Annotated in this window: 47 protein-coding genes and 1 riboswitch (1 of these 48 running past the window's edge); of the genes, 41 read left to right on the top strand and 6 right to left on the bottom strand. The window is 43.7% G+C overall.

Annotation, left to right across the window (positions count from 1 at the left end):
- The 31 genes from NE665_RS08875 to NE665_RS08725 form a co-directional block, all read left to right on the top strand.
- Positions 1-358, top strand: partial view of a hypothetical protein gene (locus NE665_RS08875; protein WP_002607584.1) — the 3' portion only. 239 nt of this gene lie to the left of the window's left edge; only the last 358 of its 597 coding nucleotides appear in the window; the start codon falls outside the window, past its left edge; the stop codon is at positions 356-358.
- Positions 359-394: 36 nt separating this feature from the next.
- Positions 395-1,723 carry a 23S rRNA (uracil(1939)-C(5))-methyltransferase RlmD gene (gene rlmD, locus NE665_RS08870; protein WP_117442093.1) on the top strand — a complete coding sequence of 443 codons (1,329 nt, stop codon included), beginning with the start codon at positions 395-397 and terminating at the stop codon, positions 1,721-1,723.
- Positions 1,724-2,503: 780 nt separating this feature from the next.
- Complete coding sequence (locus NE665_RS08865) at positions 2,504-2,716, top strand: hypothetical protein (protein ID WP_117442092.1); 213 nt, start codon at positions 2,504-2,506, stop codon at positions 2,714-2,716.
- A gap of 243 nt (positions 2,717-2,959) precedes the next feature.
- Positions 2,960-3,172, top strand: coding sequence for a helix-turn-helix transcriptional regulator (locus NE665_RS08860; protein ID WP_117442091.1), 213 nt, complete (start codon positions 2,960-2,962; stop codon positions 3,170-3,172).
- A gap of 55 nt (positions 3,173-3,227) precedes the next feature.
- The gene (locus tag NE665_RS08855) at positions 3,228-4,238 is read left to right on the top strand and encodes a hypothetical protein (protein WP_117442090.1); all 1,011 of its coding nucleotides are present in this window, start codon (positions 3,228-3,230) and stop codon (positions 4,236-4,238) included.
- The gene (locus NE665_RS08850; protein WP_117442089.1) at positions 4,228-4,422 is read left to right on the top strand and encodes a hypothetical protein; all 195 of its coding nucleotides are present in this window, start codon (positions 4,228-4,230) and stop codon (positions 4,420-4,422) included. The genes NE665_RS08855 and NE665_RS08850 overlap by 11 nt, the downstream gene beginning before the upstream one ends.
- A gap of 25 nt (positions 4,423-4,447) precedes the next feature.
- A complete protein-coding gene (locus tag NE665_RS08845; RefSeq protein ID WP_117442088.1) occupies positions 4,448-5,458 on the top strand; it encodes a PDDEXK nuclease domain-containing protein in 1,011 nt (336 codons plus the stop codon).
- 125 nt (positions 5,459-5,583) lie between these two features.
- Positions 5,584-6,507, top strand: coding sequence for a hypothetical protein (locus NE665_RS08840; protein ID WP_117442087.1), 924 nt, complete (start codon positions 5,584-5,586; stop codon positions 6,505-6,507).
- A 96-nt stretch (positions 6,508-6,603) separates the two neighbouring features.
- Positions 6,604-7,359, top strand: coding sequence for a Fic family protein (locus NE665_RS08835; protein WP_178759785.1), 756 nt, complete (start codon positions 6,604-6,606; stop codon positions 7,357-7,359).
- An 876-nt stretch (positions 7,360-8,235) separates the two neighbouring features.
- Positions 8,236-9,147: an ABC transporter ATP-binding protein gene (locus NE665_RS08830; protein WP_117442085.1), complete on the top strand. Its 912-nt coding sequence runs from the start codon at positions 8,236-8,238 to the stop codon at positions 9,145-9,147.
- Positions 9,144-9,998 (top strand): ABC transporter permease, encoded by an 855-nt coding sequence (locus NE665_RS08825; RefSeq protein WP_117442084.1) that lies wholly within the window; start codon positions 9,144-9,146, stop codon positions 9,996-9,998. Before NE665_RS08830 ends, NE665_RS08825 begins: the two co-directional genes overlap by 4 nt.
- A gap of 180 nt (positions 9,999-10,178) precedes the next feature.
- Complete coding sequence (locus tag NE665_RS08820) at positions 10,179-10,385, top strand: hypothetical protein (RefSeq protein ID WP_117442083.1); 207 nt, start codon at positions 10,179-10,181, stop codon at positions 10,383-10,385.
- A 254-nt stretch (positions 10,386-10,639) separates the two neighbouring features.
- On the top strand, positions 10,640-11,155 hold the full coding sequence (locus NE665_RS08815; RefSeq protein ID WP_117442082.1) for a CbrC family protein: 516 nt from the start codon (positions 10,640-10,642) through the stop codon (positions 11,153-11,155).
- A 271-nt stretch (positions 11,156-11,426) separates the two neighbouring features.
- Complete coding sequence (locus tag NE665_RS08810) at positions 11,427-13,928, top strand: GGDEF domain-containing protein (RefSeq protein WP_117442081.1); 2,502 nt, start codon at positions 11,427-11,429, stop codon at positions 13,926-13,928.
- 498 nt (positions 13,929-14,426) lie between these two features.
- Entirely contained in the window at positions 14,427-14,897 is a 471-nt protein-coding gene (locus NE665_RS08805; RefSeq protein ID WP_117442080.1) for a GNAT family N-acetyltransferase, read from the top strand.
- A gap of 73 nt (positions 14,898-14,970) precedes the next feature.
- On the top strand, positions 14,971-15,234 hold the full coding sequence (locus NE665_RS08800) for a zinc ribbon domain-containing protein (protein WP_117442079.1): 264 nt from the start codon (positions 14,971-14,973) through the stop codon (positions 15,232-15,234).
- Between the two features lie 82 nt (positions 15,235-15,316).
- On the top strand, positions 15,317-16,111 hold the full coding sequence (gene proC, locus NE665_RS08795) for a pyrroline-5-carboxylate reductase (RefSeq protein WP_233104666.1): 795 nt from the start codon (positions 15,317-15,319) through the stop codon (positions 16,109-16,111).
- 282 nt (positions 16,112-16,393) lie between these two features.
- Positions 16,394-16,945 carry a GNAT family N-acetyltransferase gene (locus NE665_RS08790; RefSeq protein ID WP_117442077.1) on the top strand — a complete coding sequence of 184 codons (552 nt, stop codon included), beginning with the start codon at positions 16,394-16,396 and terminating at the stop codon, positions 16,943-16,945.
- Between the two features lie 727 nt (positions 16,946-17,672).
- Entirely contained in the window at positions 17,673-18,215 is a 543-nt protein-coding gene (locus NE665_RS08785; RefSeq protein WP_256302530.1) for a GNAT family N-acetyltransferase, read from the top strand.
- A 319-nt stretch (positions 18,216-18,534) separates the two neighbouring features.
- Positions 18,535-20,097, top strand: coding sequence for an ATP-binding cassette domain-containing protein (locus NE665_RS08780; RefSeq protein ID WP_117442075.1), 1,563 nt, complete (start codon positions 18,535-18,537; stop codon positions 20,095-20,097).
- Between the two features lie 335 nt (positions 20,098-20,432).
- Positions 20,433-20,539, top strand: a riboswitch (TPP riboswitch).
- Between the two features lie 97 nt (positions 20,540-20,636).
- Positions 20,637-21,944, top strand: coding sequence for a phosphomethylpyrimidine synthase ThiC (gene thiC, locus NE665_RS08775; protein WP_117442074.1), 1,308 nt, complete (start codon positions 20,637-20,639; stop codon positions 21,942-21,944).
- Between the two features lie 265 nt (positions 21,945-22,209).
- Complete coding sequence (locus NE665_RS08770) at positions 22,210-22,581, top strand: hypothetical protein (protein ID WP_117442072.1); 372 nt, start codon at positions 22,210-22,212, stop codon at positions 22,579-22,581.
- Between the two features lie 467 nt (positions 22,582-23,048).
- Entirely contained in the window at positions 23,049-23,441 is a 393-nt protein-coding gene (locus tag NE665_RS08765; RefSeq protein WP_117442113.1) for a hypothetical protein, read from the top strand.
- A 148-nt stretch (positions 23,442-23,589) separates the two neighbouring features.
- On the top strand, positions 23,590-24,015 hold the full coding sequence (locus tag NE665_RS08760) for a MarR family transcriptional regulator (protein WP_117442071.1): 426 nt from the start codon (positions 23,590-23,592) through the stop codon (positions 24,013-24,015).
- Between the two features lie 16 nt (positions 24,016-24,031).
- Entirely contained in the window at positions 24,032-25,459 is a 1,428-nt protein-coding gene (locus NE665_RS08755; RefSeq protein ID WP_117442070.1) for an MATE family efflux transporter, read from the top strand.
- 461 nt (positions 25,460-25,920) lie between these two features.
- Positions 25,921-27,285, top strand: coding sequence for a PTS mannitol transporter subunit IICBA (locus tag NE665_RS08750; protein WP_117442069.1), 1,365 nt, complete (start codon positions 25,921-25,923; stop codon positions 27,283-27,285).
- Positions 27,286-27,341: 56 nt separating this feature from the next.
- Positions 27,342-29,447, top strand: a complete 2,106-nt coding sequence (locus tag NE665_RS08745) for a transcription antiterminator (protein ID WP_117442068.1) — start codon at positions 27,342-27,344, stop codon at positions 29,445-29,447.
- 14 nt (positions 29,448-29,461) lie between these two features.
- Positions 29,462-30,229 carry a PTS sugar transporter subunit IIA gene (locus NE665_RS08740; RefSeq protein WP_117442067.1) on the top strand — a complete coding sequence of 256 codons (768 nt, stop codon included), beginning with the start codon at positions 29,462-29,464 and terminating at the stop codon, positions 30,227-30,229.
- Positions 30,226-31,164 (top strand): 1-phosphofructokinase, encoded by a 939-nt coding sequence (pfkB, locus tag NE665_RS08735; protein WP_117442066.1) that lies wholly within the window; start codon positions 30,226-30,228, stop codon positions 31,162-31,164. The genes NE665_RS08740 and pfkB overlap by 4 nt, the downstream gene beginning before the upstream one ends.
- Position 31,165: 1 nt before the next feature.
- Positions 31,166-32,416 carry a zinc-binding dehydrogenase gene (locus NE665_RS08730; protein ID WP_117442065.1) on the top strand — a complete coding sequence of 417 codons (1,251 nt, stop codon included), beginning with the start codon at positions 31,166-31,168 and terminating at the stop codon, positions 32,414-32,416.
- 631 nt (positions 32,417-33,047) lie between these two features.
- Positions 33,048-33,965 (top strand): exopolyphosphatase, encoded by a 918-nt coding sequence (locus NE665_RS08725; RefSeq protein ID WP_117442064.1) that lies wholly within the window; start codon positions 33,048-33,050, stop codon positions 33,963-33,965.
- 320 nt (positions 33,966-34,285) lie between these two features.
- Here the strand turns inward: NE665_RS08725 and NE665_RS08720 are convergent, their stop codons facing one another.
- Positions 34,286-36,160 (bottom strand): [FeFe] hydrogenase, group A, encoded by a 1,875-nt coding sequence (locus tag NE665_RS08720; protein ID WP_117442063.1) that lies wholly within the window; start codon positions 36,158-36,160, stop codon positions 34,286-34,288.
- Between the two features lie 221 nt (positions 36,161-36,381).
- Here NE665_RS08720 and NE665_RS08715 point away from each other — a divergent pair, with 221 nt between their 5' ends.
- The 5 genes from NE665_RS08715 (at position 36,382) to NE665_RS08695 (ending at position 40,575) form a co-directional block, all read left to right on the top strand.
- Complete coding sequence (locus NE665_RS08715; RefSeq protein ID WP_117442062.1) at positions 36,382-36,708, top strand: PTS lactose/cellobiose transporter subunit IIA; 327 nt, start codon at positions 36,382-36,384, stop codon at positions 36,706-36,708.
- Positions 36,698-38,077, top strand: a complete 1,380-nt coding sequence (locus NE665_RS08710) for a glycoside hydrolase family 1 protein (protein ID WP_117442061.1) — start codon at positions 36,698-36,700, stop codon at positions 38,075-38,077. Before NE665_RS08715 ends, NE665_RS08710 begins: the two co-directional genes overlap by 11 nt.
- Before the next feature lie 16 nt (positions 38,078-38,093).
- Positions 38,094-38,384, top strand: coding sequence for a PTS sugar transporter subunit IIB (locus NE665_RS08705; RefSeq protein ID WP_117442060.1), 291 nt, complete (start codon positions 38,094-38,096; stop codon positions 38,382-38,384).
- 24 nt (positions 38,385-38,408) lie between these two features.
- Positions 38,409-39,710: a PTS transporter subunit EIIC gene (locus tag NE665_RS08700; RefSeq protein WP_117442059.1), complete on the top strand. Its 1,302-nt coding sequence runs from the start codon at positions 38,409-38,411 to the stop codon at positions 39,708-39,710.
- A gap of 70 nt (positions 39,711-39,780) precedes the next feature.
- A complete protein-coding gene (locus NE665_RS08695) occupies positions 39,781-40,575 on the top strand; it encodes a Nif3-like dinuclear metal center hexameric protein (protein WP_117442058.1) in 795 nt (264 codons plus the stop codon).
- Here NE665_RS08695 and NE665_RS08690 read toward each other — a convergent pair.
- Complete coding sequence (locus tag NE665_RS08690; protein ID WP_117442057.1) at positions 40,572-42,449, bottom strand: PTS sugar transporter subunit IIA; 1,878 nt, start codon at positions 42,447-42,449, stop codon at positions 40,572-40,574. The two genes, NE665_RS08695 and NE665_RS08690, sit on opposite strands and share 4 nt — an antisense overlap.
- Before the next feature lie 345 nt (positions 42,450-42,794).
- On the opposite strand from NE665_RS08690, the gene NE665_RS08685 reads away from it, so the two are divergent.
- The 3 genes from NE665_RS08685 to NE665_RS08675 all read left to right on the top strand — a co-directional run bounded on the left by NE665_RS08685 (position 42,795) and on the right by NE665_RS08675 (position 47,430).
- Complete coding sequence (locus NE665_RS08685; RefSeq protein WP_117442056.1) at positions 42,795-44,567, top strand: 1-deoxy-D-xylulose-5-phosphate synthase; 1,773 nt, start codon at positions 42,795-42,797, stop codon at positions 44,565-44,567.
- Positions 44,568-45,195: 628 nt separating this feature from the next.
- The gene (gene murI / locus NE665_RS08680) at positions 45,196-45,975 is read left to right on the top strand and encodes a glutamate racemase (RefSeq protein WP_117442055.1); all 780 of its coding nucleotides are present in this window, start codon (positions 45,196-45,198) and stop codon (positions 45,973-45,975) included.
- Between the two features lie 78 nt (positions 45,976-46,053).
- Entirely contained in the window at positions 46,054-47,430 is a 1,377-nt protein-coding gene (locus NE665_RS08675; protein ID WP_117442054.1) for an aminopeptidase, read from the top strand.
- Positions 47,431-47,828: 398 nt separating this feature from the next.
- On the opposite strand, the gene NE665_RS08670 is transcribed toward NE665_RS08675, so the two are convergent.
- A complete protein-coding gene (locus NE665_RS08670; protein WP_117442053.1) occupies positions 47,829-51,083 on the bottom strand; it encodes an SNF2-related protein in 3,255 nt (1,084 codons plus the stop codon).
- Between the two features lie 638 nt (positions 51,084-51,721).
- Here NE665_RS08670 and NE665_RS08665 point away from each other — a divergent pair.
- Together NE665_RS08665 and NE665_RS08660 are read left to right on the top strand one after the other, a co-directional pair.
- Positions 51,722-53,434, top strand: coding sequence for a diguanylate cyclase (locus NE665_RS08665; protein WP_117442052.1), 1,713 nt, complete (start codon positions 51,722-51,724; stop codon positions 53,432-53,434).
- A 118-nt stretch (positions 53,435-53,552) separates the two neighbouring features.
- On the top strand, positions 53,553-54,113 hold the full coding sequence (locus NE665_RS08660; protein ID WP_117442051.1) for a CarD family transcriptional regulator: 561 nt from the start codon (positions 53,553-53,555) through the stop codon (positions 54,111-54,113).
- A gap of 293 nt (positions 54,114-54,406) precedes the next feature.
- Here the strand turns inward: NE665_RS08660 and NE665_RS08655 are convergent, their stop codons facing one another.
- The 3 genes from NE665_RS08655 to NE665_RS08645 are packed head-to-tail and all read right to left on the bottom strand — an operon-like array spanning position 54,407 to position 57,541.
- Positions 54,407-55,345 carry a carbohydrate kinase gene (locus NE665_RS08655; protein ID WP_117442050.1) on the bottom strand — a complete coding sequence of 313 codons (939 nt, stop codon included), beginning with the start codon at positions 55,343-55,345 and terminating at the stop codon, positions 54,407-54,409.
- On the bottom strand, positions 55,342-56,646 hold the full coding sequence (locus tag NE665_RS08650; protein WP_117442049.1) for a glycoside hydrolase family 32 protein: 1,305 nt from the start codon (positions 56,644-56,646) through the stop codon (positions 55,342-55,344). Before NE665_RS08650 ends, NE665_RS08655 begins: the two co-directional genes overlap by 4 nt.
- A 4-nt stretch (positions 56,647-56,650) precedes the next feature.
- Positions 56,651-57,541, bottom strand: coding sequence for an alpha/beta hydrolase (locus NE665_RS08645; protein ID WP_117442048.1), 891 nt, complete (start codon positions 57,539-57,541; stop codon positions 56,651-56,653).
- Positions 57,542-57,671: the final 130 nt, after the last annotated feature.

Below are 57,671 nucleotides of genomic sequence, written 5' to 3'. Positions count from 1 at the left end.
CGTTGAGGTCAATTTGATCAGTGCTACCTTGCGTATCAATATTGATACAAAGGATGATGCCAGCAGTGCCAAGGTGAAGAGTATTATGAATGAAGCCTATGATAAGGTGAATGATATTCTTCCTATCAAGAAGTATTTTACAAATAACGATTCCGATAAGATGTATGATCTGGAAGTGCATGTATATAATTTCATTCCGGATGACAAGCATTCTGCGGATGATCAGATTTATAAGATCAAGACGAAGACAGCGGCAGCAAAGAAGCCGAATGTTTCTACACCTTCATCTCCGAAAAATAAATCCGTCGCAGAAAAGCTGTTAAAGCAGCAGGAAGAAGCAGCTAAGAAAAACAAGTAAAAGGGCGGCCTGCCCTTTTTTCAATGAGGTGAGAAGATGAAGAAAAATGATCAGGTATATGGTGTCTGCAGCGGATATACGCATGACGGGCATGGGGTTGTAAAGATAGATGGCTTTCCGCTGTTTGTGAAGGGCATGCTGGAAGGGGAAGCAGGAGAGCTAGTTGTCACGATGGCAAAAAAGAAATTTGGCTATGGCAGGCTGATGAAAAGAAGTAAAACATCCTCACAGCGTGTTGCTCCACCCTGCCCGATTGCAAAGCAGTGCGGAGGCTGTCAGCTTCAGCATATGTCCTATGCGGAGCAGCTGCGGTTTAAGAAGCAGAAGGTGCAGGATGTGATGCAGCGGATTGCACACCTTGATATTGAGGTGCAGGATGTGCTGGGGATGCAGGATGGCTATACAAAGTATCGCAACAAAGGGCAGATACCGGTTGGTGTTGATAAAGGTAGGACGGTTACCGGCTTTTATCGTATCAATTCCAATGCCATCATTGATACGGATACCTGTCTGATTCAGAGTGAGCGGATCAATGCGGTATTACAGAAAATGCGTAAATTATTTGAGAAATATCAGAATGCGAAGCTGTTTCGTCATCTGTTGATCAAGCATGCATTTTCCCGTGATGAGGTAATGGTTGTCTGGATTGTGCGATCCTTTCAGATTCCACATGGGAAGGAGATGGTGCAGGAGCTGACAGCGGCATTGCCGTTTGTGAAGAGTGTCATATTAAATCTGAATGTGCGGGATGATAATGTCATTTTGGGGGATAAGGAACAGCTGCTGTTTGGGGAGCGTGCTATCACGGACAGTATTCATGATTTGAAATTTTCCATATCCTCAAAGTCCTTTTATCAGGTGAATCCAAGACAGACAGAGATATTATATGGAAAGGCTCTGGAGTTTGCACAGCTTACGGGAAAGGAAACGGTGCTGGATCTGTATTGTGGAGTCGGGACAATTTCCATGTTTTTAGCACAGCGGGCAAAGCATGTGTCGGGAATTGAAATCGTATCGCAGGCGATTCGTGATGCGAGAAAGAATGCGGCATTGAATGGTATTGCGAATATTGATTTTGTATGCAGTGATGCGGCTGCCTATGCGAAAAAGCTGTGTGAGCAGGGGGCACATCCGGATGTGATTGTGGTAGATCCGCCGCGCAAGGGGTGTGATGTGCAGACGATTGACAGTATGGTGATGATGCAGCCAGAGCGGATTGTTTATGTGTCGTGTGATCCCGGGACGCTGGCAAGGGATTTAAAGCTGCTGGAGGAGAAGGGATATCGTACAGAAATTGTGCAGCCTGTGGATATGTTTCCGTTCACGCATCATGTGGAATCAATCGCATTGCTATGTAGAAAATAATTTGAAAAAGCCTTATAAACAAAGGCTTTTTTTGTTGGTGTGCCAGGCATGGCATGAATTCAGTTGGAGACAAACCAATCACAGGTAGTTACCGCCAAGTATAGTGAACCACAAGCCGTTGATAGTGATGTCATGGGTGAAGGAAGTGGTGTAACGATTCTTTTGAGCGTACGAACAGAAACTTGATGAGGCTAAATGGTGGATAAGGTTGCCAAACAAACCGAAGTCCGAAAGGTAAACGTAAAACCAAGACTGTAAATCACGACGTTGTGAAAGAAATAGGGTTTGTGTCTTACCCCAGAAGGTCTTGTGGACAAGGAATTCTAGTAAACTTTAAAATCAGTGATAGTACCCTCGGTCGAAAAAGATTTACCATAAGAAGTCAGATAAAGTCGTAGTAGGTAGAAATACTGAAGGACTGAAACGTTTATAGAGGCAAATCGCTATAAGTATGTTTGGATGGTCCGAAAATGAGGATAGCCTAGAACTATGAAACGTAATCATAGATGGTGAAGGTAATATTGATTGCCATATTATGTGAGGGAAGAAATCTACGAATTATTTAAGGGAATTCCTCCATAGTTTCAGGGACCTTTTCATTTTATTTAATTACAAAGGCGGCAAAACAATAGTTTTGCTCGCCTAGAGCAAGCATTATGAAATGAAATAGCCTAAAACCATGGATTTTCTCTCTCTTAAATAATTCTACGATGTAAGCGCTCAAGCTCCCTCAAATAGCATGCTGATCAATACTTATTGATTGCCAGCAGATTGGAGGAGTTGCAAAAGGAACTGCTCAAGGTGGCAAATTCCAAGGGCAATTACGATGCCATCGCAGATGAGATTTACCGTCTTCGTGAAGTCAGACAGAATGCCTTAGTAGATAATACCGAACGGGAAGGAATGAAAAAACGCATCAGCGAGATACAGCAGTTCCTTTCAAGACAGACGCAGAAAGTCACTGGATACGATGAGCAGTTGGTTCGCAGCTGATTGAGAAAATCACGGTCTACGATGAGTGGCTTACAGTCAAATCCGGCACAAGCGTGAAAGTCAGAAGATAACAGAATATTCCCCACAGTCAGCACCTTGCAGAAATGCAGGGCGTTTTCCGTTACAAAAAGTTCATAGGCACAGTTTATGCGTGCATATTGTAATTTAGAGAATTATGCGGTATAATAAATCATCTTATTTGTGTTAGAACTAATGAGCCTTACGAATAGGAGTGGCAAATGTATGATTAGAAACAATATAGAAGTAGATGTGAAAGTAAAGTGCATAGAGAATGAAACTACGCAGGCGCAGCTTGCAGAAACCATCGGAACAACAGGTCAGTATGTAAACCGCATCATCAAAAAGAAGGACGGAGTGATAAATAAGACCTTTGTGCAGATGCTTGAGGCTCTTGGGTACGATATTGAATTGACCTATGTAAAACGAGAGGGATAAGTTCTAATTTGCGACAAGTGTTGTTATAGAGAACAACAGAAAGGAACGATCTTTTATGGAAGAAACAATTTATATCTCGCCAGATGATATAAAAGTAATTGATGCTGAAGACTATAGTTATGAGGTGGTTGAACATTTTTCGAATATGCCAGAAGTGGCGAAACCGCTACTGAAGGGTGCTAAAAAAGCGTTCAAGAAAATCGAGGAAATGCTATATACTGCACCTGCTTTTATCAATATTGTAAAAGCAAGCATTCCAGAACAGGCATTCCAAGCTATTTTGACGGATGAGCAGAAGACTCAAATTGCCAACGGTGCTTTAAAACTCATGACGAAAAAAGACGGCACTCTCATGGCTAATCTGGTTAACCCAGAAACAAATAAAATTGTATCAACGATTTCGCTGAAGAGCATTGACCTGTATCCGGCATTATCAGAAGCAATGACCAGTTATGCAACTCAAATGCAGATGGCTCAAATCGCGGAAGAAATCCATACGGTTCAGCTTGCAATCGAAGAAGTAAGACAGGGGCAGGAATTTGACAGACTTGCAATGGCTTATAGCTGTCAGCAAAAACTGTTACAAGCTATGCAGATTAAAAATCTGGAATTAAAGGCATTGGCTCTTTTGAGGATTGCTTCCGATGCGGAAGATAGCCGAAACATGTTGATGCAAAGTCAAAATGCTAATTTGACCTTTATAAAAGAGCAGCCAGAATCATTTTGGGGCAAGCTGATATCTGGCGCTAACCCAGAAAAGATAAGTCTGCGAATGAATGAAATCCGTGAAAGTTTATCTGCTGTGAATATGGTTTCGTTGGCAGAGGCTATGGCATATCAAGAATTGGGTGAAAGTGCGGCAGCACGTCAGAGCCTCCAATACTACGCGGGATATTTACATAGTGCATATTTGTCAACGGAAGGCTTGGTACAAAGATTGGATTTGATAGACCCTGCACCAGAGAATTACTGGTCTAAAACATTACCCGATATTAAGCAAAAAATACAAGCACTCCCTTGTATAGAGAATGTGCCAATGTTAGAAGGAGAAGACGATGGAGAATAAGGTATGCAAGAAGTGTCAAAAACAACTTCCAGAAGGATATAAACATAAGAAGTGTGAGGCCTGTAGAAATGCACAGGTACAAGATGTAAAAAATGGATTGAAAGCGGCCACTGGAGTCGCAGGAGCAGTTGCCAGTTTTGCGGTTGTAGTCGTTACAAAAGGAAAAGTAAATCCTAAAAAATAGTGATTATTTGGAAAGGAAGAATATTATGAGTGATGTAATACCTTTTGGTGAACAATTTGAAAAAATTGTTGATATTATCGAATCTGCTAAAGAACGTGCCTACCGTAAAGTGAACGAAGAATTGATTTTAATGTATCGTGATATAGGTGAATACATCAGCAAACAATCCGAAAACGCTGAATACGGTGATGCGTTTGTACAGAAACTTGCGGATTTCTTTGCTGAGAATTATCCTGATCTGAAAGGATTTAACCGTCGTGGTCTTTATCGAATGAAGCAATTTTATGAGCTTTATAAGGACAACGAAAAAGTGTCACCACTGGTGACACAATTGAACTGGACGAACCATCTTAAAATTATGTCTGCGTGTAAGAGCATGGACGAACGCATATTTTATATGAATATGTGCATCAAAGAGCGTCTTTCCAAAAGAGAACTGGAACGACAGATTGACAGTGGTTACTATGAAAGATATATGCTGTCGCAAAAACCATTGACACCTGCCATCGAAGAATCAAGGAGAGCAACTGGGAATGTTTTCCTTGATAATTATGTGCTTGATTTTCTTAATGTGCCAGAAACAGTTTCTGAACGTGATTTGCAAAAATCTATTATACGAAATCTGAAAGATTTTATTCTTGAAATCGGTAAGGACTTCACCTTTATTGGAGAAGAGTATCGAGTGCAGGTCGGTAAACATGATTATTACATTGATTTGTTGTTTTATCATAGAGGACTTTCCTGTCTTGTGGCATTTGAACTGAAAATTGGAGAGTTCAAGCCAGAGTATGTCGGTAAGATAAACCTTTACCTGGAGGCACTTGACCGAGAATTGAAAAAGGAAAACGAAAATCCGAGCGTTGGTGTTATTCTCTGTGCAAGCAAGGATGATGAGGTTGTCGAATTCGCTCTCAGTCGTAGCTTGTCTCCGACGATGGTTTCGGAGTACAATCTGAAGCTGATTGATAAGAAACTGTTGCAGAAGAAATTGAAGGAATATGTTGAATTGGCAGGAACAGTATCTGACGAGGAGTAAAAACAATACCACGAAAATAAAGGATAGGAGGTAGACCACAGTGGCTGATATGAAACAGATACACGATTTTGCTGCGAAATGGTGCGATAAATTCAGAGACCAAAATATCAATTACGTAGACCTCGTTGACCATTGTATGTGATGATTGCGATGCTCTTGGCTTTGAGATGGACTGTGGTCATGCCTTTTCAGAGAAATACGGCAACGCTGCAAACAATCATGAGGCTTTAGACAGAATCATCGATGAAGTGACAGATATCCCCTTGCTTGGCTCTGCAATCTATTCTCAATGGCGTTATTTCAATCATTGGGCATATACGGGGGCAGAAATCTTGGAGCCGGAAAACAGAGCATGGTTTATCTTGGCATTAAGTAGGCTAGCATTGTTATCTGGGGATAATCCTTTCATATTCCAAGGCACATTAAAGAGGATGCGTATCGTATCAAATAATATCTGCTATGGTCCTATGCCGGAGCCTGATGAAGAGGTGGAACAACATCTGACTATCAACAATGAAGGTCGTATTTGGTTTTCGGGATATAATTTTGGTCGTGGCGGAGAACGATACGAGAAAGCCAGAAGTAAGAACTTCAAACTTGATAAGTTGGCGGTAGACAAGTTGTTTGGAGCAATGGCAGCTTACTTCGGCAGTGAATACACAGAAATTTTTGCAGCGGATATTGGTGATTGGGTTATGGAACTGACCAATACCGAAGGTGTCACATATAAATTCAGAGGCTCTCTATGTGCTGACTTTGATTATGATGGCGAAGGTTTATCAGACCTTGTCCGTGATACCGTTGGTATGGATGATTTGTATGTGTTTGATGGGAACTGCAAACCGGATGTGATAAATAAAATCACCTTGGATTACATCAGGGTTACAAAAATAAAACCCGATCAGAAGCTGGAAGGCGCAGAGTGGGAATTTGTAACCTGGGATTATGTCGAACAATTGATTATTGATAGAGCTACGGAAACATTGGAGCATATTCAGAATATCGGCACCGGATGCAAGGTATATGTTCTCTGTCGCTCTATTGATTAAAACTTCAGAAATTAACCTGCATGATGTGGTGGTAATCATGATATACGAGTTGTATTTTATGGTATAATGATGAAAATGAAGAAAGGAGTGCTAAACATGATTATTGATGTTGCAACAATAAAATTTTTAAAAGATACTCCGAATTCAGCATATCAATCTGTCAAGACAGAGTTCTTGTATCATTCTAATAAACTAGAAGGAAGTACCTTTAGTAAAGAAAACTTAGAAAAATATTTAAATGAACAAATTATCGAGGGAAGTCATAAAATTGATGATGTATTGGAAACAACAAATTCGACGGATGTGTTTGATTATGTAATAGAAACATTAGATGAACCTTTAAGTAAAAGAATTATCTTAGATCTCCATAGAATGTTAAAAGATAGAACATTAGATCACGAAAGAGGTTTTGCAGGTTGTTGGAAAAAGATACCCAATCAAATCTCTGGTGTAGATTTAAAACTAGCTGAACCATGGGAAGTCGAAGGTCGTATTGAGAAATTGAATCAAGAGTGGAAGGACTCTCAAAAAGATTTTGATGCTATCGTAAAATTTCATGCTAGATTTGAAAATATTCACCCTTTCCAAGATGGCAATGGAAGAATCGGTCGTTTCTTAATATTGAAACAATGCATCGAAAATGGTGTTGATTTGATTATGATTGATGATGCCTATTCAAAAGAATACAAGAAAGCCTTATATCAAGCACAAAAGAATGAAGACTTTGAAGACTTAAAAGCAATCTTCAAGAAGTGCCAAGAACGATTAGATGAAAAATTAGATTTTTTACGACAAACACTAGACTATATTCAAAAATATGATGTGGATATGGATTCAAGTCAATCAATGTAAACAAAACTTTTTATTGTATGGTGATGCTTAATCTAAAGCAGTTAAATCAGCTACAAGGATTGTTGTAACAAGAAAATCTACAGAGCGATCATTTGAAATAAAAAAGCGAGAGAAAGAATTTGCTCAACCGAAAAGGCAGTTGGATTTACTGATATATTTTAAAAAAATTCTTACCAAGACGCTTCTCTAACGATTTGTCAGCATAAATAAATACTCGATACATGTTACATGATTATCGTTGATAGCAAAAAAGTGCATATAAAATAATAAGTAAAGGCTTTTTTGAAGGAAATGTAGCGAAAGATGTGTAAATAGTAAGAAACGGTTAATAATGTAGATACGAAACACACTTTCTCTTATTTCTAATCTAAGCAAATGTGAAATTATCATCTGCTATCTCAATCGCTTCTATAGTGGTACTTAAATTAATCATCGTTTTTGACATTCTCCTATCCTTTTTAAACTATATCTTCTATTTCATATCAAACATTGCATAATTTTGACATTCGGCATATTACGTTCCGATTTATCAAATATGCTGATATGGAGCTACAAACCACTGCACTTTTTATCCTATCTGGTATTACCGAAAACCAGGTAACCCTTTATCTGTCTTAAAAAATCGTTATGAGAAACCATGGCTTATGTCACTTACATAGAGGACTTAGGCCGTTTTTTCTTCTCCTGCAAAATCTTACGTCTGTCCATATGTGGATATGATATCCTGAAAACCACCATTTTCCTACTTGCTCCGTATGCCGATATCATTCATGAAACCTAATACACTCCTGTTATGGCATGTATTCTATGAAATATCTCCCCCTCGAGTTGCATATACTGCACTGAAGCATTCCATTTACATAAAGGGGGAATATCATGGAGTCAAGCATTCGTGTCGAGCAGCTCTCTAAATCCTATCAGGGAACACAGGTTGTCAAAAGCATCAGCTTTCAGGTGAATAAAGGAGAAATCTTCGCCTTTCTAGGTCCAAACGGCGCAGGGAAATCCACAACAATCTCCATTCTGAGCACTCTGCTGAAAAAGGACAGCGGGACTGTTATAATAAACGGCTGTCATCTGGGACAGGAGGATGAACGTATTCGATCAAATATCGGTATCGTCTTCCAGAATAGCGTACTGGATGAGCTGCTGTCAGTCAAACAGAATCTGATTCTGCGCAGTGCCCTGTATCATCTGTCGTTTAAACAGGCATGCCAGCGTGTGCAAAAGCTATGTGAAATATGCAGTCTGCATGACATTATGCACCAGCCGGTAGGAACCCTTTCCGGTGGTCAGCGAAGACGCTGCGATATAGCAAGAGCACTGATTCCGGAACCGGAAATACTCATACTGGATGAACCGAGCACCGGACTTGACCCCAAGGCAAGAAAGCAGCTATGGGACACGATCAGCGCATTGCATAGGGAGCGTCATATGACCGTATTTATGACTACTCACTATATGGAGGAAGCAGAAATTGCAGACCATCTGTGTATTATCAAGCAGGGGACAATCATCTTTGATAAGCCTATGAAGGAGGTACATAAGCAGTATGCCGCAGAGCAGCTGTTGCTTTATCCGGCCAGTAAAGCACAGCTGCTTGCAGAATTAAACCGACACCATATACCATTTCATGAGCAAAACGAGGCTCTTTGCATACACACAGGAGGTATGCTGAAAACGATGTCTGTCCTGCGCCTATGCGAACGCTATATTCAGCGCTTTGAAAATCATCCGGGTAATATCGAAGAAATTTATTTGCAGATGCTTCAGGAGGGACAGGAATGATCGCTTTAATAAAACGGAATATGCTGCTCTTCTTCAAGGATAAAACATCGGTCTTCTTTTCCTTTATGGCAGTATTTGTTGTGCTAGGGCTGTACGTATGCTTTCTTGGTGATATGATGATCCAGCCTTTAAAGCAGGATTTTCCGAATACGGCAAGAGAACTGAGTGATACCTGGATCATGGCAGGAACTCTGGGAATCGTTTCGCTGACAACCTCTTTAAGTGTACTTGGAATCATTATCGAGGATAAAAGCAAGTCCATACTTAATGATTTTTATATTGCCCCCATATCGCAGATGAAGGTTACAGGTGCCTATCTGCTTTCCACCATTTGTATAACATTTCTGGTATCCGTCGTTACACTGATAATCGGTGAGCTCTACATCGTGGCTTACGGGGGAACATTTTTAACACTGTCCTCTTTGATCAAGGTGCTTGCCTGTATGGTACTGTCTATCCTGTCCTGTACGGCAATGCTTTTCTTCTTTATGTCATTTTTTAAAAGTGCGACATCCTTCAGCAATGTCACAACCATCATCGGCACATTATCCGGATTTCTTATGGGCATCTATGTTCCGGTAGGAGCCCTTCCCAAGCTGCTTCAAACCATAATATCGCTCTTTCCACCGAGCCATTGCGCTGCATTGTTTCGCAATCTCATGATGGATGATGTTTTAACACGAACCTTTCAAGCAATACCGGCTGAGCATCTGACTGCATTTAAAAAGCAATTCGGTCTTATCTACAGCTATGGCGGTCATACGACCGATACACTGGACCATATTCTGATTATTGCAGGGATGGGATTGCTGTTTTTCCTATTGCAATATGGAAGACAGCGCAGGCGATGACATGGAATTAAGATGCTTATCAGCTTGCGTCTATCGGAGTGCATTTTATCATACAATATAGGTGGAGCTTCTATGCATTTCTATAAAATTTAGATGAAGATTTTTCATAAAAACCTGTTATAATCTATGTGAGACGACCTGATAAATCGACATTATCAGGGAAAGGAACAGGGTGAGCTGATGAGTAAATATAATAAGCTTTGGGAGTATATCCAGAAGCAAAATGAGGAAGAATGCCGGCTTAGCTTTCAACGCATTGAAGAAATCGCAGGTACAGCACTGGATCATTCCTTTTTGACCTTTAAAAAGGAATTGTCTGCATATGGATATCACGTTGAAAAGATCTCCATGAAGGAAAAGACGGTGCTGTTTTATAAAAATAAATAATAGTATACCAGAGACGGTTAAGGAATATTTGCTTAAAGCACCGGCATATCGTAAATACAAGCTGCCTCATGGAAGCCTGTAGAGAATGTATTATCATATTCCTTTGGATAACGGTTCGAAAGAAACCTCAGAGATTGATCTGCCGGTATAGCAGGCTGCTTGCTATAGAAAAAGAGCTGCTTGTTTCGATTTTCATAGCTTAGCAGTATACAGGCATACCAAAGAATAACAGAAGGTGAACGTAGGGAGGCATTATGTCAGAAATTATCAGATTCCAATATCATCCAAACGCATATGAACAGGATATTTTTGAAAAAGGTCCGGCAACTTGTCAATGCTGTGGCAAACAGACAGAGGTATATTATTCCCGTATGTATTGCAGGGAAAGTATACAGTGTATCTGCCCTGCATGTATAGCAAATGGGGCAGCTGCTGAGAAATTCCAGGGAGACTTTATTCAGGACGCAGAGACTTGGAAGGTTTCAGACCCTGCAAAAACAGAGGAGTTGTTCAAACGAACTCCGGGATATACAAGCTGGCAGGGAGAGTTTTGGCTCGCATGCTGCAATGATTATTGTGCATATCTTGGAGAAGTAGGAACCGTGGAGCTGGAGGAGCTTGGAATCGCAGATGAAGTGTTTGCGGAATATGAAGGGCATGGGGGATATGAAAATGTCAGAGAGTATTTGGTGAAATCCGGTTCCTGCGCAGGATATCTGTTTCGCTGTCGACATTGTGGAGCATATCGGCTTTGGGTAGACTGTGACTGATATCACATCAGGAATTACGATACAGCTGTCAACAATCAGCTGAGTCTTTAGAATGTTAGAATATGCAGAAAAGAACGGTACTGTTGTTTACGGTATCTTTTTTCATTTTGTATAAACCATTTTTTCATGAAATGCGATAATTCTAAATTAAATATAACAATATGATTGATATGCTGTACTTTGATGCAAACTTCTGGTATTGTTGAGATATAAGTAATCTATATATATGAGAAATGATAATACAACATGAAAAGGCTGGAGGCATAATGAAATGAAAATAGAGACAATCGGGATTCAGAATGATCACAAGCAAGTACCGGGACAGGCTATCAGCGAGAGTATGATGATGGAGCTGGAAATTGGCTTTAGTAAGCATCGGCTGGATGACGGGCTGACCTTTATATGGGGCAATGCTGCTTTTTACCGGCTTACCGGAATAGCAAAAAATGAATTCTGCACCAGATATTCAGACTTTAGAACATACTATGGCAGTGATCTTCGCTGTATCTGTGAATATGAATCCATGCATCAACAGCTTTGTAAGGCCTATGAAGCAGGAGCAAAGAGCATTTCCCATCAGCTGCGTATAAAAGGAAGGCTATCCTGCAGCTGGATAAAGCTGACTGCTTTTTTCTGTACATTGCCTGATCAAACACCCGGAGCCTATTTCATGTACACCGACATCAGTGCTATGATGAAAAAACAGCAGGAGCTGGAGGAGCGTGAGAATAACTTTGCATGGATGCTGTCTGTGTATGCAGGAAATGTTTATATCAGCGATATGGACACCTATGAGCTTCTGTATCTGAATGCGCATGCCTGTAATACCCTGCAGGCGAATGCTGATGCTGTAATCGGAGAGAAATGCTATAAAGTCATTCAGGGAAGGACATCCCCTTGTCCCTTCTGTACAAATCACAGACTGAAAAAGGATGAAACGTATGAATGGGAATTTTATAATCCGAATCTACAGAGAACCTTTATGATTAAGGATCGGATGCTGAACTGGAAAGGGCACAGAGCACGTCTGGAATTATCCTATGATATGTACAGTGCGGAATATAAGCTTGCGAAAAAGGATCAGGAAAGAGAATCTATTTTAAAAACGATACCCGCCGGTATGATCCGAATCGATGCCCGAGATTATCGTACGGTTTTGTGGTATAACGATATATTCCTAAACATGATTGAATATACGAAGGAACAATTTGAAAACGAGCTGCACAGCCGCTGCACCTATATGCATCCGGATGATTACAAACGCGTACAGCTGCTGGCTCAGGATTTAAAGGAGTCCGGAGAAAATGTTGTACTGGAGGCAAGAGCCTACACGCGTTCAAAAAAAGAGCGCATATGGACAACGACCCTATGCTATATCAGTGGGGAGGACAGCTGGGATGGTATTCCGTCATTCTACAGTCTTAGTCTGGATATCACAAAGGAACGCAAGAAAATGGAAACGCTGCAGCATAAGGCGGAAAAGGACTCTTTAACCGGAATCTATAACCGTGCAGAGACAGAAAAGCAGATAAAGGAGTATCTGGTGGATAATCTGCATGCCAAGGGTGCCTTATTCATGATTGATACAGATAACTTTAAGCAGATCAACGATACCGAGGGGCATATGGTAGGAGATGTAGTGCTGGCAGAGCTCGCCAATGGAATGAAGCGTCTGATGCGGGAAAGCGATATTGTCGGCCGGATTGGCGGGGATGAATTCACGATTTTTATGAAAAATATAGCATCTCTGAAGGACGCGGAAAGGAAAGCACAGGAGCTTTTGCACATGTTTCGGCATCTGTTCGACAAGGAAAAAAGCTCTGTCAATGTTTCCTGCAGTATTGGGATAGCATCTTATCCAAGAGACGGACATACCTTTAAGGAATTATATGCCAGTGCGGATAAAGCGCTGTATCAGGCAAAGCTGCAGGGGAAGGATTGCGCCTTTATTTACGATCCGGAGCTGTTGGAAAGCATGGGGCAAACTTCCTATTCCTCTTTGGGAACAGCTATTGATTCAGAAAAACGGTATGCGGAAAGCTCTGATAATCTTACACGCTTTGTTTTCCGCACACTGTATCAGAGTGAGAACATTGATACCGCCATTTACAAGGTACTTGAAACCGTTGGGAAGCAATATGATGTAAGCAGAGCCTATGTATTTGAAAATTCCGATGATAACCGCTTCACCTCCAACACGTATGAGTGGTGCAATAAGGGAATCAAAGCACAAATCGATAAGTTACAAAATGTCAATTATGAGGATTTCGGAGATTATGAGAAGCTCTTTGGAGACGATTCTATTTTCTATTGCCGCAATATTCATACACTTTCGAGCGAGCAGGAGGAGCTATTTGCCAGTCAGGGGATACATTCTACTCTGCAGTGTGCCTTTTATGAAAATCGGATATATCGCGGCTTTGTCGGCTTTGATGAATGCACCGGTCTGCGGCTTTGGACACAGGAGGAAATCAGCTCACTTTCATTGATTTCACAGCTTTTATCCATCTTTCTGCAGCGCAAAAAAACACAGCAGATCAGTCAGGAAATGATTCAGTATCAAACAGTACTTAACAGCCTTGATGAATGTATCTATGTCATAGAAGAAGAAACGTCGATACTGCTGTATGCGAATCAGAAATTCCGGGAAACCTATCCCGGCTTTACGATTGGCTCCTCCTGCTGCTTTGATCGCTGTGATGCGCATAAAATGCCGATAATCTGGCATCGTAAGCATGCATTTCTATGTATCGATATGAAAGAAAGCATGTGATCAGGTTAGCTATTATCCACAGACATTATAGTGATGCAGGCTGCATCGCCTCAAGCAAGGTATGTAAGGGACAGTGGTTTTCAAGCAAATCGCTCTATAGGAAGGTATGGTTCTATAAGTAAAGCTGCCAATGACGCCTTCCTTGGATAAATGCAGGGAAGGCATTGTTATGTTTGCTATAAGCATTCAAGGCTGGTACGATCCTGCTGCCAGTACTTCCTGTCAATACAGTCAAGGCGAGGTATCCTGAATATTTGTAATCTATGCGCTTACCTAATATTTTTAAGAAAATGAGCATGATCCAGCTTTACCAGGAGGGTGGAGAATGCTTTTTTACTGGATATCTGTGTCGGTCTCTATACTTTTATGAGAAGCAGTGATGCCTTTGGATACATACAAGATTATGTTTGTTGTAGAATCGGCATAGCTTTGATAAAATGGAAGCCAGATAAGGGAAAAGCTACAGGATGAGGCTTCACATTGGAAAGGAATGGTTGTATGGAAAGCAGAAACCATATAGAGCTGCGCACATTTCAGGAAAAAGATTTTGCAGAGGTGCTGCAGCTGTTTTATGATACCGTGAGAAATATCAACAGCAGGGATTATACGCCTGAACAGATTTCGGCATGGGTACTGGGAGTTGATGAGGCGCGAATGAAGAAAGCACTGTTGGCGCATACCACACTTGTTGCCACAAGCAATGGGAAAATTGCAGGCTTCGCGGATATGGATGAATCCGGCTATCTGGATCACCTCTATGTTCACCAGCAGCATCAGAGGCAGGGAATAGCCACGATGCTTTGCGATGTGCTGGAAACAGAAACCCCGGCAGCTGTACTTTCTGTGCATGCGTCTATAACCGCAAAGAATTTTTTTCTGCGGCGCGGCTATCAGCTGCTTCACGCACAGCAGGTGGAACGTCAGGGACAGCACCTGACAAATTATCGCATGGAAAAAAGAAAAACATAGCATTTCCTTTGGAATAGGACAAGCAGTTGTCATATTCCTCATGGTATCATGAGGGCATAAAGGAGGACATATCATGGAAGAGAGATACTGTCAGTGCTGTGGAATGCCAATGGGCGATACCAATGCGTTATATGGAACGGAAAAGGACGGATCAAGGTCTGCGGATTATTGTAAATACTGCTATGAAAATGGTGCGTTTACTTCCGATTGTACAATGGAGGAAATGATTGAATTTTGTGTTCCTGTCATGGCAAAGGAGAATCCGGACATGACAGAAGAGAAAGCAAGAGAGATGATGCAGCAGTATTTTCCCACACTGAAGCGCTGGATGAAATAAGCGGCAGCATATAAGATACGATATTTACGAAATGACAGTATGCAGCTGTCATTTTTTGCATACGATATACAGAGGTGATGATTTGAAACAGAATATAGGGTTTATTGGATTCGGTAATATGGCACAGGCTATGGCGGATGGATTGCTTGCAAGCGGAATCGTAAAGGGGGAACAGCTGTATGCCTGCGCAAGGCAATGGGATAAGCTATGCAGAAATACTGAGGCGCGTGGCATGCATGCATGTAAAAATGCCATGGATACTGTACAGCAGTGTGACATCATTTTGCTGGCAGTAAAGCCTTCACAGATTGATGAGGCGATTTCCACGGTAAAAGAGCAGCTGCAGGGAAAAGCCGTAGTTTCCATGGCGGCCGGGATGCTTTTTGATACGTATGAACAGCTGCTACTGCCACAGACACACCATTTGAGCATCATACCGAATATGCCGGTATCCGTTTGTGAAGGGGTCATATTATGGGAACAGCGAAATTCCTTACAAACAGAGGAGGCGGCAGCCATTGAACAGCTTTTCTCCGCTATTGCTTTGATTGAAAAGCTGGAAAGCAATCAAATGACAATCGGTGCAACCGTAGCAGGCTGTGGTCCTGCCTTTGCGGCGATGTTTATCGAAGCGGTGGGCGATGGTGCAGTAGCATATGGGCTTGGACGTGAAGCGGCTTATCGGCTCTGCGCACAGATGATGGCAGGAACAGCAAAGCAGCTGATCGTAAATCCACAGCATCCAGGACAACTGAAGGATCGTGTAAGCTCTCCGAAGGGAACGACGATTCAGGGAGTGGCAGAGCTGGAACGTCTTGGCTTTCGCAATGCCCTGATTTCTGCAATCGATCGGATTGAGCAATTCCGACTGAAATAACAGATTTCTTTCCTTACGCAGTAAACGGTTACATCGTTTATCCTCTGCTTTCTTATTTTCAGAAGATAACACAACTATGCGGACTGCAAGGATCTCCTTCGCATTTTATGAACGATGAAGCTCTTGATGAGCTTTGTGATGCGGCTACGAGGAATGAATCATTGTCCTTTCAGGTGCGTATGCCTCCTGTGATTGCTTTCAGGTGCTGAAATCCTTCTGCCATTGCTTGTCATCATAAAGGAATCTGGTATAATAAAGAGAATTATAGAAAAGAGGGAAATTATGCTGGAAACAAAACGACTCATCCTTCGACCATGGCAGATCGAGGATGCTGAAAGCTGTTATCGATATGCGAAAAATCCGAACATCGGTCCAAAGGTCGGATGGCCGGTGCATGAAAGTGTGGAGAACAGCAGGGAGATCATACGGACCGTGCTGTCCGCACCGAACACCTTTGCCGTTGTATGGAAGCAGAGTATGGAGCCTATTGGTAATATCAGTTTGATGATTGGAAAGCAGTGCAATCTGACAAATGCAGCTGATGAAGGAGAAATCGGCTATTGGCTGGGGGAACCATTCTGGGGACAGGGTCTGATTCCGGAAGCGACAAAACGGCTTATACGCTATGCCTTTGAAGATTGCCATTTAAAAAAACTGTGGTGCGGATCTTTTGAAGGTAATCATAATTCCAGACGTGTACAGGAAAAGTGCGGCTTTCATTATGCAGGCAGTGAGGTGAGAGAATGGCCGTTAATTCATAAAACTCTTACCGGTCATATTATGAGTCTAACCATTGAGGAGTGGAGACAGACAAGCTGCAGGAAGACTGTATAGGAACAGGGTATCGATGCATTATGAAAGCGGAGATCGGGCATGTTTGCAGCTAGCTGTTTCTGTAGGTGAAGGATGTCTGTCACAGAAAAACTGTCGTATTCATGCAATGCAAGGGATGCTTTGTTTATCACGGTTTCATACAGAAATCAATATTTCGGCACGGATGGTCTTCATGCTGTGAACTCTACAGGATAAAAAATCAGGCTGTAAATCAGTGAATCATAGCGTGTTAAGCAATATAGCATCCATTGCATCGGTTATTCCTGTATCCTCTTTTCCTCGTTTTTTTAAGCTGTATACTGTTTTTATATTTGCATGTGCGAGTATGTATAAGGTATAAACACGTTACTGTAAGCAGGGGAAATGCAATTCTGTAATGAAGGAAAGCGCTTCTAAATGGAGAGGACAGCTTTTGATTTCATCTTATTTATAATGGCAGCAGCTGCATTCCCCTCCGTGTTGACCTTTTACGGATCATATCCCATGTAACTATTACAAGCCTAATACTAAGCACCGTCTGAAAACAGAAAGAACCTGTACAAGCCATAACGAATAGCAGGATTGCTGCAGCCTGTTATCCTCCTTACATAACACAGGATTTTGATTTTGTTTATACTATATCGCTGAATAACAGCACACGCTCTGAATCGGACACAGACCACAACGAATTCCTCTTGTCAATGAAAAGGAATCTGGTATAATAAAGAGAATTATAGAAAAGAGGGAAATTATGCTGGAAACAAAACGACTCATCCTTCGACCATGGCAGATCGAGGATGCTGAAAGCTGTTATCGATATGCGAAAAATCCGAATATCGGTCCGAAAGCAGGCTGGCCAGTACATGAAAGTGTGGAGAACAGCAGGGAGATTATACGTACCGTGCTGTCCGCACCAAACACCTTTGCTGTTGTGCTGAAGGAAACCATGGAGCCTGTAGGAAGCATCGGACTGATGATTGGAAAGCAAAGCAATCTATCGATTGCAGACGATGAAGGAGAAATCGGTTATTGGATTGGAGAGCCTTACTGGGGACAGGGTCTGATTCCGGAAGCGGTAAAGGAGCTCATGCGCTATGGATTTGAGGACTGCCATTTAAAAACGCTATGGTGCGGGTATTTCGACGGCAATGATAAATCCAGACGAGTTCAGGAAAAATGCGGCTTTCATTATCTACGCAGTGATGTGAGAGAATGGCCGCTGATACAGCAGACACTTACTGAACATGTATTGTATATCACAAAAGAGGAATGGGAAGCAAATATCGCATAGCATGGTAGAGCGGATGTATTTTCTATTTTCTTATAGATACAGAGAACCAGAGATTTCAAGCAGCAATGCATCGTAAGCGAAATCTCTTTTTCTTTCTTTAGACCACGAAGTCTTTGCGCAACACGTTTGTATCGAAAGAAACATGAGAAAATGATTTTTGGGGTTGACAGTAAATCCATACTCTACTAGAATAAAGAGGAATGGAGAGTGAGAAGATGAGCAAATAGATAATAGACCCTGCAATCGAACTGTTTAAAATAAACTTTTTTCGTATGCGTCAATTATCTGCTTACAGCCTGCCTTAAAGGAGGCGATGCTCATGCTTATTCTAAAGCACCTTACTATCCAAGATAGTAAAAATCACACACTGCTAAACGATTTGAATTATTCCCTGGGAAATGACGATAAGGTAGGAATTATCGGCGAGGAAGGGAATGGAAAATCCACACTGCTAAAGGCGATTTATAACCGAAATCTAATTGAAGACTATGCAGCTGTGAGTGGTATAATTGACACAGATTATAAAGAAATAGGATATTTTGAACAGCAGCTTTCCAGTACATGGGAGGATGCTTTTCTTTTTGAATATTTACTAAAGGAAGACAGCGAAGATGAAATCCAGCCGGAACAATTTAATGATCTGCAGGGCTGTGAAACACTATGTGCCGAGCTGGGCTTAAAAAATGAAATTCTGTATGGCGAACAGAAAATAGGAACATTAAGCGGTGGGGAGAAGGTGAAGCTGCAGCTGTTAAAGCTGATGCTGCGCAAGCCAGAGCTGCTTCTGCTGGATGAGCCAACCAATGATCTCGATATTCAAACCCTGCAGTGGCTGGAGGATTTTCTGAAAAATCTGCGCATCCCTGTACTGTTCATATCTCATGATGAAATTTTACTGAGCAGATGCGCGAATGTGATCCTGCATCTGGAGCAGCTGAATAAGAAAACGCAATGCCGTCATACAGTATATCGCGGAAATTATGAGGAATATGTGGAGCAGCGAAGCAATCGGCTGAAAAAGGAAGCGCAGGAGGCGTCATGGCAGAAACGGGAATACCGCAGAAAAAAAGAAAAGCTGAATGACTTTATAAATGCTGTGCATGACGCACAGAACGATACGGTACGCAGTCCGTTTTATGCGGCGGCATTAAAGACGAAAATGAGAAATCTGAAGGCACAGGATCGCAGACTGGAGAAGGAGGGCTATGCGCATGTGGACAGCGTAGAGGAGGCAATCGATGTTTTCTTTGAAGGAGAGGGCTTTCCAAAAAGTCGACGCATTCTTGATTTTCATCAAGAGGAATTGAAAACAGAGAAAAGAGTACTCCTAAAGGATATCCACATCACCCTTTATGGCAGACAGAAAACGGTGATTGCCGGTGAAAACGGAAGTGGAAAGAGCCTGTTGATGAAAGAAATCTATAATATATTGAAAACTCATACGGATATCCGGCTTGGCTATATGCCGCAGAATTATGCAGAAGCTTTTTCTGAACAGGACACACCGGTAACGTTTTTACTGGAAGCCTGTGACAGAGATGATGTAACCAGAGCGCGGGAATTGCTAGGACGCATGAAATTCACAAGAGAGGAAATGGAGCATCCGGTATATCAGCTGAGTGAGGGACAAAAGGCGAAGCTGTATCTGTTGCGCTTTATCAAGCAGGGCTGCAATGTCCTTCTGCTGGATGAGCCAACGCGAAATCTTTCACCACTGACAAGTCCTGTCATACGCCGTATTCTAAAGGATTTTCCGGGTTGTATTCTGGCCGTTTCCCATGACCGGCTGTTTATACAGGAGGTGTTTGATTCTGTACTGTGGATTTCACATAATAAACTGCAGGAGCTGGAAACTGAGCGATTCATGGAAGAGCTTAGCTAAGCGATGCTTTCCTTTGAATTGTTGATGACGATGCAGTTGTACTTCTAACATTTTCTTTGAAGCGGAGGTAAGTGTGCTGCATGGACATCAGCATGCGCAAGGTATTACTTTCAGTAAATCTGCATTGTACTTCTGACATTTTCTTTGAAGCGGAAGTAAGTGTGTCGCAGGGATATCAGCATGCGCAAGGTATTACATGCGATAAATCTGCATTGTACTTCTGATGTTTCCTTTGAAGCGGAGGTAAGTGTACCACAAGAAAATCAAGATGCGAAAACAATACTTGCGATAAATTTGCATTGACAGTCCTGTCTTTCTGTGGTGTAATACTTTCGTACAGATAAATGGGGTGCCTACGTATGGCTGAGATCGGAAATTGCTCCGGGACCCAATGAACCTGATACGGGTAATGCCGGCGTAGGGATTTTATAGAGAAGCACAGCAGGACTGGACTTTATTCTGTTGTCATCCAAAGAAATCATAAAAAGCTGACACCGTAGCAGGCTTACAGCTTTTTTACTATATAGGAGGATACTGCAATGTACACAACACAAATGGATGCTGCAAGACAGCAGATTATCACAGAAGAAATGAAGGCTGTCGCTGCCTATGAACAGTTAGACGAGAAAGAGGTATGCCGATTGGTCGCTGCTGGAGAGCTGGTGATTCCGGCCAACAAGCATCATAAATGCCGAAAGTCCTATGGAATCGGCAGCATGCTGAAGACGAAAATCAATGTAAATCTGGGGACAAGCAGAGATTGTCTTGATCTGGATATGGAACTGGAAAAGGTGCGCTATGCCGTTGACATGGGAGCTGAGGCTATTATGGATTTAAGCTCTTTTGGCGATACGCAAACCTTCCGCAGAAAGCTGGTTGCAGAATGCCCCGCCATTCTTGGGACAGTACCGATTTATGATGCAGTGGTATATTACAATAAAGCATTGAAGGACATTACGACACAGGAATGGCTGGATGTCTTCCGCATGCATGCAGAGGACGGTGTTGATTTTATGACGATTCATTGTGGGATCAACAGACAGACTGCTGCACGCTTCAAGAAACAGAAGCGAATGACGAATATCGTATCCCGCGGTGGCTCCATCATATTCGCCTGGATGCAAATCACCGGAAATGAAAATCCGTTTTTTGAGCATTTCGATGAAGTTTTAAGGATATGCAGAGAGCACGATGTGACTTTGTCGCTTGGGGATGCCTGCCGCCCCGGCTGCTTGGAGGATGCAGGAGATATCGCACAAATCGAAGAGCTGGTCACACTGGGAGAACTGACGCAGCGCGCATGGGCACAGGATGTGCAGGTAATCATCGAGGGGCCGGGTCATATGCCCCTTCATCAGATACAGGCAAATATGGAGCTGCAGAAAACAATCTGTAAGGGAGCACCGTTTTATGTACTGGGGCCAATCGTGACGGATGTCGCACCGGGCTATGATCATATCACAGCGGCGATTGGCGGTGCAATGGCGGCAGCCTATGGGGCCAGCTTTTTATGCTATGTAACACCGGCGGAGCATTTGCGTCTTCCCAATGTTGATGATGTTAAGGAAGGAATCATTGCCAGCAGGATTGCTGCACATGCGGCGGATATCGCCAAGGGAGTAAAGGGAGCCATGGAGTGGGATCATCAAATGGCTGAAGCCCGTGGCAATCTGGATTGGGAAAGCATGTTTGCATTATCTATGGATCCGGATAAGGCCAGAGCATACCGCGCACAATCTGCACCGGAGCGCGAGGATACATGTACCATGTGCGGGAAAATGTGTGCCATCCGTAATATGAATAAGCTGTTGCGAGGGGAAACTGTCGATATCATGGAAGAGGAATAGCGATACGTTAACAGCGTATGCATGTTTAAGAAAGCATGGATAGTTGTATAAAGAAAATAGAGGAAAGGTCAGAAAACAGCAGGAAAGAGGTCGTAAGAGCATAGAGGGGCGTAACATAAAGGAAGCGCAAGAAAAGACAGTGTGCTTCCCTATATACAAAGGGATATGTGCCCTCCAAGGCTGCCGGCTAAAAGACAATAAGCGTAAAAGCGTTGACAAGCCCTTTGAATACTATATAATGAAGATAAGATAGGGATGTGATCATATGTCGGAATTCATCGTCAGTAAACGGATTAAAAATGTAGTTGAATTTGATAAAACCAACAAAAAGCTGAGATTCCTGCTCGATGAAGGAGATCAGGTATACTATTACAAGGATTTGGAGAATATCGGTATATCCTGTGAATATCATCATAATCTGAAGAAAGCTCTAGCGCATAATCTGCTCTTTCCTACCTATGCGGAAGGGCGACAGTTTGTGCGTGTCGGTATTCGTATGAAGGTACGGATGGGACAGTCTGTTTTTGTACATGTATCCGAGGACATCGTGGACAAAGGAACCATGCAGTATCATGAGGACATGCGTACCGCACGGCAAATTGTGGACTTACTGAGGAAATGCCGGGCAAAGGCATAGCATACAAAGCATAAGCAAAACGGTATCTGATCGGTAGTGCGGATATCGTTTTTTATTTCGTTATATAAAGAGTGGGATGAAGCAATGCAGAAGCTCGGTCGTGCTATTCGCAACTGTGAAAGCGGAGTATAGAATAGGAGAAAAGCAGGCTATGTCTATAGGAAGCTGATAAACTGGTCGGATGAATGAAATGATATCTATTTGATGATATCACAGTGGTAAGCATGCCCGACAGGCTGTGATTTTATCATGTTTTAGTATCTATACTTACCGGTTGTTCATGAGCCGGTTGATAATCTGCTTTCGCTTATGTAAAGAATGGGGGGAAGCATTTCCTTTTCCTTTTTAAGCAATTCATAGCGAACTGTGAAAAACTTTTTAAATCATTGTATAAGATATTGAAGAAAAATAAGAATAGTAATATAATGAGGATGAAGGAAGGGGGAAACCCCGGAAAGGAGAAGACAATGAATCCAGAATTTACTCCCAGCAAAACCGTTCGTGATATCATTCAATTTGATAAGGAGCATAGGCAGCTGCGTTTTCTGATGGATGAGGAGCAGGTCATACCCTACCGGGAAATCAGCAGCTGTTCACTGAAAAATCAGTATTATAAAAAAAGCTCAGTTTCCCAGCTTGCCAACCTGTTTACAAACAATGGGATTCTGGCAAGTGAAAATCAGGAGCTTCGGGTATGTATTGAAGTGAAGCTGAAGGATGATACCAGAGTATATGGATACGTTTCCAAGGAAATCATACGTCCCAATCAGACACCGTACGATGAGGATGTTCAAACAGGAAGAGCTATTCTGAAGCTCATTCGCAAGGTAATCGCAAGGGAGCAGCAAGCAGCCGCATAAAGTTATGCGGTTTTTTTTAACTGGATAGCATGAGTGATGCACATGAAACAGCCCTGCTAATCGGAGTGGCAATATTTTATATAATTTGTTGCATATGCAACTATTGTCTGCTATACTATGGTAGTTGTTTTTGATGAGAGGTAGGACAATGGCACATATCAGTAAAAATGCTTCTATCGTATATCGCAGCTCACAGGCCTTTTTCGATGAAACGCTGGCACCGTATCACATTGGCTGCGGCCAGCAGTTTTTTCTGATGCGTATTTATGAACAGCCGGGAATCAGTCAGTTTGAGCTTGCGGAGACGGGAAGCTTTGATAAGGGGACCTGTGCCAGAGCAGTTAAGAAGCTGGAGGAGCTTGGCTATCTGCGAAGGGAAACAAGAAGCAGTGATCGAAGAAGCGTGCAGCTGTATCTGACAACGCAGGGAGAACAGCTGGTACCGGTGATACAAGGCATGCTTGCTGAATGGAATGCAATTCTTTGCCATACCCTGCATGCGGATGAAAAAGAACAGGCAGAGAGACTGCTTGATGAAATTGCGGAAAATGCAACGGCGTATATGAAACGATGAGAGGGAGTGCAGAGCTATGGAACAGACTATGAAGGAAATAAAGACGAAAAACCCGCTGGGATATCAGCCGATTGGCAGGCTGCTGATGAAATTTGCCATCCCGTCTGTAATATCCATGCTGGTGAATGCGGTCTATAATATTGTAGATCAGATATTCATCGGACAGGGAGTAGGCTATCTGGGGAATGCAGCTACAACGGTTGCGTTTCCTATTGTTACGATTATTCTGGCAGTAGGAACCATGCTGGGGGCAGGCGGAAGTGCCTATGCGGCAATCAAGCTGGGGGAAAAGAAGGAAGAGGAAGCTGAGAATACATTGGGAAATGTATTTATTCTGCTGGTTGGAATCGGTATTGTTCTGACTGTTGTCGGATTGGTTTTTCTTGATCCGATTCTGACAATTTTCGGTGCTACGCCGAAGAATATGGGATATGCGAAGGATTATGCGAGTATCATACTGATCGGTACCGTTTTTAATCTGCTCGGTATCGGCCTCAGCAATATGGCACGATGTGATGGAAGTCCGAATGTTGCCATGTACAGCATGGTCGCTGGGGCATTGTTAAATTGTGTTCTGGATCCGATATATATATTTGTATTTCACTGGGGAGTGCAGGGAGCTGCGATTGCGACCATCACCTCACAGATTATCGCAACGGTGATCCTGCTGTACTATTTTACGCGCAGGGGAAATATGCGGCTGCGTCTGACGCATACACGGTTGAATCCAACCATCTGTAAAATGGCATTTTCTCTGGGGATTTCCAGCTGTATCACACAGCTGTCCTCTACAATTCTGCAGATTGCCATGAATAATTCACTTGTGTATTATGGAAATCAGACAAGCGTCACCGGGGATGTTGCGCTTTCCGCAATGGGAATCGTCATGAAGATATCCATGATTATCGTATCCATCTGTATCGGAATCGGTATCGGTGCACAGCCGATCCTGGGCTTTAACAGAGGAGCGAATCAGCCGAAGCGTATCAAGCGATGCTATCGGCTCGCAAGCAATATCGCAACAGCTGTCACAACGGTAGGCTGGGCGATGTTTATGCTGATTCCGCATATCATTTTGATGCTGTTTGGTAGTGCAGATGCCAATTTTACAGAATTCGCAATCAAGGCGATGCGCATCTTTGATCTGGGAGTATTCTGCGCAGGCTTTCAGGTAACCTCCACCTCCTATTTTCAGGCAACCGGGCAACCGATGAAGGCAAGCATTTTGTCCTCACTGCGACAGCTGGTACTGCTGATTCCACTCATCCTCATCCTGCCGCTGCATTTCGGGCTGGACGGTATCCTGTATGCCGGTCCGATTGCGGATATCACAAGTGCTGTGATCATCTTCTTCTTTATTCACCATGAAATGAAGAAGCTGGATGTGCAGATTGCACAGGAGAGCGGAGAAGAGCTTGGGGTATACAGTGAACCGATAGCATGAACTAAGATAACTTACATAGTTGAAAAGGACGCAGAATGAATGCGTCTTTTTTACAAGCTGTATGCATCGGATATAGCAATAGAAAAGAAATCCAGCGGTTTTTATAGCTGATCAAAGACGTGACCAATATTTTATAAATAATATCTATGAATAAAAGACGCATTCTTTACGTGTTATGCGTTTTTTTCAGATTTGATTATAGAAAGCCTGCAGGCAGTAATAAATAAGTGACAAAACCTGAACCTGTTTGCCTTGTCAATACTATTCAGGATAGCGTTTTCATAGTATAATAACAATAATAAAATTCATGAAAACACGGAAAATACAGGCTTATTTTAAAATGTTAAAAATTGTCATGCAAGGGTGTGCCAAACATGAATTTCATTTCGTTGTTTTTCCTCGCTCCCCCTTTTATACTGTAAGTGTAAAGAGGAAAGGTTACAGAAAGAAGGGAACTATTTATGAAAGAAAACGTACAGAGGTTTGGCCGCTTCCTGAGTGGAATGGTCATGCCGAACATCGCCGTATTCATTGCATGGGGATTTATCACTGCTCTGTTCATTCCAACCGGCTGGATGCCGAATGAAACACTGGCACAGATGGTTGCGCCAATGCAGCGCTTCCTGCTGCCGACACTGATTGCCTATACCGGAGGTAAAATGGTTTATGATGTGCGGGGCGGTGTAGTAGGAGCTGCCGCTGCCATCGGTATTCTGGCAGGAACAGAGGATCCTATGTTCATCGGTGCAATGATTGCCGGCCCATTGGGTGGTTGGCTCATGAAAAAGGTGGACACTCTGTTTGAGGGGAAAATACCGGCAGGCTTTGAAATGCTGGTCAATAACTTCTCTGCTGGAATTTTGGGAGCATTGCTGGCTGTCTTCGGATGCCTTGCTATCGAACCGCTTTGTGTCGGTATCAAGGATGTTCTGGTAGTCTGTGTTGACTTCCTGGTAAAACGCAGTCTTCTGCCGCTGACATCTCTGTTTGTTGAGCCGGCGAAGATTTTATTCCTCAACAATGCGATCAATCACGGTGTCTTCACGCCGCTGGGAATGGATCAGGTCGCAGAAGCAGGAAAATCGATTTTCTTCCTGATTGAAGCGAATCCGGGACCGGGCTTGGGACTGCTGCTTGCGTATAGCTTCTTTGGAAAGGGAGCTGCCAAAAGCAGTGCACCCAGTGCTGTTATCATTCACTTCCTTGGTGGAATACATGAAATTTATTTCCCCTATGTATTGATGAATCCGCTGACTGTTCTGGCTGTTATGGCAGGTGGTATGTCCGGCGTCTTTATCAACAGTATCTTCAACTCCGGACTCGTATCTGCCGCATCCCCGGGAAGCATCATCGCAATACTTGGCATGTGTGCAAAGGACAGCTATATCGGTGTCATTCTGAGTGTGATTGTAGCAGCTGCCGTATCCTTTGTAATAGCAGCCTTCATCCTGAAATTCAGCAATAAGAACACAGATGATAGTGCCTTGGAAGAAGCAAGTGCTGCCGTTAGCTCTATGAAGCGTGAGGCCAAAGGGACAAAGCCTGCAGCTGCAGTAAGTAAAATCGTATTTGCATGTGATGCCGGTATGGGAAGCAGTGCCATGGGGGCAACAACCCTGACAAAGAAGCTGAATGCCGCCGGTATGCAGGTGACGGTTGAGCATTATGCACTGGATGATGTACCAAAGGATACACAGGTCATCGTTACGCATAAATCACTGGTGGAGCGGGCAAGGAGCCACTGTCCAAACGCTCTGATCTTCCCAATCACCAATTTCATGGGTGGGAAGGAATACGATGAAATCGTAGCAGAGCTTACAAAATAAAAAATTACCGGTAATCGCTAACAAGCGGATACGGTATAAGAAAGGAATTGATCTTTATGAGCTACCCGAAGGGCATGATCTATTCGTCACGCTTAAAGAAAATATTACAGATTATCATAGAAACAGATGGATATGTCAAGGTGGAGGAGCTTGCCAAACGGCTGAAAACAAGCTCACGAACCATCTTTCGGGAGCTTCGGCATATTGATGATGCTTTAAAGGAATATCATGTCCACATGATATCGAAGGCAGGCATGGGCATTCGTATGGAAGGCTCTTGTGAGGATAAGGAGGCGCTTCGTCAGGAATTGAATACCGAGCAGATACAGTATCTCAATAAGGAAGAACGGCAGCACCTCCTGATATTCGAGCTGCTGCGAAGTGACGAGGTCCAAAAGCTCCTGCATTATGGTGCACTGTTTCAGGTGAGTGAGGCTACCATATCCAATGATTTGGATTGTATAGAGCCATGGTTTCAACAGCATGATTTGTCCCTGATTCGCAAGCCGGGTGTCGGTGTTGGTGTTCAGGGGGAGGAGGCTGTGCTGCGAAAAGCGATGACACAACTTCTGCAGGAGCATTTACAAAATAAGGAAAGCTATGAAAGTGTAAATTTTCTGGACTCCCAGACCTTGCTTACCGAGATCTTTCTCCATCAGGATGCCGGTATTCTGAACATGTTGAATCAGGATATTTTGAAACGGATTCTGGATGTATTTCATACCAACCAGCATGAGCTGAATCTGGACCGCTATGCACAGGCATCCTATATCGGTCTCATCATTCATCTGGTAATCGCCATTGAGCGCATTTTGAAAAACGAGGAGCTGAAGGATGGCGGGGATGTCGTTGCCATGGTGCAGGATGATGCCAGCTATAAGCAGGCGCAGCAGATGGCACATGTTCTGGAGCTGGAATTTGATATTGATATACCGGATGTGGAAATCGCATTTATCGCCCTGCATATTCGGGGAGCTAAAATCAGCAGAGTCGAATATGACAGTCTGCAGGATGAAACTACACAGCAGCTTCGCGATATTCTGTATGCCATGCTGCAGACCTATGATGAGGATAAACGCTATCTTCTTATGGAGGATGAGGAGCTTTTTCAGGGATTGCTGACACATCTGTCACCGACGATCACCCGTCTGCAGCATGATCTGCCGATTTACAACCCGCTGCTTTCGCAGATACAAAAGGAATACGGGGAATTATACGAGCAGACAAAGCAGGCATGCCGTGTTTTGGAGAACTATTGCGGTGCACCAATCAGTGCAGATGAAACAGGCTTTATCACCATGCACATCGGAGCATCACTGGAGCGTATGCAGCATACCGCAATTCATCGGCGTGTAATCCCCATCGGTGTTGTGTGTGCGAGTGGGATCGGTGTCAGTGCCATGCTTTCAGCCCGCATTCAGAAAAGCTTTCATCCGGATGTTAAGCTGCAGATATTCTCTATGGAGGATGTACAGCGCCATGCATATGATGACGCTGAGCTGCTGGTTTCCACCTTTTCGCTGGATGTCTCGGATCGGGAAGTGATCGTCGTAACACCGCTGCTGAATCAGCAGGATATTCACAATATACGAGCAGCTGTTACGAGTCGTCAGGAGCTTTCGGAGCCGCTTCAAAAAGCAGTCCAGCCTGCGAGTGAATTTCGCGAACAGCTGCGCCTGCTGAAATCCATCAGTGAAGAGAGTCTGCTTTTGCTTGATCACATCAGGCTGCATACAAGCGACAGTGAAACACTGATGGAGCTGCTGGTTGAAGGTGCTGCACAGATTGGAAAGGACAAGGCCGCAATTCAGCAGATTACCACAGCGTTGCAAAAGCGTGAGAGCATGGGGTCTGTGATTATGCAGGATTTGCAATTTGCTCTGCTGCATGCCACAACCAGTGCCGTGGATACGATGGAAATACTTCTGCAATATCCCGGACATGCATGGAAAAGGGATGCCAAGGGACTGAAGTTTGTTGTTGTGATGCTTATGAATCCTCAGGCAAACAGTGTTCGTAAAGAGCTTTTATCGCTTTTCTCCAGAGGTCTTGTGGAATCCGACGCCTTACTGCAAGCCGTCTGCACACAGGATATCGAGCGAATAGAAGCGGCACTGAGTCAGCTGATCATGGAGTACATGGATACAGCGATTGCATGGTAGAAAGGAGATGTTCGATGGGCTTGTTTCATAAGAAGGAAGAGCGGGAAGCACTGGAAGACCTGCATATCTATTTTGTATGCGATGCAGGCATGGGAAGCAGCGCAATGGCCGCAAGTCAGCTGCAGAAAAAGCTGAAGGCACATGGAATCATCTGCCGTGTGAAAAACTGTGCGATTGATGAAGTAGCATCCAATGCAGAAATTCTGGTATCCCATCATAACTTTGCACAGCGGATACAAAAACAATTTCCTGACGTACGCTATTACAGTGTTCAGGGATTTATGAATGATGAAGAATATGAAAACATAGTGGAGGATATTATGATATTCAGAAAGAAAAAGGAAGAGAAGAAAAACAATATACTGGAAAAGAGCAACATTCTGTTAAACTGCCATGCCGACAGCAGTGATGAGGCAATCATAGCCATGGGAAGGCTGTTACAGAATTCCGGATATATCGATGAAGGATATATTCAGGGAATGCTGAATAGGGATCACTCCCTGACTACCTATATCGGTAATGATATTGCAATTCCTCACGGGGAATATGAGGTAAAGGACTGTGTAAGAAAGACGGGAATTGCTGTTATGATTTATCCGGATGGTATCAAGTGGGCGGAAGGCAGAGCGCGTATTGTGATCGGCATTGCCGCAAAAAATGATGATCATATGGCGATTCTTGCCAATATTGCAGAGAAGCTTGGAGAGATGGAAATGGTGGAAAAGGTTGTCGCAGGGGATGTCGATACCGTTTATGATATTCTGGCAGGTGATGCGGCATGATTCTTACCGTAACCTTCAATCCCGCTATTGATAAAACGGCAGAGGTGGATGTGATGATTCCGGGCGGTTTGAACCGATTGAAAAATGTGATGCAGGACGCCGGGGGAAAGGGTGTTAATGTATCCAAAACCATTCATGCCCTGCAGGGGAAAAGCATAGCGACCGGATTTCTGGCTGGATCAGCCGGAGAATACATCCAAAAGGTACTGAATGAGCTTGTAATTGAAAATGATTTTGTATGGGTGGAGGGAATGACCCGTACCAACCTGAAGGTATTGGATCACGATATGGAGCTTACGGAACTGAACGAGGCTGGCCCGGTTATCACAGAAACGGAAATTAAGCGCTTAAAGGAAAAAATTCTTTCCCTGATTCAGCCGGATGATCTTGTGGTACTGAGTGGTAATGTATCTGCAGGTGTTCGTAATAATATTTATCGGGAGCTGATTGACATTGTGAAGCAGCAGGGTGCCCGTGTTGTTCTGGATGCGGATGGGGAGCTGTTTGCGCAGGGGATACAGGCAAAGCCCTATGCAATCAAGCCGAATAAATATGAGCTTGCGACATATTTTGGAATTTCACAGAGCTGCTCCAATGAGGAAATCATTTCTCTGGCAAAAACACTGCTGAATGAGGAATGCCGTCTGGTTGTCGTATCCATGGGGAAGGAAGGCAGTATCTTTCTCAGTCATGAGGGAGTATATCAGGCAGAGGCTTTGCATATTCAGGCGCATTCCAGCGTAGGTGCGGGGGATGCCATGGTGGCAGCGATCGCCTATGCTCTGGAACAAAACAATACAATGGAACAGCTGATTGCTCTGGCAGTCGCATGCAGTGCGGGAGCTGTTATGACAAAAGGAACACAGCCTGCTGAAAAGGCGGTTGTGGAAAAGCTGATGAAGCAGGTAACAATCAAGAAACTGGAGGAAATTTGATATGAAAACAAAAGCAGTGCGTCTGTATGGCGTAGATGATATCCGTCTGGAGGAGTTCGATTTACCGGAAATCAAGGAGGACGAAATTCTTGTAAAGGTAGTCAGCGACAGCATTTGTATGTCCACATGGAAAACGGTAAAGCAGGGGGCAAACCATAAGCGTGTGCCAAACGATGTAGCGGATCATCCAATCATCATCGGACATGAGTTTGCCGGTGATATCGTGCAGGTAGGAAAGAAGTGGCAGGATCGCTTTCAGCCGGGACAGAAATTTGCACAGCAGCCGGCTATTCCGGGACAGATGGAAAGTCCGGGATATTCCTATCAGTGGTGCGGTGGAGATACGCAGTATTGTATCTTTCCCAATGATATCATTGAAGCAGGATGTCTGTGGACCTTTGAGGGCGATGGCTATTTCGCAAGCAGTGTGGCAGAGCCTGTCAGCTGTGTAATTGGCGGCTATCACACAAACTATCATACCGTTCCGGGTACCTATCAGCACGTGATGGGCACAAAGGAGGGCGGCAATATCATTATACTTGGCGGCTGCGGACCAATGGGATTGGGGGCAATCAGCTATGGTCTTACCTTTGAAAATAAGCCGAAGCGCATCGTTGTGACAGAAATCAACGATGAGCGAATCAGTCGTGCAAGAGAGGTGATCAGTGAAGAAGAAGCGGCAGCACATGGCGTTGAGCTGCTCTATGTGAACACAGCTTCCATGGAAGATCCGGTACAGGAGCTGATGGCATTGACCGAGGGAAAGGGCTATGACGATGTCTTTGTGTATATACCGAACCGTGCGGTCTGCGAATTGGGAAATCGTATTATGGCATATGATGGCTGTATGAATTTGTTTGCAGGACCAACTGACATGAACTTCTCTTCCATGATCAATCTGTATGATTGTCACTATTCCAGAAGTAAAATCATCGGATCAACCGGTGGAACGATTGATGATATGAAGGAAGCGATTGAAAAAGAAGCAAAGGGACTGATCAAATCGGCGGTTATGATTACCCATGTCGGAGGTCTGGATTCTGTAGTGGAAACAACAAAGAATCTGCCGGATGTGCCGGGAGGTAAAAAGCTTGTCTATACACACATCAATATGCCGATGACGGCGATCGATGATTTTGGAAAGCTGGGAGAACAGGATCCGTTCTTTAAGGAGCTGGATGCTGTCTGCCAAAGAAATAAAGGATTGTGGAGTGCGGAAGCGGAGAAGCTGCTGCTGGAGCATTTCCAATAAGCAGAAGCAGGTATCATAGGCTATACGAAAGAAGATAAGGATCTAATTTAAATAGGGTCTTATTTTCTTTAGAATATCGTCGCAAAACAAAAGAACAAAGGGTTAAGTTCATCGGCTTGTGATGCTCTTGATCCTTTTTTCTTATCTGCAGGGGGACATTCTTCTATCGAAAACCTAAGGGATTTTCATCCTTTTACATTCCTAGCGAATGACAGCCATGCTTCGTCCTGTTCACAGAAAGAAAAGCGCTATGCAAATGAAATCGAGGTAATATTAATAGACAGCTGTTTCCAATACCTGTGTGTTTTTCAGATTTGATTTTCCACATAGCTAAGAAGCTGCGATCATATAAACCAATCACTGTATGATGCTTTCTTTTTACGGTGTGAAACAAAAACCATATAGCCAATAAAGTGTATAACAATTACGCGACACAGAATCTATATTTAATGGGAGCGATGCTCTATTCATATCACATATCTGATGTTATATTGTTGTGAAATCTGTGTGTAAAGAAGGCTGCACACAGCGATGATTGATACAGTATAAGTATCTATTGAAAGGGCTTTCTCTTGCTTGTGCTTATATTTAGTGATAAACTGATGGTATACATATCAAAGGAGGAGCTCACATGAGATTATTGACAAGATCGGATTTCGATGGATTGGCATGTGCTGTGTTTCTGAAGGAAGCAGGGGTCATCGATCATTGGAAATTCGTTCATCCAAAGGATTTGCAGGACGGCTTGATTGAGGTTACACAGGATGACTGTCTTGCGAATGTTCCCTTTGTGGAAGGCTGTGGTCTGTGGTTTGATCATCATTCCAGTGAAGAGGAACGTAATGCATACAAAGGAAAATACAAGGGGGAAAGCAGATATTCTCCAAGCTGTGCTCATATCATTTATGATTATTATGGAGGCAGAGAACGGTTCCCAAGATATGATGATTTACTGGAAGCGGTGGATAAGGTGGACAGTGCCAATTTAACCTTTGAAGAGGTGTTGCATCCCAATGATTGGATTCTGCTTGGTTTTATCATGGATCCGCGTACCGGGCTGGGACGATTTCGCAATTTCAGAATCAGTAATTATGCATTGATGGAAGAAATGATAAACTGGTGCAGTACGATGAATATCCATGAAATTATGGCAGAAGCAGATGTTCGGGAACGTATAGAGCTGTATTGGGACCAGACTGAAAAATTCATCGATATGGTGAAGCAGCATACAACGGTACAAAACAAAATTATCATTTCCGATCTTCGCGGTGTTGACCCAATTTATACCGGCAATCGTTTTCTGATTTATGGCCTGTATCCGGATGCGAATATTTCTGTATGGATTGTAAATGGTAAGGGTGGAAATGGCTGTTCTGCAGCTGTTGGCTACAGTATAATGAACAGAACCTGCACGATTGATGTCGGTGCGCTGATGCTGAAGTATGGCGGTGGCGGTCACCGTGTTGTCGGTACCTGCCAGTTTTCGGACGATACGATGGAAGAAAAGCTGGAACAGCTACTGAGTGATATGAAAAGGATGAATAGCTGAATTAACACTTTTTGAAGTGAGCGAAGGACCTAAGTGTCCTTTTTTTGTTTCAAGCATACCTTTTCTGCATGCCAAAAAAGAAAAGACATAATTCATATGCATATATATAGAGAGATTTGATTAGGACAGGGAATGCCTGCGTTATTGTTCATGTTATAGGGAATGGCCACATTATGATTTTTGTTAGTAAGAAGCTTCTGCAATAGACACATTGGAAGTATTCAATCATCTGCAGATTGATTCTCTTGTATAGATATTCTGCTTGTTATCGAAAAAAGCAATACCCATGTATTAACACAGGTATTGCGTTCATATAACCATTATATTTTTTCAAACATATCCTTTGGAACCGTGCAGATCGGACATTTGTAATCATCAGGTTCCTTCGTGATATCCCCCTCATAAATATATCCGCAGATGGTACAGCGGTAGCGTACATCCATAGGCTGCTCTTTGACAGGCTCTTGTACAGGTGCATCCTCTACCTTTACAAACATATCCTTTGGAACCGTGCAGATCGGACATTTGTAATCATCAGATTCCTTCGTGATATCCCCCTCATAAATATAACCGCAGATGGTACAGCGGTAGCGTACATCTGTAGTCTGCTCTTTGACAGGCTCTTGTACAGGTGCATCCTCCATCTTTGCAAACATATCCTTTGGAACCGTGCAGATCGGACATTTGTAATCATCAGACTCCTTCGTGATATCACCCTCATAAATATAACCGCAGATGGTACAGCGGTAGCGTACATCCATAGTCTGCTCTTTGACAGGCTCCTGTGCAGGTGTATCTGCTTGATACATAGCTTCATAGCGGGATGGATTCTCCTGTAAATCGTTTCTTGCTTCGTAATTTGTATGCAGCAATGCTTCTGCCAGATCACTGAGCGGCTTCCCATAAAATTCCGCATACACCTTCTGAATATGCGGGTTATCGTGAGAATTGCGTAGAGTGATACTGCTGTCCTTATCATACAGTGACTGAATTCTTGCCCTTCGGACAGTATCCATATCCTCGCCGATATGCTTCGTTTGTCCACCGCCTGAAATACAGCCTCCCGGACATGTCATAACCTCTACGAAGTCAAAGTGCTCCTTGCTCTCCTTGAGATGATGTAAAAACTTTCTGGCATTATCGGTTCCATGAACAACAGCAACCTTCAAAGGCAGCTCCTGAATAGTCAGTTCGGCCTTACGAACCCCCTCCATGCCGCGCACAGCCTCCAGCTGGAGAAGATTCTTTTGCGGCTGTTCCTTTGTCAGGAAATAATATGCACTGCGAATTGCTGCCTCCATGACGCCGCCTGTATTACCGAAGATGATACCGGCACCGCTTCCTCTTGGCATCAAAGAATCATAATCGCTTTCTTCTACGCTTTCCAAATCCAGATTACGCGCACGCATCCAGTGTGCCAGTTCTCTTGTTGTGACTACACGATCGCAGTCCTGCGCAGGCTTTCGATCCAGATAATTTGCGGCATCGCTTAATTCCTCTCTCATGATTTCAAACTTTTTCGCTGTACACGGTGTGATGGCTACAACATAAATATCATCTGCATCCAGACCTTCTTTCTCCGCAAACCATGTTTTGATGGTTGGTGCAAACATGGAAATTGGTGATTTGCTGGTGGATAAATTAGGCAGCAGCTCCGGATAATAGGTTTCTGCGAATTTCACCCAGGCAGGGCAGCAGCTGGTAAACTGCGGCAGTGGCTGTTTCGTCTGTATACGCTCAATCAGCTCACTTGCCTCTTCCATAATCGTTAAATCAGCAGCAAAGGTCGTATCGAACACATAATCAAAACCAAGTGCACGAAGACTGCCTACCATCTGTTCTTCAACATAGCTTCCCGGCTGCATGCCGAATTCCTCTCCCAGAGAGACACGGACGCTTGGAGATGTGATGGCGATTACGGTCTTACCGCTGTCCTGAATGACAGACTGTACCTGCATCCAGTCCTGAATTTCTGTGATAGCACCGGTAGGACAGACATTGGCGCATTGTCCGCAATGAATACAGATCGCTGTATCTCCGGTTTTTAAAAGATCGTAATGATGACCGACGGAAATCTGTTTCTGACATACGTCCCGACACTGTCCGCATTTGATACAGAGACTTTCAATTCTGCGAATGGCCGGGTTTCCTTCCTCGATTGGTACCCGTACATCCATGGATAAATGTTTACTCATATACTTATCTCCTCTATAGTTAAATTAAGAATAATTCTTAATTATAATTTAATTTTACCTTTTTATGGAAAGGAAGTCAATCATATTTTATTTCTTTGTGTATTCTGTAAACAGCTTCTCTGAAATAGGTTGTGAATTTACCGCTATACAGCGGCAAATGTAAATTTTTCGTGAATGGAAGAGAGGTGTAAAATAAAGGCAGTTAAAGAAGGAGTGAGATTATGATGATTGATACCGAGCAATATTCTTTTCAGCTGATACTACACAGCGGGAATGCACGCAGCACAGCTTATGAAGCATTACAGCTTGTAAAAAGCAACGCATTTAAGGAAGGTGAAAAAAAGCTGAGCATAGCAAAAGAAGAAATGGTGGAGGCACAGAAGCTTCATGCGAAGCTGCTGCGCATCATGGCCAATCAGGAAGGAGAGCTTGATATGAACCTTTTACTGATTCACGCAGAAGATCACATCACTTCATCCTCCATCGCTGTGGAGATGAGTGGAGAGCTGATCGAGTTATATGAGAGGATGGAAAAATATGAGCAATAATTTCTTATGGGGCGGAGCAAGTGCCTCCTACCAATGTGAGGGGGCATGGAATCTGGATGATAAAGCGGAATCTATGTGGGATCATTATCTGCATGAAGAAGGGCTGGAAAATGGAGATATTGCAAGTGATCACTATCATCGGTTTGAAGAGGATATCCGTATGATGAAAGAGGGCGGACAAAATGCATATCGGTTTTCGTTATCATGGCCTAGAATCATTAAAAATAAAGCAGGTGAGATAAACGAAAAGGGGATTGCTTTTTATCATCGACTGCTGGATGCATGCCATACATATGGAATTGAACCATTCGTAACACTGTACCATTGGGATCTTCCACAGTATTGGGAGGATTGCGGAGGCTGGCAGAATGAAGAGGTTTGTGAGGCCTTTGAAACCTATGCCAGAGTATGCTTTGACAACTTTCATGAGAAGGTAAATCATTGGGTTACGTTCAATGAGCCGAAATGGTTTATAGCAAGCGGTTATTTAATTGGCAATTATCCGCCATGCAGACAGGATCCACAGGCGATGATCCATGCAGCTTATCATGTTATGTATGCTAGTGCACTTGGTGTTCGTGCATTCCGTCAGGGAAAATATCCCGGAACGATCGGTATTGTGCACAGCTTTACACCAGTGAATGGGGTTGATGACACGATAAATACAAGGATTGCTATGCGCTATGCAGATAATTATTGCAACAACTGGATTCTGGATACTGCCGCCAAAGGAGAAATTCCGATTGATTTGCTTAGTGAGCTGTCTAAAACGTATGATCTTTCGATGATACAGCCCGCACAGCTGCAGATTATCAAAGAGTACACCGTTGATTTCCTGGGATTGAATTATTACTCGCGTACACTGGTCAAGCCGTATACAGAAGGAGAAACCACCTTTGTTGTGAACAATAGCGGAAAGCAGGGAAAGGGAAGCAGTAAAGTGATTGTCAAAGGCTGGTTTGAACAGGTTATGCATGATCCTGCCAGTACCTATACGGAATGGGATACCGAAATCTATCCGAAGGGTTTAAAGGATGGATTGCTTGAGGTAAAGGCGAAATACAATCTACCTGTTTATATTACAGAAAACGGAATCGGAATGTATGAGGATGTTACCGTGAATGAAGTGCAGGATGATTATCGGATATCCTTTATGAAGGATCATTTGCAGGCAATGCATGAGGCTATGGAGGCTGGTGTTGATGTACGTGGATATTTCGCATGGAGCTCCTTTGATTTGTATTCCTGGAAGAATGGTTGTGAAAAGCGGTATGGCCTCGTTGCCGTAGATTTTGAAAACGGGTTGCAGCGGAAACCAAAGAAGAGCTATACCTGGTTTAAAAATATGATTGAGCAGCAAAAGCGCTGAGACAGGGAGGAAAATTATGAAAAAGATTATGCTGGTATGCAATGCGGGAATGTCAACAGGAATGCTGGCAAAACGTATTCAGGAGGCGAGTGCAGGTACGATGGAGGTTCATGCCTACGGGGAGGCAGAATTCATCGATTATGTGGATGGCGTAGATCTGATTCTGGTGGGTCCGCAGATTCGTCATCAGATTCCGACAATTGAAGCACAGGTAGCAATACCGGTTAAAGCCATTGCACCACAGCATTACGGTATGATGGATGGCAAGGGTGTATATAAAGAAATCAAAAAAATACTGAAAGACTGATGTCATAGAAGGAGGAGAACAGTTATGAGTTTCGCTACATTTAACGAGAAGATAGAAAAACATATTCTGCCGCTGGCTAATAAATTAAGTTCACAAAGGCATTTAAAAGCAATACGTGATGCATTCATTTCTTTAATGCCGATTACACTGATGGGTGGGGTGGCTGCCGTCATCGGTGCAGCACCGGTTAGCGAGGAGACAACAAACGGCTTTCTTCTGGCATGGGCATCCTTTGCACAGGATAATGCTACGTTGCTGTCATGGATCAACGCATTAACTTTGGGGGGAATGGCGGTTTATGTATGCATCGGTATTACCTATTTTCTGACGAAGCATTTTAAGCACGATGTATTGATGCCTACCATGCTTTCTGTCTGTGGTTTTCTAATGCTCGTACTGACACCGCAGCAATTAGGCTGGGATGGAAAAATTGCGGAGATTTCCTATATGGATGGGCGCGGTCTGTTGCCGGCAATCATCATCGCGATTTTCACAGTAGAAGCATATCATTTCATGCGTTCCCATAATTGGGGAAGGATAACCTTACCGCCAAGTGTACCGGCATCATTATCTGAAACATTTGCATCACTGGTACCAGGCTTTATCATCATTTCATGCTATGTGGCAGTGTATGCTGTATTCCATGCGTTTAACACAACCTTTCCGGGGTTTATATACGGGGCGATGGCACCATCCTTCCAGGCAGCGGACAGTCTCCTATTTACAGTGATTATGACCCTGCTGGTACACTTCTTCTGGTTTTTCGGTATCCATGATGCGGCCTTAGCTGGTGTATTGGGACCGATCCGTGATGGAAATCTGTCAATCAACGCAGCGGCGAAAGCTGCCGGAGAAGCTCTGCCACATGTATTTACAACACCATTCTGGGTATATTTCGTCATTATCGGAGGCTGCGGTTCTCTATTAGCATTAGCGATTCTGCTTGTTCGCTCAAAATCAAAACAGCTGAAAACAGTGGGGCGTATTGGCATACTCCCATCCTTCTTCGGTATTGGTGAACCGATTATCTTCGGTGTGCCGATTATGCTGAATCCGTTTTATCTCATACCATTTCTGATGACATCAACAGTGAATGCAGTCATAGCTTTTACATTGATGAAATATAACATCATAGGTAGAACGTTTGCCATGCTTTCCTGGCAGATGCCATCCCTTCCGGGAGCATTTCTGTCAACGATGGATATTCGTGCACTGTTCCTGATTATTGCTCTGATTATTCTTGACATTGTCATGTATTATCCGTTCTTCAAGGCACATGAAAAACAGTGTGTCCGTTTGGAGGCTATGGAGGAAACAGAAGAATAAAACAACGTGAAAAGCACATCGCTGATGTGTTTTTTCGATATCTAATACTTGTGAAGAGGAGGCTATTGCAATGAAGATACATGAAGTTACAGCACTGCTGGAACAGCAGGGCACCTGGGTGCGCCGCAATGTGAAAACAAGAGATCATCTGCTGTTTGGAGATGATCAGCAGGAAGTAAGAGGCATCGGAATATGCTGGGTGGCGAGTAAAGGCGCGATATTGGAGGCAGTGAAGCAGAGGGTCAATTTCATCATAACGCATGAAAATCCGTTTTATCAATGCTCTACGCAGATGCATACAGCTGCATTAAAAGCGGCAGAAGAAAAGAAAAGGATATTGAAGGAGCATGGGATCAGCGTATACCGCTGTCATGATGTGTGGGACTGTATAAAGGAATACGGTGTTGCAGATCAGTGGGCTTTCCGGCTTGGATTCACATTTGAAGAGCGGTTTGTATCCTCTTACTATCAGGCAGCATCCATACCTGAAATGACTGCGGAGGCACTGGCACACCATGTCGCTGAAGCTTTACGGCAGGATGGCGAGCTGGGTGTTTATATGTTTGGGAATCCACAAAAAAAGATTCATCGTATTGCCATCGGATGTGGCGCCGCAACGAATCTTTATGAGCTTCTGGAATTTTATCCGGATGCTGTCATCGTTAGTGACGACGGCATCAACAATTATGATGCAGCACAATATGCAATCGATCAGCATATTCCGATGATTGTTGTAAATCACGCAGGTTGTGAGATAGCAGGATGCAAGGCTATGGTACCATGGCTGCGGAAGCATTTGCACAGCAGTTCCATCTGTTATCTGGAGGAAGGCTATACGATTCACTATTATACAACGGGTAGCTAAAGGGAGCTGAAGGTATCCAGAAAGCCAGACAATGTGGTCTGACGCAGCAGCAGCTTGACATTGCTGACATCATTGAGAAGACTTACCAGCTGTTCAAAAATATCCTCGAAATCACGATTATGCCCGGGACATAAGGAGAATAGAAAAATGATACGCACCTTCTTATTCTGCCATAAAATAGGGTGTTTCAGTGAACATACGGCGATAGCATTGCGAAATGCACATTTCTCAATAGGATGAGGAATTGCGAACAGGTTGCCATATGCTGTGGGGGCGATGCGTTCTCGTTCTATGACTTTATCATAGAACGTTTCATCACAGCAGCCTGCTTCCATGAGTCCATCGCATAGAAAACGAATTGCATCTCGATCGCTGGTGAAGTCCATTTCTGTGAAAAAGAGCCGTTCATCAAAAAACTGTTTAAGCTGCTGCAACCGCTTGGAGGGATGCTCATCCTTTGATAGCAGCATGAGAATCTGTTTGATTTCCGCATCATGTAAGAAATTACTGCAGGTGTATATCGGGATATCCGTATGCAGCTTCATAGGCATGGTTGAAACGATCAGGTCTGCTGTAAGCTCATTAATCTGAGCTGTTTCAAAGATGGATACGCAACGGATGACCTCAATAAGAAAATGGCTGGTAGCATTTGTCAGCCTCGATATCAAATATTGATTTTGTGCTCTGCCCAAAGAGGTGATCAAGATGATTTTTCTGGTCAGCTTCTGCTGGATTTTTTCTACCGCATTCATGAGATGCAGGGTCAGATAACCTATTTCATCCTCAATCAGCGCACAATCAAATTTTTGCTGTATACGGGATGCTACATAAACACTCATATCGTATAAAAGTGGAAAATGCTGTTTTGTATCCTGAATAAGAGGATTGCTTAAAAAGGAATTGGTTTTTATACGCGCATCAAGCCCCAGCAGGTGAACGAGCAGGCTGTCACGGAAAGATTCATTTTGGGACAGGTCGATATCATAAATCTGCTTGATCTCGTTTATGATGTCCTCAATAAATTGTTCGTAATCCTGAACCTTTTCTGATGTGATACGAGATATTTTTCCTGAAAACAGCAGGGCTAGATAATTTAATTCAGAGGCGGACAGAATGATGCGCTGCTGTTCATATAAGCCTTTGTAAAATTCTTCAGCCAGCTTTCGGGATTTCTCTTCTGCTTGTTCTTTGGGGTTGGTGATATCCCAGCCCTTCGCAATGCGTTCCATCATAACGGCGATATGAAGAATAAATGAAAAAATCTCAAAATCTCGCATGCCCAGATGGTGTTTTCGATTAAAGCTTACGATATAGCTTTTTAATTCTAAAATATTGCAGGAGCTGAAGAAGCCTGTGTAATTGCGGATATCGAAATCATATTCCTGAATCTCATGAACGAGGAAGCAGGAATATACAAGTCTTCTCTGTTTCTCATCACAGTCAATCTGTACCTGATTGTTGATTCGCTGGATGCTGATGTTTTCGTATCGTGTATGTATAATGTGATTCAATTCCTGCAGGGTTTTATCAAGCGTTGATTCGCTGATGTAGTATGCATCTGCCAGTTCATAGTAATTCACCTGATCGCAGGAAAGCAGCTGCTTCAGAATATGAAACTTTCGGCTGCCACTATCGGACTCTACGTTCATCACGTCGTCAGGAAGCTGATTATTTGGATTTAACTGATAGCCTTTTCCCTTCCAGGAGAGTATGAGCGGTTCATCGAACAGCTCGTTGATCTGCCGTATTTCATTGCGAATGGTACGCTGTGACAGCTGCAGATCTTTTGCTAAATCGTCTGCTCTGCGAAATTCACTGGGATGATTGTGCAGGCATGCAACCAGTTTTTTCTGTCGTTTTGTCATTTGTAGCATTTATGCTCACCTCATATGTCCATTATACCGATTCATATATCTTTACACAAGCTATATTCCGGTTATCTGGCATAAGAGGGAGGAGAAGGCGGTTTTGATGTTAAAAGGGCTGCAAACACGTGAAAAAGTCAGCGCTGCTACAGTCACTATTCATAAGCATAGAAAGCGGATATAGCTCTGTAGATTATAATAAAAAAAAATATATAAAAGTGTATTGACTTGGAGTTCGCTCCAGATGATACAATCCCCATGTTCTTGAAGCAGTGTGTACAGCTGCTTGAAGCAAGTGACACGAGCAGCTTAATATAAAAGGATAAGCGCTCAACGGAAAGTGAGGAATTACGTATGTATCTGGAAAACATAAAAGGTCCGCAGGACGTGAAAAATCTGCGAAAGGAAGAATTGCAGGTGCTGGCAAATGAAATGCGCACGGCACTGCTGCAGAAGCTGAGCCGTCATGGCGGTCACATCGGCCCGAATCTGGGAATGGTGGAAGCAACGATTGCTTTGCACTATGTATTTGACTCCCCGATGGATAAAATGGTATTTGATGTATCGCATCAGAGCTATTGCCATAAGCTGTTGACAGGAAGAAGTCGGGCATTTTTACAGGAGGAGTATTATGACGAGGTGAGTGGTTATACAAATCCGCAGGAAAGTGAACATGATTTCTTCACCATCGGCCATACCTCTACCTCTGTATCTCTGGCAGCAGGTCTTGCGAAGGCACGTGATCTGCACAAGGAACAATATAATGTGATTGCGGTAATCGGTGATGGCTCACTGAGTGGAGGAGAGGCCTTGGAGGGACTGAATTTTGCACATGAGCTTCAGGGTAATCTGATTATTTTGGTAAATGACAATGCTATGTCTATCGCGGAAAATCATGGCGGACTGTATGAAAATCTGAAGCTGCTGCGGGAAACTCGTGGAACAGCCTCCTGCAATCTGTTCAAGGCGATGGGGCTTGCGTATGTATTCGTTGAGGATGGCAATGATCTGGAACAGCTGATCTCTGCATTTTTACAGGTAAAGGATTCTGCGCAGCCTGTCGTTGTCCATATCTGTACACAGAAGGGGAAGGGATATGCGCTGGCAGAGCAACACAAGGAGGACTGGCATTGGAATATGCCGTTTCATTTGGAGGATGGCACTCCCCTATACACGGAACAGGGGGAGGACTATGGAGATTTGACCGCACGTTTCCTGTTAAAGGAAATGCAGAGGGATCCTTCAGTTGTTGCTATTACATCCGGCACCCCTGCCGTATTTGGATTTCATGAGGAACGAAGAAAACAGGCAGGTAAGCAGTTTGTAGATGTTGGAATTGCAGAAGAGCATGCTGTGGCACTGGCATCCGGAATCGCAGCTAATCGGGGAAAACCGGTATATGGCGTATATAGCAGCTTTCTTCAGAGAACTTATGATCAGCTGTCTCAGGATTTATGCATCAATAACAATCCGGCTCTGCTGCTCATATTTGCTGCAAGTGTGTATGGTATGAACGATGTCACACATCTGGGGATTTTCGATATCGCTATGCTGTCCAATATTCCGAATCTGGTTTATCTGGCTCCAACCTGCAAGGAAGAATATGAAGCGATGCTGGCTTGGGGCTTGCATCAGAAGCAATACCCGGTAGCGGTGCGTGTTCCCGGTATTGCTGTCACATCCGGAAATGATATGCCGATTGCCGCAAGCTATGATCAGCTGAATTCCTATCAGGTGACACAGGATGGGGATACTGTCGCAATTTTGGCGCTTGGCTCTTTCTATGAAAAAGGGAAACAGCTCGCCGATGCATTGCAGCGGGAGGGAGTCAACGCTACCTTGATCAATCCGCGTTTTATCACAGGAGTGGATCGTGAGCTGCTGGAGAAATTGAAGCAAAAGCATTCGGTTGTCGTAACGCTGGAGGATGGTATCCTCGATGGCGGCTTTGGTGAGAAAATTGCCCGCTTTTATGGAAACAGTGATATAAAGGTATTGAATTATGGCTTGCAGAAGGCATTCATTGACCGTTACGATGTTGATGAAATACTGAAGGAAAACCGCCTGCAGAGTGATCTTATGCTAGAGGATATACAGCACTGCCTAACAGAGAGAATCACTGCGTAACGACGTTGCAGTTTGTTCATGGTAAAGGTATATTTTCTTTCTGCATGACCTTGCTGAAGATGCAATAGGATAAATCATTAAGAAAGCATATGCTTACAGGCGTTCTTGATTGCAACATCCGCTTTGCCCTGTGTAACGGATACCGGAGGATGACGGTACCTCGTTATACGGGGTTTTTGGTGTTCGTAAATGATGCATCTATAAAGGAATTACCGTGCTCTCTTTTTCGGCAGCATTTGATTCTGTACGCAAACGGCTGCCTATAAGGTGTGGTCTGTATGCAGTTATGCTTTTGATTGATGCCCCTCTGCATGCTTTGTAATGAAAAGCATATGCAGCCATCCGATTGACCAGTGCTTTTCTGTATACTTTGTATAGGTGTATAACCTCATGGATCGAATTGCTGATTGGATGAAGCAGGAAGTATGGAGGAAAGGTGTATCCAGTATACGCCTTCTGCCATAGCGAATGGCAGCAGTGACTGCCTGCTATGTACCTTGCTGCATCCGTGTATCTGTCATCCATCCCAGCTCCTTTGCAAACGTGTCTGATTTTCTTTAAAACAGATGCAAGCTTTCCAAAAAAAGGGTATAATATCTATTGTATATGATTTTGGAGGTTGATACATATGTCCAGCATAGACAAGGCGATTGGTGTCTTTGACTCAGGTCTGGGAGGAATCAGCGTGTTGAAGGAACTGCGCTCTTTCATGCCGCAGGAGGATTATCTCTATTTCGGTGATTCCAGCTATGCACCCTATGGAGTAAAAACAAAAGAGGAAATAACAAAGCGTTGTCGCAACATCTGTGCGTTTTTTATCAGTCAGGGTGTAAAGGCAGTTGTCATCGCCTGCAATACGGCAACCAGTGCCTGTGTGAAGGAGCTTCGCACCCTGTATCCCGACCTTCCGATTGTTGGAATGGAGCCGGCATTAAAGCCTGCTGTAGATGGCAGACATCAGCAGCATGTTCTTGTACTCGCAACGCAGTTTACACTAAAGGAACAGAAATTTGAACAGCTGATGTCCCGCTTTGATGAGGATAATACCATTTACCGACAGCCATGTCCGAAGCTGGTGGAGCTCGTCGAGGCAGGCAGACTGGATGATGCGCAGGCAGTAGACTGTGCACTTCGTGAATACCTCGAGCCCTACGATATGGAACGCATGGACAGCATTGTACTGGGCTGTACACATTTTGTGTTCTACCGCAGTCAGCTTCGGCATCTGATCGGAGACCACATCGCACTTGTAGACGGCAATGTAGGTACGGCAAGACATGTGCAGGAGTTGTTGCTGGAACGTGGTGAATGTAGAAAGCCTTCTTCAGCTGAAGGTGAGCTTCGCATATACAATTCCCTGAAGCAGGAGTCAATTTTGAAGCTTTCCAGAGCGCTTTTGGAAAGATAAGGAAAAACAATGGCACAGGAGTTGTCTTTATCCTGGATACGAATTATAATAGAAGACAGTGAACAACGGAGGTAGACTATGAGAGAAAATGCTTGGAAAAAGTATGATGAAGCAGGATTAAAGGAAGTATTCGATTATTGTGAAGGATACAAAAAATATATTTCCGACTGCAAGACAGAGCGTGAATGCGTAAGCGAAAGTATCCGTATTGCGGAAACCTATGGATATCGTAATCTGGAGGATATCATCAAAAACAAAGAAACGCTGAAAAGCGGTGACAAGGTGTATGCCAACAATATGGGCAAGGGAATTGCCCTGTTTCTGATCGGTGAGGAGCCGATGGCTGCCGGATGCAATATTTTGGGAGCACACGTGGATTCTCCGCGTCTGGATATCAAACAGAATCCTTTGTATGAGGATAAGGAATTCGCGATGCTGGATACGCATTATTACGGCGGTATCAAAAAGTATCAGTGGGTTACCCTGCCACTGGCGCTGCATGGTGTAGTTGTGAAGAAGGACAAAACGGTGATTGAGCTGAATATCGGTGAGGATGATAATGATCCAATCGTAGGAATCAGTGATTTGCTGGTACATCTGTCTGCGGATCAGATGAGCAAAAAGGCAAGCAATGTCATCGAGGGGGAAGACCTGAATGTGACGATCGGAAGCATGCCGCTGGCTGGCGAGGAAAAGGATGCTGTTAAGGCGAATATTCTGAAGCTGCTGAAGGAAAAATATGATTTTGAAGAGGATGATTTCGTATCTGCGGAAATCGAGGTCGTACCTGCCGGAAAGGCAAGAGACTACGGGTTGGATCGCAGTATGGTTGCCGGATACGGGCATGATGATCGCATCTGTGCATATACCTCTATGATGGCACAGCTGGAAACAGAATCCGTTAAGCGTACGGCTGTGACATTGCTGGTTGATAAGGAAGAGGTTGGAAGCATTGGTGCAACCGGTCAGCATTCCCGCTTCTTTGAAAACACCGTAGCTGAGGTAATGGATCGCCTTGGTGAGTACAGTGAGCTGAATGTGCGTCGAGCACTGAAAAATTCCAAGATGCTGAGCAGTGATGTTTCCGCTGCGTTTGATCCGAATTATGCAGCTGTGAATGAAGAGAAAAACTCTGCCTTCATGGGACATGGTCTGGTATTCAATAAATATACAGGCTCCCGCGGTAAGGGTGGCTGCAATGATGCCAATGCGGAATATATGGCAGAGCTGAGAAACATCATGGATTCAGAAAATGTAACCTTCCAGACAGCAGAGCTTGGTAAGGTTGACCAGGGCGGCGGCGGAACAATCGCCTATATTCTGGCACAGTATAACATGGAGGTTATTGACAGCGGTATTGCACTGCACAATATGCACGCGCCATGGGAAATTGCCAGCAAAATTGATATCTGGGAAGCGACAAAGGGCTATAAGGCATTCCTGAAGCACGCATAAGCTTTCTATATATACAGTCAATGCTGTATGGATGATATACACTTGTATACTTCATCTATACAGCTTTTTATTTATCCTCCATAAAAGCGGATAAAATACGGCAAGTATCTGCCGGGGTATGAAGGAGCGAAAAGAAGCGGTTGCTCAAATCAGAGCATTTATGAATACCGCTGACTGTAGTTCCTGCAGGATAGGATTGATGGTGCAGTAGCAAAGAAAAGATCATGTGTTTTTCGGCTTGCAGCATCGGATAGAGACGCTTTGCTCAATCGGCATTAACTTATCTATGACACGTGCCTTACAAGCCGTATGCTACAAAGAAAAACGGCTGCTTTCACAGTCGTCTGATTTTCTATATGTATAGGGGTGCAGTCCTGAAACCGCAATAAGGGGGGAGATTATTCGGTGGAGCCTTCGTCAAAATCCGCTTCCTGTACAAAGGGCTCCATTGTAAACAAATCCATGATTTCGTCCTTGCTCATGCTGGTGATGCTTGTTTCACTGCTGCTGATAAAGGTGTCACTCAGGATATGCTTTCGCTCCTGCAGCTTCATGATTTTTTCTTCGATGGTATCCTTCATAATCAGCTTATATACCTGAACATCCTTCGTCTGACCGATGCGATAGGCACGATCGGTTGCCTGATTCTGCGCGGAAAGGTTCCACCAGGGGTCATAATGAATGACGATTTCCGCATTGGTCAGGTTTAAGCCGGTACCGCCAGCCTTTAACGAAATCAGGAAGACGTCAGCTTCTCCATTCTGAAATTTTTCCACATAGGCATGCCGCAGCTCCTTTTTGGTTTCCCCTGTCAGCTTCAGATACCGTATATTTTCTGTACGCAGCTGTTCCTCGATCAGCTCCAGCATGGAGGTGAAGCTGGAAAACAGCAATACCCGACGACCGCTGTTGCGCGCGGTTAGCAGCAGATCCATACAGCCGCGAAGCTTGGTAGAGGGCAGTGTGACATTTTCATATAGCAAGCGTGCATCACAACAGATTTCACGAAGTCTGGTCATCATTGCCAGCACCTGAAACTTATCAACCTCCTCCATCTGCATCTTCTTTTGTAAATCCTGATTGATGGATACCAGATTGGCATAATAGATTTTCTTTTCCTCTGCATTGAATTCCTGAAAATATACCTGCTCCATCTTATCCGGAAGATCCTGCAGAACATCCTTCTTGATTCGCCGCAGAATAAACGGCTCCACCATGTGTTTCAGCTGGACCTGTGCCTTCTCATTTCCGTTTTTGATAATTTCACGCTCGAACAGCTCACGGAAGCGATGATAATTGTACAGATAGCCCGGCATCAGGAAATCGAAAATACTCCACAGCTCGGAAAGGGAATTTTCAATCGGTGTCCCGGTTAATGCAAACCGATAGGAGCCCTTCAGCTGTTTCACTGCAATCGCATTTTTGGTTGTATGGTTTTTGATATACTGTGCTTCATCCAGCAGAATCGCGGTAAAGGTATGACCGTCATAGCGCTCATAATCTCTGCGCAGATAATCGTAGCTGGTGATCAGGACATCATAGCTGTGCAGCTCGCTGATTTTTTGCAGGCGCTGCGTATTGGTTCCCTGAATGCAAAGAGCACGCAGATCCATGGCGAATTTCTGAATCTCATCCTTCCAGTTATAAATCAGGGAGGCCGGACAGATAACGATGGAGCAGGGCAGATCATGGGTTTGATGCATGCTTTCCAGCCAGGAAATCACCTGCAGCGTTTTTCCCAGCCCCATATCATCTGCGAGGATGCCGCCAAATCCATAGGCACTCATCGTTTTCAGCCACTGGTAACCGGTTTTCTGGTAATCACGCAAAATGGCATCATAATGCGGATCCAATGGATAGATTCCGGTTTCCACACTGCGCAGCTGTTCCATCATCGTATGAAAGGCAGTTCCCCGCATGACCTCGACATGATTGCTGTGCTCTGCAAAATCATCCAGCTGAAAGGCATGGAAGGTATCCACCTGCATGGTTTGATTTTTTAAATCCTGCGGTGTCAGGTGCAGCAGCTGCAGCAGGTCATCTGTTTCCTGCAGCCCCTCGGATTGCAAGTAAATGAGATCACCGTTTTTGAGACGGTGATATTTTTTCTTCTTGCGATAGGAGCGCAAAACACTGTACAATTCATCCCTAGGTATATCCACACTGGTGACATCCAGCTCCAATAACCGATTTTTCATTCGGACACCGACATTCATATGGACCTTCTTCGGTGTTTCCATTTGCTTCAGTGCATCGCTGATATATACATTGCACATCTGGTTCAAATATTCCAGCCCCTGTTTGACAAACGTCTGCGCATATGCGGCATGCTCGTCGATATAGGCGATGTGGGAATCCGGGTCCAGACGTGTTGCATAGGTTTCGATGTACTGGCGGATATGATCCAGCTCCAAGGAGGAGTCGGCATGCGGGGCAAAGGCATTCTGAGAGGGGCTGTCCTCATAATGATAGAGCAGGCGGATAGAGATATCACCGTTATCCTCCAAATCGACGTAGCAGTCAATCTCCATGGGATACGGCATAAAGGTATCCAGCGATATACCTTCAAAATGCACATACTCGCGTATTGCCGGTATGACATAGGTACAGAAGCGGATCATATCATCCTTATGTATCAGAATCTGGCGATCCTCACACAGCTCCTCCAGCATATCGTGCAGCTGTTCACTCAGCTCCGCAGAAAAGCGCTGCAACGTAGCGTTTTCCATATAATACCAGCGTTTCTCACCACGCAGAAGCTGATCGAGGGACAGCAGGGTGGTAATGATGAAAAAGTCCTCCTGCATATCGATACGCAATCCGATTTCCTGCCGGTCCTCATCCGCAAACTGTAAATCGATACACTCCGGGGCATCGTTGCTGTAAAGCTCATAGAAGTCATCCATGGATTTCTGATCGATTGTAATCTGCTTGCGGCTGGAGCCGTAGCCATAGGAATACTGGGTTTCATGTTCCTTGATATACTGCTTTAAAAAGAGAATTTGTGCCTGTGCAGCTTCATCGAATGCCTGCATGTGATGCGTGAATTTCAGCTGGCGCCCGTAATCGACCTCCAGCTGCCGGTCTATGGCATCAAGGAAGCCGGTGATACTGCGAACGACATATTTCCTTTGAACACCGACCTTATAGTCCAGCGTAAGTTCATGCGTATAGGCGACATGGGCATGCAGCTGTACCTTGTCAAGCAGGGTGTTTGCCTGAAATCTGGCCAGATCCTTTCGGGCATAGCGGTCGATAAAGGAACGCGAGCGCTCCAGCATCTGCTGTTCCAGATACCGACGAAAGGCATCCTCTCTTTGATGCATCGGATTGTAGGTGAACGGGAAGGACTCCGGCTCTAGGTCATAGACAACCAGCAGAACGACACCGATATGTCCGCAGGCGAGCTCCTGTTGTTCACAATACGGACAGTTGCAGCTGAAATCCAGAATTTCTCCCTTATTGTTCAGAAGGATATTGCAGTGATTCTCATATCCGTAAACCATAACTGATGCCTGTATCTCATATACACAGCCCGCAACGCTTTCCCTAATCACGATTTCATCCACAACATCCTGATCATAGTAACGCAATGCGATCTTCCAGTTTTTGGTATTGAAAAAACGCTGAATTTCAGAATCAAGTATCTTCATGAGATCCCTCCTGTTTCTTCTGCTATTGTACCAGAAAACACACTGGTACGAAAGTATGGAAATGCTGGATTTCACTTTCTTTATGCCATCTGTCGTATGCGATAGCGGAGAAATACTGATGAGGTCCCCTTGCTGTCACAGCTGTAACATGCTACCTGTACGCCTGCTTATCCGTTTCTAACAGGCTATGCGTTCCTACCTGACAAAAAAGTGCTGCAGCATCCGGATAACGATGTGTGAAGTAGATAAAAAGTGTTTCAGGCGAATATCCATGCGTAAGGGCGCTGTGGGGATATAGGCTACAGAGCTCTTATCCTGAATCGGGCACTGTCCTAAGCAAGGGATGCGGGACGAAGCTGTATATCGAATATGGCGAACAGAGCCATGCTGGTAAATGGAAACTGATGATTTTATGCATGACCTTTTTTATTGAAAGCGCAGCTTTATACAGACCTCTGCTTCTATTGTACAAAATCTGGATAAGCGGTTGTTCAAACGGATTTAATGGAAGCGAAGACGTCTTTTGCTTCCATTCTGTCATATGAAAATCATAAGACAATCAAAGAGCCTTTTGTTTCAGTAGACAAAAAGGAAAACCGTGTTATACTGAATTCATATGGATAAAAGGATGTGAGAGTATGCAGAAGCAGCCATCAGAGCCAATAGCAATCGCAGAGTCGATTATCCGGGCATTTTATGCGGAACGAGATATTGCATATGTATTGGATCAGTTTCTGGAGGAAGTCAGCTGGATCGGTCCCTGTGAGCATGAGTTTTTCCGTGGAAAGCAGGCGATATCCGATTATTTTTACAGTGGCAGCCGCGAGGTGCCCTCCTGTCTGCTGGAGGATACGGTCTTTTATCTGGATGATGAAAGCGAACAGCACGCAGGCGTGATGGGACGGTTTACCGTTCGTACCAGAGGGGAAGACTGCATGATTGTGGAAGCACGGCAGCGCTGCAGCTTTCTGTTTGAAAAGCATAACGGACGCTGGATGGTCAAGCACCTGCATACCTCGAATATTTATCAGGAAATGCAGGACAGTGATGAATTTTTTCCGACAACTGTCGGAAAGCTGACCTATGATTATATGCAGGAGCTTCTGCGTGAGAAAACGGAAGTGATCGATATGATCAGCTCCAATATCAACGGCGGTTTAAAAGGAAGCAATGATGATGCGCAATTCTCCTATTATTATGTGAGTGAGGGATTGTGCAAATTTCTTGGCTATACCTATGATGAATTTATGGAAATGAGCGGCGGTACTGCGGTCGGTGCGGTATATCCCCCGGATTTGGAGGCAGCGCTGCAGGCCTGTGCCGCATGCTTTGCGAAGGGGCCAAGCTATTCTGCGGAATATCGGATACGAAAAAAAGACGGTACGCTGGTGTGGATGCTGGATACCGGAAGAAAAAGCGTGGATGCGGATGGGGAAACAAAGATCAATAGCATTCTCACAGACATAACAGCAATGAAGCAGGTGGAAATCGAGCGGCAGGTAGAGCGGGAGCGCTATCGTATTGCGCTTGAGAATATTACGGATGTCATGTTTGAATATGATATCCGACAGGATGCTCTGGTAAAATATGAACGCAGAGATTACGATAGAAAAAATCCGGTGGAAAAGGTGCATATCGATTCCTATTTTGAAACGCTGGAGGAGGGGGAAAACGTTCATCTGGATGATATCGGTACGCTGAAGGCGTATATGCTGGGGGACCTGCATGCGGAAAGCATCGATATCCGCTTGCGTCATAAGACGGAATGGAAATGGATACAGGTGCAATGCAGCTATATTCGGGAAGAGGATGAGATCATTCGCTGTATCGGTATCTGGAAGGACATAACAGAAGAAAAGCTGAAAATGGATTCGCTCATCGATATGAGCAAGCGGGATGCATTGACGCATCTGTATAATCAGAAAAGTGCGCAGGAGCATATCAGTCAGGCATTGAAAACGCAGACGTCCTGTGCGTTGCTTATTATCGATATTGATAATTTCAAGACGGTAAACGACAGCTTCGGACATCTGCAGGGGAATGAGATGCTGCTGTCAATGACCAGAATTCTGGAAGCAATCGGCAAAGATGTCTTTACCGCGCGGATTGGCGGAGATGAATTCCTGCTGTTTCTTGATGAGGAACAGGCTGTACATGCGCAGGAGATTGCACAGCGTATGCATGCAGAGGCACGGAAAATCACCCTGCATGACTATCAGCTGACGCTGAGTATCGGCGTCGCTTACGGCTGCTTTGCGGATACCTATCAAAAGCTATTCACGCGTGCGGATATGGCGATGTATGAAGCGAAGCGTAAGGGAAGGAACCGAACCGCAGTGCATGCGCGGTAAAAAATCACTTACGAGGATTTGAGATTTATGATAAAATAAAAGCATAGCAACGTGTGTTCCCGGTGATGTAAATCCAGTTGTCGGGAATGTGCGTTTTTTATTATTCGGAGGTGATGGCATGTTTGAAATGCATGAGTATGTTCGCTACGGCTCCTACGGCCTGTTTCAAATTGTCGGTGTTAAGCGAAAGACACTGAACAACGGTACGGTGAAGGACTGCTATGTTCTGCATGGGGTCCAGCAGATGAAAACCAGAATCGAAACACCAATAGATAATCCGAGACTGCGAAAGGCACTGAATAGAAGGGATATCGATCGTTTGATTATGACGATGCCGGCGATTGAAACGAATTGGATTACGGATAAAAAGAAGCGGGAGGAGGAATTCCGCAATGCCCTTCGCTGCGGTGACTGTGTTGCTCTTGTTCGGGTCATGAAAACGATCTATACCCTGCAGGAGGAAAAAGCACGTCATGGAAAGCATGTTTCGTATACGGATCATGCCATCTTTGAACAGGCCCAACAACAGCTGTTGGAGGAAATAGCCTTCGGTGCGCATATCCGTATAGAAGAGGCGGATTTGTATATCCGAAAGAAGCTTGGAGCGATTACAAGGCAACTGAACAGAAATGAAGCAGCGAATCAATACGCAAAAAAATCATCCCCTAGGAAAGGATGATTTTCATTTACTCCTATATGTGTTTCTTTCAGGAACATATCTGTATATGGTAAGCTGTCGTTGTTGCCTGAAGAATTCGTCACTGCCTGTAAGGCACTGTTTTGTATTTCGCACAAGGCAATTTTTTCATACTGTGAAATTTTAGTACAAGCTAATGTCCTGTTTGGATACAAATTCACCTCATCAGGCTTCTATTCCTTAGAGGCTTTTCTCATAAAGCATCAAATTATTTCACATACAGGCAAGCTTATTCAAAAAACAGGTTATCTTACGCGTGGCGTAGCTTTCACTGTTCACATTGAGGGATAACTGGCAATAGCCCCTTCTTTTGTTACAGAAATACTGCAAAATTTGTTACACATATCCAAATAGCTTTTTAATTGCTGCTCACGCAATCCCTCCAGATCCGAAGCGCTGATTTCATCTTTTGATAACTGATACAAGAAACATCCGATAAAACCATCTCCTGCACCGGTAGTATCGACAGCCTTTGCTTCGATACCGGCAGAATACGCTGTATGGTACCTCGTATAGGCGCTTGCTCCATCCTTTCCGGCAGTGTAAATCAGCAGCTTTACACCGCACGCAAATATATACGCTAAATGCTCCTCTATAGCATCGCTTCCGAATAGAAAGGAGACTTCCTCATCACTGATTTTTAATATATCCGCATGGCGAATGTATGCATGAATTGTTTTTCTTAAATATTCATGATCCTCGAATAAAGGGAGGCGGACATTCGGATCAAAGGATATAAGTAATTTTTTCTTTTTGGCGAGCTCTATTGCACGATCATGAGCTTTTTTCATGGGAAAGTCACCCAGGGAAACCGAACAAAAATGCAGTCCATAACAATCCTCAAACCAGGCTTCCTCAATATCGTTCTCTGATAGGAGCATATCCGCACCCATATTCCGATAAAATGAAAATTCCCGATTTGCCTGTTCATCTAAAGCAACAAAGGCTAACGAGGTGTTAGCGGCACTCGTTTGCTTGATATAATCGGTATGGATGTGAAAGCGCTGCATTTCCTTGATGATTTTTTCACCAAATGCATCCTTGCCAAGCATGGTGATTATACTGCTTTCTCCTCCTAATGCTGTATAGGCTCCGCATACATTCAAAGGAGCTCCTCCCACCTTTGGGGCAAAGCTTTCTACATCCAGGATCCTTCCTGTATTGCCGGGAATCATATCAATCAATGCTTCTCCAATCGCTACTAATTTTTTCATAATATCTGAAATCCTCTCATGTTGTATGTTACATAATGCTTTATTTCCCTGCTTGCTACGTGTAGAGCTTGCTCATCGTCATAAAATCTTGCGGTCATTGTATACGCGCCTTCATTTATGAAAATTTCTAATACCGATTCATCAACGAAAATGGATATATGATGAAGCTCTATACCGTGGATGCATCTTTGCTGTCTTCGACAATTACATGCAGACAAATCCAGTGTGAATGTATGCTGCTTATATGTCATTGTGATCGCATTCAGCTGTAAAGAAAAATCAGAATTGACATCGCATTCAATATTACAGGACTTAGGAATTACAAAATCATGTGTATGTATCTGTTTATCTGTTCTTAAATCCAGTATTTCCTGAATCGGCTTTTGCAGGATACGCTTATCAAATGAAAGTGAACGCGGCATCGTCAAGGTCTGATTCCATGTATCAAAACGATCCACATACGCATTATCCGGCATCCCTATCCACGCGATCATGATGTTGCGCTCTTCATTGTAAAACGTTTGAGGGGCGTAGAAATCAAATCCATAATCAAGGGCTTCATAATCAATCAAATCCTGCTGACGCACTTTATAATAGCCGGTATCATATACGTTCTGCTTGTTATCGACGCGTTTCGCTAATCCCTGCGGACTGCATAGAAGGAATGCATCTTCCTGAAATTGAAGATAATCGGGACATTCGATCATGAAACCCATATCCTTTACCGGTACATAACGACTGAAATATGTCCATGATTCTAAATCATCGCTCACATACTCCAATACACAGCTCGTATCATTTTTTAATCTTGCGCCTAGAATCAAATGGTAGCGTCCAGCCTTCATAAACAGCTTTGGATCTCTGACATGCTTTGTACAATCCTGCGGAAAGTCAGTGTTGCGTAACAAACATTTCTTATTTTCAAATGTTATGCCGTCGTGACTTTCCATTCGCATCACATTATGCTCTCTTCCTTCATGAATGTAATCATAATCGCCTTCATATTTTACATTGCCGGTATAGAATACATACAGTATGTCATCCTTGATCACGGCACTTCCTGAATAAGCACCATCCCTATCATATTTGGAATCTGCGCATATAGCCAGAGCGTGGCGTGTATACGTTTGAAAATCCTTCGTTGAATAATGCCCCCAGGATTTATTGACACTTCCATCCATGCTGTTTTCGTCTGCCTGATAGAAAATGTGATAAGTCCCTTTGAAATAAACCAAACCGTTGGGATCATTCAGCCATCCCTTTCGCGGCATCAAATGATAGTTTAATTGCTTTTGCATCATGCTTCTACATACTTCCTTTGATAAATTCTGCCATCAGATTCCATGCATTTGCGGATTCCTCAGGCATATATTCATCGAACCATTCGTGTGTAAATCCATGACGGCAATTTGCAAATTCAACATACGTCACGTCACCGCCAGCCTTCTGCATTTTATCAGCATACGCCTTTTCTTCCTGCTTCAAAGAATCATATTCAGCACTCAAAATCAGGGTTTTCGGCAAATCGTGTAAGTCGGCAAGTAAGGGGGAAGCCAGTTCATCATCCAGCTCGTCAAGGCTGTTATAATACCAGTGTATATACTGCAGCATTCTATTTTCGGATATCGCTTTTGAAGAATCTGCAACCCTTCTGAAATCTGCATGCAGCTCTTGGCGCAATGGCGGATAATCTAAAATAGCTCCCTTGATTCCGATTTCCTTTCTGTCTCTGTCAAGCAGGGTTAAGCAAGCTGAAATATATCCTCCTGCGCTATGTCCCATCACAATCACATGCTCTTTATCAATACGATATTCATCGCAGTGCTTTAATATTTCAGCGATTGCTTCATAGCTGGAATATAAAGGCTTTGGATATTTGAATTCCGGAGCGACAGGATAATCTACATTGAAGATTGCACAGCCGGTTGCATCTGCCAATAAACGGCAGTATTTCCCATCCTGCTCATAGAATCCCAAAACGTTGCCTCCGCCATGGAAATTAAATACCGGTTTTAAAACCTGCTCGCCATCCCACTTCAGAGGGCGATATATAGACATATCCACATATCCTGCTGTTTTTGTTCTGACACAGACCTTTTCAAACACACCATTCAATTTTTCATGATACATCATATCTGCATATTTTATTTCTTTCTGCATGCGATATTCAAAAATCGTATAATCCTCTTTTTTCATATTACTCCTGGTATATTTAAGTTACTCATATAATGAGTAATAAATTTAATATACCAGTTCTCCTTTCCACCTGAATTATTTGGTATCACTTCAGGTTGTGATAAAATGTGTAATTGTGAATGTGGATTTG

Origin of the sequence: Clostridium sp. DFI.1.208 (genome assembly GCF_024463855.1) — a bacterium.
In the GTDB taxonomy this organism is placed as follows: Bacteria; Bacillota_I; Bacilli_A; order Erysipelotrichales; family Erysipelotrichaceae; genus Clostridium_AQ.
The sequence above is the reverse complement of the archived record's forward strand: the minus strand, read 5'-3'. Positions and strand labels throughout refer to the sequence as shown.

Bases quoted from the DNA above. Each gene is read 5' to 3' on its own strand.
- NE665_RS08845 (WP_117442088.1), top strand. From the start codon at position 4,448: ATGAGTGATGTAATACCTTTTGGTGAACAATTTGAAAAAATTGTTGAT.
- NE665_RS08655 (WP_117442050.1), bottom strand. From the start codon at position 55,345: ATGAAAAAATTAGTAGCGATTGGAGAAGCATTGATTGATATGATTCCC.
- NE665_RS08850 (WP_117442089.1), top strand. From the start codon at position 4,228: ATGGAGAATAAGGTATGCAAGAAGTGTCAAAAACAACTTCCAGAAGGA.
- NE665_RS08670 (WP_117442053.1), bottom strand. From the start codon at position 51,083: ATGAAGATACTTGATTCTGAAATTCAGCGTTTTTTCAATACCAAAAAC.
- NE665_RS08755 (WP_117442070.1), top strand. From the start codon at position 24,032: ATGGAACAGACTATGAAGGAAATAAAGACGAAAAACCCGCTGGGATAT.
- NE665_RS08820 (WP_117442083.1), top strand. From the start codon at position 10,179: ATGAGTAAATATAATAAGCTTTGGGAGTATATCCAGAAGCAAAATGAG.
- NE665_RS08645 (WP_117442048.1), bottom strand. From the start codon at position 57,541: ATGAAAAAAGAGGATTATACGATTTTTGAATATCGCATGCAGAAAGAA.
- NE665_RS08860 (WP_117442091.1), top strand. From the start codon at position 2,960: ATGATTAGAAACAATATAGAAGTAGATGTGAAAGTAAAGTGCATAGAG.
- NE665_RS08790 (WP_117442077.1), top strand. From the start codon at position 16,394: ATGCTGGAAACAAAACGACTCATCCTTCGACCATGGCAGATCGAGGAT.
- NE665_RS08675 (WP_117442054.1), top strand. From the start codon at position 46,054: ATGAGAGAAAATGCTTGGAAAAAGTATGATGAAGCAGGATTAAAGGAA.
- NE665_RS08730 (WP_117442065.1), top strand. From the start codon at position 31,166: ATGAAAACAAAAGCAGTGCGTCTGTATGGCGTAGATGATATCCGTCTG.
- murI (WP_117442055.1), top strand. From the start codon at position 45,196: ATGTCCAGCATAGACAAGGCGATTGGTGTCTTTGACTCAGGTCTGGGA.
- NE665_RS08830 (WP_117442085.1), top strand. From the start codon at position 8,236: ATGGAGTCAAGCATTCGTGTCGAGCAGCTCTCTAAATCCTATCAGGGA.
- NE665_RS08710 (WP_117442061.1), top strand. From the start codon at position 36,698: ATGAGCAATAATTTCTTATGGGGCGGAGCAAGTGCCTCCTACCAATGT.
- NE665_RS08770 (WP_117442072.1), top strand. From the start codon at position 22,210: ATGTCGGAATTCATCGTCAGTAAACGGATTAAAAATGTAGTTGAATTT.
- NE665_RS08695 (WP_117442058.1), top strand. From the start codon at position 39,781: ATGAAGATACATGAAGTTACAGCACTGCTGGAACAGCAGGGCACCTGG.
- NE665_RS08715 (WP_117442062.1), top strand. From the start codon at position 36,382: ATGATGATTGATACCGAGCAATATTCTTTTCAGCTGATACTACACAGC.
- rlmD (WP_117442093.1), top strand. From the start codon at position 395: ATGAAGAAAAATGATCAGGTATATGGTGTCTGCAGCGGATATACGCAT.
- NE665_RS08745 (WP_117442068.1), top strand. From the start codon at position 27,342: ATGAGCTACCCGAAGGGCATGATCTATTCGTCACGCTTAAAGAAAATA.
- NE665_RS08660 (WP_117442051.1), top strand. From the start codon at position 53,553: ATGTTTGAAATGCATGAGTATGTTCGCTACGGCTCCTACGGCCTGTTT.
- NE665_RS08825 (WP_117442084.1), top strand. From the start codon at position 9,144: ATGATCGCTTTAATAAAACGGAATATGCTGCTCTTCTTCAAGGATAAA.
- NE665_RS08780 (WP_117442075.1), top strand. From the start codon at position 18,535: ATGCTTATTCTAAAGCACCTTACTATCCAAGATAGTAAAAATCACACA.
- NE665_RS08720 (WP_117442063.1), bottom strand. From the start codon at position 36,160: ATGAGTAAACATTTATCCATGGATGTACGGGTACCAATCGAGGAAGGA.
- NE665_RS08665 (WP_117442052.1), top strand. From the start codon at position 51,722: ATGCAGAAGCAGCCATCAGAGCCAATAGCAATCGCAGAGTCGATTATC.
- NE665_RS08855 (WP_117442090.1), top strand. From the start codon at position 3,228: ATGGAAGAAACAATTTATATCTCGCCAGATGATATAAAAGTAATTGAT.
- NE665_RS08750 (WP_117442069.1), top strand. From the start codon at position 25,921: ATGAAAGAAAACGTACAGAGGTTTGGCCGCTTCCTGAGTGGAATGGTC.
- NE665_RS08740 (WP_117442067.1), top strand. From the start codon at position 29,462: ATGGGCTTGTTTCATAAGAAGGAAGAGCGGGAAGCACTGGAAGACCTG.
- NE665_RS08725 (WP_117442064.1), top strand. From the start codon at position 33,048: ATGAGATTATTGACAAGATCGGATTTCGATGGATTGGCATGTGCTGTG.
- NE665_RS08835 (WP_178759785.1), top strand. From the start codon at position 6,604: ATGATTATTGATGTTGCAACAATAAAATTTTTAAAAGATACTCCGAAT.
- NE665_RS08800 (WP_117442079.1), top strand. From the start codon at position 14,971: ATGGAAGAGAGATACTGTCAGTGCTGTGGAATGCCAATGGGCGATACC.
- NE665_RS08705 (WP_117442060.1), top strand. From the start codon at position 38,094: ATGAAAAAGATTATGCTGGTATGCAATGCGGGAATGTCAACAGGAATG.
- NE665_RS08685 (WP_117442056.1), top strand. From the start codon at position 42,795: ATGTATCTGGAAAACATAAAAGGTCCGCAGGACGTGAAAAATCTGCGA.
- pfkB (WP_117442066.1), top strand. From the start codon at position 30,226: ATGATTCTTACCGTAACCTTCAATCCCGCTATTGATAAAACGGCAGAG.
- NE665_RS08810 (WP_117442081.1), top strand. From the start codon at position 11,427: ATGAAAATAGAGACAATCGGGATTCAGAATGATCACAAGCAAGTACCG.
- thiC (WP_117442074.1), top strand. From the start codon at position 20,637: ATGTACACAACACAAATGGATGCTGCAAGACAGCAGATTATCACAGAA.
- NE665_RS08765 (WP_117442113.1), top strand. From the start codon at position 23,049: ATGAATCCAGAATTTACTCCCAGCAAAACCGTTCGTGATATCATTCAA.
- NE665_RS08650 (WP_117442049.1), bottom strand. From the start codon at position 56,646: ATGATGCAAAAGCAATTAAACTATCATTTGATGCCGCGAAAGGGATGG.
- NE665_RS08805 (WP_117442080.1), top strand. From the start codon at position 14,427: ATGGAAAGCAGAAACCATATAGAGCTGCGCACATTTCAGGAAAAAGAT.
- NE665_RS08760 (WP_117442071.1), top strand. From the start codon at position 23,590: ATGGCACATATCAGTAAAAATGCTTCTATCGTATATCGCAGCTCACAG.
- NE665_RS08815 (WP_117442082.1), top strand. From the start codon at position 10,640: ATGTCAGAAATTATCAGATTCCAATATCATCCAAACGCATATGAACAG.
- NE665_RS08700 (WP_117442059.1), top strand. From the start codon at position 38,409: ATGAGTTTCGCTACATTTAACGAGAAGATAGAAAAACATATTCTGCCG.
- NE665_RS08690 (WP_117442057.1), bottom strand. From the start codon at position 42,449: ATGCTACAAATGACAAAACGACAGAAAAAACTGGTTGCATGCCTGCAC.